The sequence below is a fragment of the Rhodopseudomonas infernalis genome, assembly GCF_022271405.1.
Classification (GTDB): domain Bacteria; phylum Pseudomonadota; class Alphaproteobacteria; order Rhizobiales; family Xanthobacteraceae; genus Rhodopseudomonas; species Rhodopseudomonas infernalis.
The window spans coordinates 1-42,668 of sequence record NZ_JAJNAL010000041.1; the positions used below are offsets into that span (position 1 = coordinate 1).

The 42,668-nt window shown below is 65.9% G+C and carries 42 protein-coding genes and 1 pseudogene; 28 read left to right on the top strand and 15 right to left on the bottom strand.

What is annotated here, in order from left to right; genetic code table 11:
• Positions 1 to 131: 131 nt before the first annotated feature.
• The 5 genes from LPW26_RS21235 to LPW26_RS21255 form a co-directional block, all read right to left on the bottom strand.
• Positions 132 to 1,244 (bottom strand): branched-chain amino acid ABC transporter substrate-binding protein, encoded by a 1,113-nt coding sequence (locus tag LPW26_RS21235; protein WP_238737626.1) that lies wholly within the window; start codon positions 1,242 to 1,244, stop codon positions 132 to 134.
• Positions 1,245 to 1,409: 165 nt separating this feature from the next.
• Positions 1,410 to 2,150 (bottom strand): ABC transporter ATP-binding protein, encoded by a 741-nt coding sequence (locus LPW26_RS21240; protein ID WP_238737627.1) that lies wholly within the window; start codon positions 2,148 to 2,150, stop codon positions 1,410 to 1,412.
• Positions 2,151 to 2,286: 136 nt separating this feature from the next.
• Positions 2,287 to 3,123: an ABC transporter ATP-binding protein gene (locus LPW26_RS21245; RefSeq protein ID WP_238737628.1), complete on the bottom strand. Its 837-nt coding sequence runs from the start codon at positions 3,121 to 3,123 to the stop codon at positions 2,287 to 2,289.
• Positions 3,120 to 4,448, bottom strand: coding sequence for a high-affinity branched-chain amino acid ABC transporter permease LivM (gene livM, locus LPW26_RS21250; RefSeq protein WP_238737629.1), 1,329 nt, complete (start codon positions 4,446 to 4,448; stop codon positions 3,120 to 3,122). The genes LPW26_RS21245 and livM overlap by 4 nt, the downstream gene beginning before the upstream one ends.
• A gap of 10 nt (positions 4,449 to 4,458) precedes the next feature.
• Positions 4,459 to 5,376, bottom strand: coding sequence for an ABC transporter permease subunit (locus LPW26_RS21255; protein ID WP_238737630.1), 918 nt, complete (start codon positions 5,374 to 5,376; stop codon positions 4,459 to 4,461).
• 336 nt (positions 5,377 to 5,712) lie between these two features.
• Between LPW26_RS21255 and LPW26_RS21260 the strand changes: the two genes are divergently transcribed.
• From LPW26_RS21260 to LPW26_RS21310, 11 genes and pseudogenes are all read left to right on the top strand, one after another.
• On the top strand, positions 5,713 to 5,865 hold the full coding sequence (locus LPW26_RS21260) for a hypothetical protein (protein ID WP_238737631.1): 153 nt from the start codon (positions 5,713 to 5,715) through the stop codon (positions 5,863 to 5,865).
• Between the two features lie 275 nt (positions 5,866 to 6,140).
• Positions 6,141 to 6,647, top strand: a complete 507-nt coding sequence (locus LPW26_RS21265; RefSeq protein ID WP_238737632.1) for a hypothetical protein — start codon at positions 6,141 to 6,143, stop codon at positions 6,645 to 6,647.
• Between the two features lie 173 nt (positions 6,648 to 6,820).
• Positions 6,821 to 7,285, top strand: a complete 465-nt coding sequence (locus LPW26_RS21270; protein ID WP_238737633.1) for a CoxG family protein — start codon at positions 6,821 to 6,823, stop codon at positions 7,283 to 7,285.
• A gap of 199 nt (positions 7,286 to 7,484) precedes the next feature.
• Entirely contained in the window at positions 7,485 to 7,970 is a 486-nt protein-coding gene (locus tag LPW26_RS21275) for a (2Fe-2S)-binding protein (protein ID WP_238737634.1), read from the top strand.
• A gap of 55 nt (positions 7,971 to 8,025) precedes the next feature.
• Positions 8,026 to 8,877 (top strand): FAD binding domain-containing protein, encoded by an 852-nt coding sequence (locus LPW26_RS21280; RefSeq protein ID WP_238737635.1) that lies wholly within the window; start codon positions 8,026 to 8,028, stop codon positions 8,875 to 8,877.
• Between the two features lie 5 nt (positions 8,878 to 8,882).
• A complete protein-coding gene (locus LPW26_RS21285) occupies positions 8,883 to 9,791 on the top strand; it encodes an AAA family ATPase (protein ID WP_238737636.1) in 909 nt (302 codons plus the stop codon).
• 205 nt (positions 9,792 to 9,996) lie between these two features.
• Positions 9,997 to 11,214 carry a vWA domain-containing protein gene (locus LPW26_RS21290; protein WP_238737637.1) on the top strand — a complete coding sequence of 406 codons (1,218 nt, stop codon included), beginning with the start codon at positions 9,997 to 9,999 and terminating at the stop codon, positions 11,212 to 11,214.
• 17 nt (positions 11,215 to 11,231) lie between these two features.
• A complete protein-coding gene (locus tag LPW26_RS21295; RefSeq protein ID WP_238737638.1) occupies positions 11,232 to 11,555 on the top strand; it encodes an XdhC family protein in 324 nt (107 codons plus the stop codon).
• Positions 11,556 to 11,582: 27 nt separating this feature from the next.
• On the top strand, positions 11,583 to 12,284 hold the full coding sequence (locus LPW26_RS21300) for an XdhC family protein (protein WP_238737639.1): 702 nt from the start codon (positions 11,583 to 11,585) through the stop codon (positions 12,282 to 12,284).
• Positions 12,281 to 13,882: an NTP transferase domain-containing protein gene (locus LPW26_RS21305; RefSeq protein ID WP_238737640.1), complete on the top strand. Its 1,602-nt coding sequence runs from the start codon at positions 12,281 to 12,283 to the stop codon at positions 13,880 to 13,882. The genes LPW26_RS21300 and LPW26_RS21305 overlap by 4 nt, the downstream gene beginning before the upstream one ends.
• 89 nt (positions 13,883 to 13,971) lie before the next feature.
• Positions 13,972 to 14,349: pseudogene (locus tag LPW26_RS21310) on the top strand (DUF4189 domain-containing protein).
• Between the two features lie 125 nt (positions 14,350 to 14,474).
• Here LPW26_RS21310 and LPW26_RS21315 read toward each other — a convergent pair.
• Positions 14,475 to 14,684: a hypothetical protein gene (locus LPW26_RS21315; protein ID WP_238737641.1), complete on the bottom strand. Its 210-nt coding sequence runs from the start codon at positions 14,682 to 14,684 to the stop codon at positions 14,475 to 14,477.
• A 191-nt stretch (positions 14,685 to 14,875) separates the two neighbouring features.
• On the opposite strand from LPW26_RS21315, the gene LPW26_RS21320 reads away from it, so the two are divergent.
• From LPW26_RS21320 to LPW26_RS21345, 6 genes are all read left to right on the top strand, one after another.
• A complete protein-coding gene (locus LPW26_RS21320) occupies positions 14,876 to 16,030 on the top strand; it encodes a GGDEF domain-containing protein (RefSeq protein ID WP_238737642.1) in 1,155 nt (384 codons plus the stop codon).
• Between the two features lie 87 nt (positions 16,031 to 16,117).
• Complete coding sequence (locus tag LPW26_RS21325) at positions 16,118 to 16,837, top strand: TetR/AcrR family transcriptional regulator (RefSeq protein WP_238737643.1); 720 nt, start codon at positions 16,118 to 16,120, stop codon at positions 16,835 to 16,837.
• Positions 16,834 to 17,634 carry an HlyD family secretion protein gene (locus LPW26_RS21330; protein ID WP_238737644.1) on the top strand — a complete coding sequence of 267 codons (801 nt, stop codon included), beginning with the start codon at positions 16,834 to 16,836 and terminating at the stop codon, positions 17,632 to 17,634. Before LPW26_RS21325 ends, LPW26_RS21330 begins: the two co-directional genes overlap by 4 nt.
• A complete protein-coding gene (locus LPW26_RS21335) occupies positions 17,631 to 18,569 on the top strand; it encodes an ABC transporter ATP-binding protein (RefSeq protein ID WP_238737645.1) in 939 nt (312 codons plus the stop codon). Before LPW26_RS21330 ends, LPW26_RS21335 begins: the two co-directional genes overlap by 4 nt.
• Entirely contained in the window at positions 18,566 to 19,738 is a 1,173-nt protein-coding gene (locus tag LPW26_RS21340; RefSeq protein WP_238737646.1) for an ABC transporter permease, read from the top strand. The genes LPW26_RS21335 and LPW26_RS21340 overlap by 4 nt, the downstream gene beginning before the upstream one ends.
• A gap of 12 nt (positions 19,739 to 19,750) precedes the next feature.
• Positions 19,751 to 21,070 (top strand): adenylate/guanylate cyclase domain-containing protein, encoded by a 1,320-nt coding sequence (locus LPW26_RS21345; protein ID WP_238737647.1) that lies wholly within the window; start codon positions 19,751 to 19,753, stop codon positions 21,068 to 21,070.
• A gap of 5 nt (positions 21,071 to 21,075) precedes the next feature.
• On the opposite strand, the gene bcsS is transcribed toward LPW26_RS21345, so the two are convergent.
• The 4 genes from bcsS to LPW26_RS21365 all read right to left on the bottom strand — a co-directional run bounded on the left by bcsS (position 21,076) and on the right by LPW26_RS21365 (position 23,882).
• Positions 21,076 to 22,026, bottom strand: coding sequence for a cellulose biosynthesis protein BcsS (bcsS, locus tag LPW26_RS21350; RefSeq protein WP_238737667.1), 951 nt, complete (start codon positions 22,024 to 22,026; stop codon positions 21,076 to 21,078).
• Between the two features lie 202 nt (positions 22,027 to 22,228).
• Positions 22,229 to 22,468, bottom strand: a complete 240-nt coding sequence (locus tag LPW26_RS21355) for a hypothetical protein (protein ID WP_238737648.1) — start codon at positions 22,466 to 22,468, stop codon at positions 22,229 to 22,231.
• A gap of 123 nt (positions 22,469 to 22,591) precedes the next feature.
• Positions 22,592 to 23,053 (bottom strand): DUF488 domain-containing protein, encoded by a 462-nt coding sequence (locus LPW26_RS21360; protein ID WP_238737649.1) that lies wholly within the window; start codon positions 23,051 to 23,053, stop codon positions 22,592 to 22,594.
• Positions 23,054 to 23,078: 25 nt separating this feature from the next.
• On the bottom strand, positions 23,079 to 23,882 hold the full coding sequence (locus LPW26_RS21365; protein ID WP_238737650.1) for a DUF72 domain-containing protein: 804 nt from the start codon (positions 23,880 to 23,882) through the stop codon (positions 23,079 to 23,081).
• Positions 23,883 to 24,181: 299 nt separating this feature from the next.
• On the opposite strand from LPW26_RS21365, the gene LPW26_RS21370 reads away from it, so the two are divergent.
• The 3 genes from LPW26_RS21370 to LPW26_RS21380 all read left to right on the top strand — a co-directional run bounded on the left by LPW26_RS21370 (position 24,182) and on the right by LPW26_RS21380 (position 28,181).
• The gene (locus tag LPW26_RS21370) at positions 24,182 to 25,315 is read left to right on the top strand and encodes a glycosyltransferase (RefSeq protein ID WP_238737651.1); all 1,134 of its coding nucleotides are present in this window, start codon (positions 24,182 to 24,184) and stop codon (positions 25,313 to 25,315) included.
• 1 nt (position 25,316) lies between these two features.
• Positions 25,317 to 26,819: a glycosyltransferase family 39 protein gene (locus LPW26_RS21375; RefSeq protein WP_238737652.1), complete on the top strand. Its 1,503-nt coding sequence runs from the start codon at positions 25,317 to 25,319 to the stop codon at positions 26,817 to 26,819.
• 144 nt (positions 26,820 to 26,963) lie between these two features.
• On the top strand, positions 26,964 to 28,181 hold the full coding sequence (locus tag LPW26_RS21380; protein ID WP_238737653.1) for an NAD(P)/FAD-dependent oxidoreductase: 1,218 nt from the start codon (positions 26,964 to 26,966) through the stop codon (positions 28,179 to 28,181).
• Between the two features lie 249 nt (positions 28,182 to 28,430).
• Here LPW26_RS21380 and LPW26_RS21385 read toward each other — a convergent pair whose 3' ends face one another.
• Complete coding sequence (locus LPW26_RS21385; protein ID WP_238737654.1) at positions 28,431 to 29,324, bottom strand: sugar kinase; 894 nt, start codon at positions 29,322 to 29,324, stop codon at positions 28,431 to 28,433.
• Between the two features lie 354 nt (positions 29,325 to 29,678).
• Here LPW26_RS21385 and LPW26_RS21390 point away from each other — a divergent pair, with 354 nt between their 5' ends.
• Positions 29,679 to 30,563 carry a VOC family protein gene (locus LPW26_RS21390; protein WP_238737655.1) on the top strand — a complete coding sequence of 295 codons (885 nt, stop codon included), beginning with the start codon at positions 29,679 to 29,681 and terminating at the stop codon, positions 30,561 to 30,563.
• Positions 30,564 to 30,572: 9 nt separating this feature from the next.
• Here LPW26_RS21390 and LPW26_RS21395 read toward each other — a convergent pair whose 3' ends face one another.
• Positions 30,573 to 31,796 carry a cytochrome P450 gene (locus LPW26_RS21395; RefSeq protein ID WP_238737656.1) on the bottom strand — a complete coding sequence of 408 codons (1,224 nt, stop codon included), beginning with the start codon at positions 31,794 to 31,796 and terminating at the stop codon, positions 30,573 to 30,575.
• Positions 31,797 to 31,985: 189 nt separating this feature from the next.
• Here LPW26_RS21395 and LPW26_RS21400 point away from each other — a divergent pair, with 189 nt between their 5' ends.
• The 7 genes from LPW26_RS21400 (at position 31,986) to LPW26_RS21430 (ending at position 40,080) form a co-directional block, all read left to right on the top strand.
• The gene (locus tag LPW26_RS21400; RefSeq protein ID WP_238737657.1) at positions 31,986 to 32,693 is read left to right on the top strand and encodes a TetR/AcrR family transcriptional regulator; all 708 of its coding nucleotides are present in this window, start codon (positions 31,986 to 31,988) and stop codon (positions 32,691 to 32,693) included.
• Positions 32,690 to 33,883, top strand: a complete 1,194-nt coding sequence (locus tag LPW26_RS21405; RefSeq protein ID WP_238737658.1) for an efflux RND transporter periplasmic adaptor subunit — start codon at positions 32,690 to 32,692, stop codon at positions 33,881 to 33,883. Before LPW26_RS21400 ends, LPW26_RS21405 begins: the two co-directional genes overlap by 4 nt.
• A gap of 139 nt (positions 33,884 to 34,022) precedes the next feature.
• Positions 34,023 to 37,127 carry a multidrug efflux RND transporter permease subunit gene (locus tag LPW26_RS21410; RefSeq protein ID WP_238737659.1) on the top strand — a complete coding sequence of 1,035 codons (3,105 nt, stop codon included), beginning with the start codon at positions 34,023 to 34,025 and terminating at the stop codon, positions 37,125 to 37,127.
• A 246-nt stretch (positions 37,128 to 37,373) separates the two neighbouring features.
• Complete coding sequence (locus LPW26_RS21415) at positions 37,374 to 38,624, top strand: FAD-dependent oxidoreductase (RefSeq protein WP_238737660.1); 1,251 nt, start codon at positions 37,374 to 37,376, stop codon at positions 38,622 to 38,624.
• Between the two features lie 172 nt (positions 38,625 to 38,796).
• The gene (locus tag LPW26_RS21420) at positions 38,797 to 39,051 is read left to right on the top strand and encodes a DUF6489 family protein (RefSeq protein WP_238737661.1); all 255 of its coding nucleotides are present in this window, start codon (positions 38,797 to 38,799) and stop codon (positions 39,049 to 39,051) included.
• Positions 39,052 to 39,378, top strand: coding sequence for a poly(R)-hydroxyalkanoic acid synthase subunit PhaE (locus LPW26_RS21425; protein WP_238737662.1), 327 nt, complete (start codon positions 39,052 to 39,054; stop codon positions 39,376 to 39,378).
• Positions 39,379 to 39,591: 213 nt separating this feature from the next.
• The gene (locus tag LPW26_RS21430; protein WP_238737663.1) at positions 39,592 to 40,080 is read left to right on the top strand and encodes a phasin family protein; all 489 of its coding nucleotides are present in this window, start codon (positions 39,592 to 39,594) and stop codon (positions 40,078 to 40,080) included.
• 188 nt (positions 40,081 to 40,268) lie between these two features.
• Here LPW26_RS21430 and paaE read toward each other — a convergent pair whose 3' ends face one another.
• The 3 genes from paaE to paaC are packed head-to-tail and all read right to left on the bottom strand — an operon-like array spanning position 40,269 to position 42,639.
• Positions 40,269 to 41,357: a 1,2-phenylacetyl-CoA epoxidase subunit PaaE gene (gene paaE, locus LPW26_RS21435; RefSeq protein WP_238737664.1), complete on the bottom strand. Its 1,089-nt coding sequence runs from the start codon at positions 41,355 to 41,357 to the stop codon at positions 40,269 to 40,271.
• 8 nt (positions 41,358 to 41,365) lie between these two features.
• Entirely contained in the window at positions 41,366 to 41,869 is a 504-nt protein-coding gene (paaD, locus tag LPW26_RS21440) for a 1,2-phenylacetyl-CoA epoxidase subunit PaaD (RefSeq protein ID WP_238737665.1), read from the bottom strand.
• Positions 41,863 to 42,639 (bottom strand): 1,2-phenylacetyl-CoA epoxidase subunit PaaC, encoded by a 777-nt coding sequence (gene paaC / locus LPW26_RS21445; protein ID WP_238737666.1) that lies wholly within the window; start codon positions 42,637 to 42,639, stop codon positions 41,863 to 41,865. The genes paaD and paaC overlap by 7 nt, the downstream gene beginning before the upstream one ends.
• Positions 42,640 to 42,668: the final 29 nt, after the last annotated feature.

Genomic DNA, 42,668 nt, shown 5'->3' on the forward strand with positions numbered 1-42,668 from the left:
AGGATCCAGTATCCTAGAGCGTTGCCATTGATCACGAGCGCTCTGGAAGACTGGGCCGCCCGGTCAAGCCGGGCGGTGACGGTGTGTGGGCGTGGAGGCGTTTCGTTAAACCGCTGTGTGAAGCTTTCGCCTCACATCGCCTTGGCGATTTCCGCGTAGTTGCCCTTGTTGTCCCATTTGTAGACGACGTAGTCGATCGCCTTGATGTCGCCCTTGGCGTCGAACGCCATCTTGCCGAGCACGGTGTCCCATTCGCCGGCCTTGATGGCCTCGATCACCTTCTTCGGGTCGGTCGACTTGACCTTTGCGACGGCCTGCGACCAGACCTGGAACGCCGCGTAAGTGTACAGCGTGTAGCCTTCCGGATCGATGCCCTTGGCCTTGAACTTCTCGACGATCGCCTGGGCGGTCGGCTTGTTGCGCGGGTCGGGGCCGAAGGTGAACAGTGTGCCTTCCGCGAGCGGGCCGGTGATCGAGGCGAATTCCTTGTCGTTCATCGCGTCGCCGGCCATCATCACCGTCTTCAGGCCCTGATCGCGCATCTGGCGCAGGATCAGGCCGGCTTCCTGGTGATAGCCGCCGATGTAGACGAGATCGATGTTGTCGCGCTTCAGCCGAGAGACGATCGAGTTGAAGTCCTTGTCGCCCTTGTTGTAGGACTCGAACATCTTCTCGGTGAAGCCGGCCTTGTTCAGCGCCTTCTTGGTCTCGTCGGCGAGACCTTTGCCGTAGGTGGTCTTGTCGTTGAGGATCGCGACGTTCTTGCCCTTGTAGTTCTTGACGATGTAGTCGGCGGCGACCAGGCCCTGCTGATCGTCGCGGCCGCAGACGCGCAGCACGTTCCACAGCTTGCGCTCGGTGAACAGCGGGTTGGTGGAGGCCGGGGTGATCTGCAGCGTGTTGCCGTCCGCATAGGCTTCGGACGCCGGGATCGACGACGACGAGCAGAAGTGCCCGGCGACGAACGGAATGCCGTCGCCGGCGATCTTCTCGGCGATCGAGCGAGCCTGTTTGGGATCGCAGCCGTCGTCGCCGGTCTGCAGCTTGAGCTGCTTGCCGAGCACGCCGCCGGCCGCATTGAGATCGGCGACAGCCTGGTCGGCGCCGTTCTTCAACTGGCGGCCGAACGCCGACTCGCCGCCGGTCATCGGACCGGCGACCGCGACCGTGATGTCCTGCGCCAGCGCCGTCGTCGACAGCGCCAGCGAGGCGCCGAATGCCAAACCGAGAAGCTTGAGTTTCATGGAGTGATCCCTGCGGTGAGACTGCAATTGGTTGGCCGCGCCCGACGCGGATCGCAGGCGCGACGTTCGCGGCATTGTGGCTGATTTTGATGGCAAGTCATCGACAAAATGCCGCATCGGCTGCGGCGCGCTGGCACATTCTGCCGCAGGCGGTCACGCGCGGTGTCAGACCTTGCGGCCGCCCTCGAGATAGGCGGCGCGAACTTCCGGACGCGCCAGCAATTCCGCGCCGCTACCGCTCATGGTGATCAGGCCGTTGACCAGCACGTAGCCGCGATGAGCGAGCCGCAATGCGTGGTTGGCGTTCTGCTCGACGATCAGCACGGTGAGGCCGTCTTGTTTGTTGAGCGTGCGGATCGCCTCGAAGATCTGCCGCGTGATCAGCGGTGCGAGGCCGAGCGAGGGCTCGTCGAGCAGCAGCAGGCGCGGCCTGCTCATCAGCGCGCGGCCGATCGCCAGCATCTGCTGCTCGCCGCCCGACAGCGTACCGCCGCGCTGGCTGGTGCGTTCGCGCAGCCGCGGAAACAACGTCAGCACCCGCTCCAGCATCTCGGCGCGCTGCTCGTCGGTGCTGTCGCCGGCGTCGGCGCCCATCTGCAGATTTTCGCCGACGCTCATCCGCGGGAAGATGCGGCGGCCTTCGGGCGATTGCGCGATGCTCATCCGGGCGATCTGGTGCGTCGGCATCTGCGTGATATCGACGCCGTCGAACACGATGCGGCCGGCCTTCGCGCGCGGCTTGCCGAAGATCGACATCATCAGCGTCGACTTGCCGGCGCCGTTGGCGCCGATCAGCGCGACGATCTCGCCCGGTTTGATATCGAGATCGACACCCTTCAGCGCCTCGATCTTGCCGTAGGCGGCGCGAAGGTTCTCGATTTTGAGGAGGGCGGTTGAAGAGGTCATGACGCGGCCTCTCCGCGGTCACTTCCGTCATGGCCGGGCTCGTCCCGGCCATCCACGCCTTTTCCGGCAATGCGCAGCAAAGGCGTGGATGCCCGGCACAAGGCCGGGAATGACGACGGAATGTGTAGCAAAGCCCTCACAGCCCGAGCTCCTGCTCGACGGCTTCGACCTCTTCGTCTTCGACGCCGAGGTAGGCTGCGATGACGCGCTGGTCGTCGCGGATTTCGGCGGGCGTGCCGCCCGCGATCTTGACGCCGTAGTCGAGCACGACGACAGCGTCGGAAATTTCCATCACCACGCTCATGTCGTGTTCGATCAGCAGGATCGACGTGCCGCCCGCGCGGATCTTGCGCAGTAGGTCGCTCAGTTCGGCGCTCTCGCGGGCATTGAGGCCCGCGGCCGGCTCGTCCAGGCACAGCAGCACCGGCTCGGTGCACATCGCCCGCGCGATTTCAAGCCGGCGCTGGTCGCCATAGGGCAGGTTGCCGGCGGCCTCGTCGGCGCGGCCGCGCAGCCCGATCTCGTCGAGCCAGAACGTGGCGCGGTCGATCGCCTTCTGCTCCGCCGCGCGCCATGAGGGCGTGCCGAACAGGCCGAGCAGCGTGAAGCCGGAGGCGCGTAGCAGCGCGTTGTGCTGCGCCACCATCAGGTTTTCCAGCGCCGTCATGCCGGGAAACAGCCGAATGTTCTGGAAGGTGCGCGCCACCTTGGCGATCTTGGTGATACGGAAGTCGTTGAGCTTGTCGAGCCGGTGCGTTGCGCCGTCCTGGTGGATCAAGCTGATCTTGCCGCCGCTCGGCTTGTAGAAGCCGGTGATACAGTTGAACACCGTCGTCTTGCCGGCGCCGTTCGGGCCGATCAGCGCGGTGATCTTGCCGCGCTGCGCGGCGAACGACAACTCGTTGACGGCGACGATGCCGCCGAACCGCATCGTCAGGCCGTCGACGCGGAGGATGTCGCGATCCGCACTCATCCGTGGCCTTCCTTGACGAGGTCGGACGAGATCGCCTGCTTGTGCTGCAGATACACGGTCGGCGCGCGGTGGCCGATCAGGCCGCGTGGCCGCCACACCATCAGGAACACCATCGACAGGCCGAACACCAGCATGCGGAACTGATCGAGGCCGCGAAACAGCTCGAAGCCGCCGATCAGCGTCAGCGCCGCCAGCGCGACTCCGAGCTGCGAGCCCATGCCGCCGAGTACGACGATCGCCAGCACCAGCGCCGACTCCTGGAAGGTGAACGACTCCGGTGAGATGAAACCCTGCCGCGTAGCGAAGAACGCGCCGGCGAAGCCGCCGAACATCGCCCCGGTGGCGAAGGCGGTGAGCTTCGTTGTGGTGGTGTTGATGCCGAGAGCGCGGCACGCGACTTCGTCCTCGCGCAGCGCTTCCCAGGCGCGGCCGATCGGCAGCCGGCGCAGCCGGATCGTCGCCCAGTTGGTGATCAGCGCCAGCGCCAGGATCAGATAGAACAGGAACACCAATCGGTGCGACGGCGAGAACGGAATGCCCAGCATCGCCGCAAGGCCGTTCTCGCCCGGCGTCAGGGGGATGCCGAACATGGTCGGGCGCGGAATGCCGCTGATGCCGTTCGGGCCGCCGGTCAGGCTCTGCCAATTGATGATGACCAGGCGGATGATCTCGCCGAATGCCAGCGTGACGATGGCAAGATAGTCGCCGCGCAGCCGCAGCACCGGGAATCCGAGCAGCACACCCCAGAACGCCGCGAGAATGCCGGCGAGCGGCAGGCAGACCCAGAACGACAGGTCGAAATTGGTGGCGAGCAGCGCGTAGGAATAGGCGCCGACCGCGTAGAACGCGACGTAGCCGAGATCGAGCAGGCCGGCGAGGCCGACCACGATGTTGAGGCCCCAGCCGAGCATCACGTAAGTGAGAACGAGGATGCCGAGATCGAGAATGTAGCGCTGGTCGTAGAAGATCACCGGCACCAGCACCGTGAAGATCAGCAGCGCCGGCGCGACGACGCGGCCGGCGAGGCTGAGCGTCTTGCGCGCGCCCTCCGGCATCAGCTTCGGCGTATCGACCGGTCCCCACCAGCGTCGCAGCAATTCGACCACGATCGAGCCGAAGAACACCGCCGCGACCATTCCGGCGAGGTCGCCGAACCGCGTCCAGTAGATCAGCCCGCCTTCGGGGCCGGCCTCGGTCCGCACGCCGATCATCAGCGAAAACAAAACCAGCGCCACAAGGGCGCTGATCAAGGCTTTCTTCAAAATGAATCCCAGGCCGACTTTGGCGGCGATGGGCGCGGTTCCGGCGGGTGCGAGTTCAGCCACGTCGACCCGCTCAGACTTTTTCGACTTCGGGACGGCCGAGCAGGCCGGTCGGCATGAAGATCAGCACGACGATCAGGATCGAGAACGCCGCGACGTCCTTGTACTCGACCGAAAAATACGCCGACCACATCGTCTCGATCAGCCCGATCAACAGCCCGCCGAGCATCGCGCCCGGCAGCGAGCCGATGCCACCGAGCACGGCGGCGGTGAACGCCTTGATGCCGGCGACGAAGCCCATGAAGAAGTCGACCAGGCCGTAATACAGCAGGTACATCATGCCCGCGACGGCGGCGAGCGCGGCGCCGATCACGAAGGTCATCGAGATGGTGCGGTCGACATCGACGCCGAGCAGCGACGCCATGGTCTGGTCCTGCTCGCAGGCGCGCATGTCGCGGCCGAGCCGCGTCTTCGCCACCAGCCAGGTGAAGATCGCCAGCAGCACGATGGTGGTGATCACCACCACGATCTGGACATTGGACAGCCGCACGACGAAGCCGTCGGCGCTCTCGTGCAGCGTGTAGCCGCCGGTGATGATCGGCGGCACCGGCTTGACGCGGGCGCCCTGCGACACCTGGGCGAAATTCATCAGCACGAACGACATGCCGATCGCCGACAGCATCGGGGCGAGGCGGAACGAGTGCCGCAGCGGCCGGTAGGCGATCCGCTCCACGGTCCAGCCGTAGAGCGCCGTGATCGCCATCGACACCAGCAGCACGACCAGCAGGATCAGCGGCACGAAGGTGAGGCCGAACGACACCAGGATCAGGAAACTGATCAGGGCGATGAAGCCGCCGATCATGAAGATGTCGCCATGGGCGAAATTGATCATGCCGACGATGCCGTAGACCATCGTGTAGCCAATCGCGATCAGGCCGTAGATGGAGCCGAGCACGAGGCCGTTGATGAGCTGCTGGGCGAAATAGTCCATGCGCTGCCGTGGCCTAACTTCAAAAAATCGAAATCCCACAATTCGAGCCGGCGGCCGTGATCGTCCGCCGCGCCAGACGCGATGCGGCGAGGCTCCGGCAGCCAGAACGTCGCGTCGCTTGCAGATTTTGTAACAGTGCGAAGCGTTTACGGCAACAGCCGAGCCCGTTCGACCTTTGCCCCTGTGGACGATCGTCGGCAGCGTAGGTTCCGCCGCCACGTCGCTGCCGCGCAAACGCCCCGCAATCATCACGCCGCGAAAAGGTCAATTCCGCAACCGTTTTAACCGCGAGGGCGTTGATATGCCGGCTGATGCAAACAGCCGAAGGAGGACTCGATGTCGAATCAGAATCAAGCCAATCCGACGCCCAGCCAGAAGCCCGGCCAGCAACAGCAGGGCAGTGGGGCGAAGCCGGGTCAGCAGCAGCAGGATCCGAGTCGGCAAGGCACTACCCAGAGGGGCAATCCGCAGCAGGGCCAGCACGGCTAGCGCGACCTTCAGCGTCGCAAGACTCTCTCCAGGAGTCGGGAAACCCGCCGAAAGGCGGGTTTTTCTTTGCCTGGCCGCAAGCAAACGCAAATTTGGTGCCGTGGGGCCTGATTGAATGCGACCTGTCGCCCGCTTCCACAGGGTTAATGGAAATTAAGGTTAACAAAGCGTTTCCGTTGTCCCTCGTCGTTAACCGGGTTTAGCTCGACGCGTCCGTTCCCTGACCCAGGGAGACGCGGCCTGCAGCGGGAATCACGGCGATGGCGAACTGGCGGATGAGCTCTGCGAACGGCGTGTTGATCGCCGCCTACTTCATCCCGACCTGGCTGATCATCTCGTTCCGGATCATGGTATCGCCGATCCACGCGTTCTATGAGCGGCCGAACATCTCGGTGGCGATCTTCCTCAGCGACCACTTCCATCTCGCGGCCGTGTCGACGGTGCGGGCGGCCTGGCTGTTGGCGCTGGCCAAGGTGACGGTCGCGGCATTCTTCGCGTTGTTTCTGGCGCTGCTGACGCGCCCCGCGATTCGCAAGTCCGGCGGCTGCGACGAGGCGCTGGCGATCGCGCTGTCGCTCGGCAGCATCATCAGCTTCGCCAGCATGCTGATGGCCTCGCATGCCGGCGAGATGGAGGCGATGCGCCTGCATGCGACCGAACTGCTGCTGCTGCTCGGCACCGCGATCGTGATGCTGGTCGAGCGGCCGGCCGCCATTGTCGTGCCGGCCGAGGAGCGGGTGGAGCTGACCTCGAACTACCCGCAAGCCGCGCAGAATTCCTGATCGCGCCCTGACGAAGCGACCGCACGTCTCCTATATCGCAATGCGCAAAGCTCGTATGCCTGCGGGCTCATAACTCCCGGGGCCACGGCGCCTTTTGCTTTCGCGTCGCGCGTGCTTTATTTGTCCGGGAACGCCGCCGATGAAGGTGGCCGACGATAGCGGGAGGACGATCCATGGCCATGACGATGAACGGCGAAGTCCAGCTGGACGCGCCGAAAGATCTGGTGTGGACCAAACTCAACGATCCTGAAGTTCTCAAGCAGTGCATCCCCGGATGCGAAGAGCTGGAAAAGACCGAAGACCAGGAGGGCTTTCGCGCGGTCGCCAAGTTGAAGGTCGGTCCGGTGTCGGCGCGCTTCAAAGGCCGCGTCACGCTGAGCGATCTCGATCCGCCGAACGGTTACAAGATCACCGGCGAAGGCGAGGGCGGCGTTGCCGGTTTTGCCAAGGGCGGCGCGACTGTCGCCTTGAGCGAGAAGGACGGCGGCACGCTGCTGTCCTACGACGTCGAGGCGCATATCGGCGGCAAGCTGGCGCAGCTCGGCCAGCGGCTGATCAACGGCTCGGCCAAGAAGCTCGCCGACGAGTTCTTCACCAACTTCTCCAAGGCGGTTCAGAACGGCAACGGCGCGGCCTGACGCGCCGATCGCTTCGCTGCACGACCCGATCGATCACGCGGTCGTTATCACGCATCTGTCATCCAGGCTCACGCCGGATGACGTTCCGATCCGAGGTTGCCGATCCGGAGCGGTCCCCCTAAGATATCCTCAAGAAACACAACTAAAGCGCGAATGGGCTGCCGTGCAACGCGGCGGTGCGCAAGCAACGAGAGGGCCGATGGCCAAGATTTCCCTGATCGTGAACGGCAATCCGGTAACCGCCAACGTCGATTCGCGGACGCTGCTGGTGCAGCTTCTGCGCGAGAATCTGCGGCTCACCGGCACCCATGTCGGTTGCGATACCTCGCAGTGCGGCGCCTGCGTGGTGCATCTCGACGGCAAGGCGGTGAAATCCTGCACCACGTTGGCGGTGATGGCCGATGGTCACGAAGTGACGACGATCGAGGGGCTGGCCGCCGACGGCGCGCCGCTGCATCCGATGCAGGAAGCGTTTCGCGAACATCACGGCCTGCAGTGCGGCTTCTGCACCCCGGGCATGATCATGACCGCGGTCGATCTCGTGCACCGCAAGGGCCACGATCTGTCCGACGAGACGATCCGCGAGGAGCTCGAGGGCAATCTGTGCCGCTGCACCGGCTATCAGAACATCGTGGTGTCGATCGCGGCCGGCGCCAAGGCGATGGCCAATTCCGATCGCGCCTGATCGCGCGCACAACAATACGGCTGCTGGCCAGGGTCGAGGAAGCTAGGGAAGCTCGATGTACGAATTCAAATATCACCGCCCCGGGACCGTCCGTCAGGCTGCGAACCTGCTGATCAAGAACGAGGACGCCAAGCTGATCGCCGGTGGCCACACGCTGCTGCCGGTGATGAAGCAGCGCCTCGCGGCGCCGCCGCATCTGGTCGACCTGTCGCACATCGAGGGCCTGAACGGCATCGAGATCAAGGGCCGTTCGCTGGTGATCGGCGCCACCGCCAAGCACGCCGAAGTCGCCAATTCGGCGGTCGTCGGCGAGGCGATCCCGGCGCTGGCCGAACTGGCGTCGCTGATCGGCGATCCCGCGGTGCGCCACAAAGGCACGATCGGCGGCTCGCTGGCCAACAACGATCCGACCGCGGACTATCCGGCGGCCGTGATGGCGCTCGGCGCCACCATCGTCACCAACAAGCGCAAGCTGAAGCCGGAAGAGTTCTTCCAGGGCCTGTTCACCACCGCGCTGGAGCCGGACGAGATCATCGTCAAGGTGCAGTTTCCGCTGCCGAAGAAGGCCGCCTACGTCAAATTCCGCAACCAGGCCTCGCGCTACGCGCTGGTCGGCGTGTTCGTCGCGCGGCGGCCGTCGGATGTTGCCGTCGCGGTCACCGGCGCAGGCTCCGAAGGTGTGTTCCGGGTGCCGGCCTTCGAGGAGGCACTGAAGGCGCGCTTCAATTCGAAGTCGCTCGAGGGCATCCATGTGCCGCACGACAACCTCAACAGCGATCTGCACGGCAGCGCCGAATATCGCGCGCATCTGATCAGCGTGCTGGCCAGGCGCGCGGTCGATGCCGCCAACGTCAAGCCGGAAAAGACGCTGCCCAGCGAGCCGACGACCGCTCCGTCGGCCGGTTAGCAGCCATGACGACGGCATCTGCGCCTGCCTCGGTCGATGCCACGCTCGACCTGCTGACGTCGCGCGGCTACCTGGCCGAGCGCTCGCTCGCCACGGTCGTGTTCCTGGCGCTGCGCATGGGGCGGCCGCTGTTTCTCGAAGGCGAGGCCGGCGTCGGCAAGACCGAGATCGCCAAGGTGCTGTCGGCCGCGCTGGGCCGCAAGCTGATCCGGCTGCAATGCTACGAGGGCCTCGACGTCGCCTCCGCGGTCTACGAGTGGAATTCGTCGGCGCAGATGATCGCGATCCGGTTGGCGGAAGCCGTCGGCGACACCGATCGCGGCCAGCTCTCCAGCGACATCTTCTCCGAGCACTATCTGATCAAGCGGCCGCTGCTGCAGGCGCTTGAGCCTGACGTTGCCGGCCCGCCGGTGCTGCTGATCGACGAGCTCGACCGCGCCGACGAGGCGTTCGAAGCTTACCTGCTCGAAGTGCTCAGCGACTTCCAGGTGACTATCCCGGAGTTCGGCACCATCAAGGCGCCGGCGCCGCCGATCGTGATCGTCACGTCGAACCGCACGCGCGAGATCCACGACGCCTTGAAGCGCCGCTGTCTGTATCACTGGGTCGACTATCCGGATGCGCAGCGCGAGCTCGCGATCGTCAAGTCGCGCGTGCCGGGGATTTCGGAAAAGCTGTCGCAGCAGGTGGTGACCTTCGTCCAGGCGCTGCGCGAGCAGGATTTCTACAAATCCCCCGGCGTCGCCGAGACGATCGACTGGGCCACGGCGCTCACCGAACTCGACGCCCGCGCGCTGACCGCCGAAGTCGTCGGCGACACGCTGGGCGCACTGCTGAAGTATCAGGACGACATCACCCGCATGCAGGGCGACGCACTGGCAAAGTTGGTGAAGGACGCGACCGAGGATAAGTAATAGCCTTATTGGTTTGTTGCTTGCTTCGGCTTTCGCCACAACGGCAGCGCGCTCCCTCTCCCGCTTGCGGGGGAGGGTTGGGGTGGGGGAGCCCTAGGCACCGTGCTCGCGTCGCCCTCACCTCAGCCCTCTCCCGCAAGCGGGAGAGGGAGCAGGCCGTGCTCGGAGTGAGGTCGTGGCACTGACAAGTTGAGAGGGTGTGCGAATGCAGCGTAACCCGATGGCCGCGATGGATCACCTCAATCCGGCGACCGGCAAGATGGCCGACAATGTCGTCGGCTTCGCCCGTGCGCTCCGCGCGGCCGGGTTGCCGGTCGGCCCCGGCGCGGTGATCGATGCGCTGGATGCGTTGCAGCTCATCGACATCGGCCAGCGCGGCGATCTTTACGCCACGCTGCAGGCGATCTTCGTCAAGCGCCGCGAGCATTTGCTGATCTTCGAGCAGGCCTTCGCGCTGTTCTTCCGCGCCGCGGAGGACTGGCAGAATCTGCTCGATTCGATTCCGCTGCCGGACGCCGCCAAGAAGAAGCCGCCGCCGGCGTCGCGCCGCGTGCAGGAGGCGATGTCGCCGTCGGCGACGCGCGATCTGCCGTCCGCCGAGGAGCAGGAGCTGCGGCTTGCAGTCTCCGATAAGGAAATCTTGCAGAAGAAGGACTTCGCGCAGATGAGCGCGGCGGAGATCGCCGAAGTCACCCGTGCGATCGCCCGGATGCAGCTGCCGCAGGCCGAACTGCGTACGCGCCGTGTGCGCCCTGACAAGCGCGGGCTGAAGCTCGACCTGCGCCGCACGCTGCGCGCCTCGCTGCGCACCGGCGGCGACATCGTCGACATCCGCCGGCTCGGGCTGATCGACAAGCCGGCGCCGATCGTCGCGCTGCTCGATATCTCCGGCTCGATGAGCGAGTACACAAGGCTGTTCCTGCACTTCCTCCACGCCATCACCGACGACCGCAAGCGGGTTTCGACCTTCCTGTTCGGCACGCGGCTGACCAACGTCACCCGCGCGCTGCGCCAGCGCGACCCCGACGAGGCGCTGGCGAGCTGCACGTCCTCGGTCGAGGATTGGGCCGGCGGCACGCGGATCGCCACTTCGCTGCACGTCTTCAACAAGCTGTGGGCGCGGCGCGTGCTCGGCCAGGGCGCGATCGTGCTGTTGATCTCGGACGGGCTGGAGCGCGAGGCCGACACCAAGCTGGCGTTCGAGATGGACAGGCTGCATCGCTCCTGCCGGCGGCTGATCTGGCTCAATCCGCTGCTGCGCTATCAGGGCTTCGAGCCGCGCGCCCAGGGCATCAAAATGATGCTGCCCTACGTTGACGAATTCCGCCCGGTGCATAACTTGACCTCGATGCAGACCTTGATCGAGGCGTTGTCGTCGGCGCCGCCGCCGCACCATTTCAGCGCGATCCGCTCCGCCGCCTGACGCCGAGGAGACATCCCATGCTCGACAGCAACGACGATATTCTGAAAGCGGCGGAGGACTGGAAGAGCGCCGGCCGCGGTGTCGCGCTCGCTACGGTGGTCGAGACCTGGGGCTCGGCGCCGCGCCCTGCGGGCTCCAACCTCGTGATCAACGACGACGGCACCTTCCTCGGCTCTGTGTCGGGCGGCTGCGTCGAAGGCGCGGTGGTGACCGAGGCGCTCGATGTGATCGAAAGCGGCGAGCCGAAGCTGCTGGAATTCGGCGTCGCCGACGAGACCGCCTGGAAGGTCGGGCTGTCCTGCGGCGGCACCATCCGGGTGTTCGTCGAAAAGGTCGGTTAGTTCGGCGAGGGAAGTGGGGCGCTCACCGTGAAGTTCGAAACACTGCAACAGCTCAACGCCGAGCGCGCGGCGCGTCGTCCGGCGATTGTCGTCACCGACACCGCGACCGGCGAGCAGCGGCTGGTGAAGGCCGCCGGGATCGCCGCCGATCCGCTCGCCGCCGAATTGTCCAAGCAGCTCCGCATGGGCAAGAGCGCGACTATCGAGGTCGATGGCAGGAAGCTGTTTCTGAATGTCTACGCGCCGACCGCCAAGCTGGTGATCGTCGGCGCCGTGCATATCAGCCAAGCCTTGGCGCCGCTGGCGCGCTCGCTCGGCTATGACGTCACGGTGGTCGACCCGCGCACCGCGTTCGCCAGCCCCGAACGCTTCCCCGACGTGCCGCTGATTGCCGAGTGGCCGGACGTCGCGCTGCCGCCGCTGAACGTCGATCGCTACACCGCCTTCGTGGCGCTGACGCACGATCCGAAGATCGATGATCCGGCGCTGCTGCACGCCTTCGCGTGCGACTGCTTCTACATCGGCGCGCTCGGCTCGAAGAAGACTCACGCACGCCGCGTCGAGCGGCTGAAGGAGCAGGGCGCCAGCGAGGCGGATGTCGCGCGCATCTACGCGCCGATCGGCCTCGCCATCGGCGCGGTGTCGCCGGCCGAGATCGCTGTGTCGATCATGGCCGAGATCACCGCGACGCTGCGGCTGCCGGCGGCGCCCAAAGCGGCCGCGGCATGAAGTTCGGCCCGCGCCGCCCCGCCGACGCGATCGGCGGCGTCGCCGTCCACTCGCTGCGCCAGAACGGTCTCCTGCTGAAGAAGGGTACACTGATCGGCCCCGCCGAAGTCGCCGCGCTGGAGAAGGCCGGCGTCGAAGAGATCGTGGTTGTGCAGCTCGAGCCCGGCGACGTCTCCGAAGATGTTGCGGCCGGCGACGTCGCCAAGGCCATCGCGGGCGACGGCGTGCATGTCGAGCGGGCTTTCACCGGTCGTGCCAATCTGTTCGCCAATCGCGCGGGCGTGCTGGTGATCGATCGTGCCGCCGTCGACCGTGTCAACGCCGTCGACGAGGCGATCACCTTCGCGACGCTGCCGGCGTTCAAGGCGGTGGTGGAAGGCGAGATGATCGGCACCGTCAAGCTGATCCCGTTCGGCGTCGAGGCGGGCCTGCGCGACGCTGCGGTCGCGGCCGGCAAGGGCGGCGCGCTGCGGGTCTCGCCTTATGTCATCAAGCGCGTCGGAATCGTCTCGACGCAGTTGCCGGGGCTCGCCGCCAAGGTGATCGACAAGACGCTGCGCGTCACCGCCGAGCGGCTGGCGCCGGCTGGGGCGTCGATCATCGCCGAGCGCCGCATCGCCCATGATCAGGCCGCGTTGTCGGCGGCGCTGACGGAGCTGCTCGGGCTCGGCGCGGAGCTGATCATCGTGTTCGGCGCGTCCGCTATCGCCGATCGCCGCGACGTGATCCCGGCGGCGATCACTGCGATCGACGGCGCGATCGAACATTTCGGCATGCCGGTCGATCCCGGCAATCTGCTGCTGATCGGCAGCGCCGCCGGCGTGCCGGTGCTCGGCGCGCCGGGCTGTGCGCGCTCGCCGGTCGAGAACGGGTTCGACTGGGTGCTGATGCGGCTGCTCGCCGGGCTGAAGGTGACGCGGGCCGATATCACCGGTCTTGGCGTCGGCGGGCTGCTGATGGAAATCGTGACGCGGCCGCAGCCGCGCGTGCCGATCACCGAAGGCGGCCGCAATGTCGCGGCGGTCATCCTGGCTGCCGGCCGTTCGACCCGGATGGGCGGGCCGAACAAACTGCTGGCGGAGCTGAACGGCAAACCGCTGGTGCGCATCGTCGCCGAGCAGGTGATCGGTTCGAAAGCGGCGCGGCCGATCGTCGTCACCGGCCATCAGGCCGAGCAGGTGAAAGCCGCTTTGTCGGGGCTCGACGTCGGCTTCGTGCACAATCCGAACTACGCCGAAGGCCTCGCTTCGTCGGTGAAGACCGGCATCGCCGCGGTCGGCGACGATGCCGATGGCGCCGTTGTGTGCCTCGGCGACATGCCGCTTGTCGGCACGCAGCTGGTCGATCGGCTGATCGACACGTTCGATCCCGACCGCGGCGCGCTGATCGCCGTCCCGGTCGCGGACGGCCGCCGCGGCAATCCCGTGCTGTGGTCGCGGCGATTTTTCGCCGAGCTGATGACGCTGGACGGCGACGTCGGCGCGCGGCACCTGATCGCCAAGCACGCCGAGGCTGTCATGGAAGTCCCGGTCGAGGGCGCCGGCGCCTTTCTCGATATCGACACTCCGGATGCACTGGCGAAGGCGCGCGGCGGATAGCGGCGCGCCGCTGTGGCGACGGAACATTTACCAAGTCGAAAGTCACTCGCCCGTAAAGTTCCGCCGGGATCACCTCGGGGGAGGATAATTTGGCATTCTTGATTGCCGCGCGCCGTCGCGCGCTGTGTGCTGCCGTCTTGATGTTAGCAACCGCCATCGTTCCGGCTCACGCCGCCGGTGCCATGGCGGTCGGCAAATGCGGTGCTTAAGGCCAAGCGTTCGACTACGCGGCCGAGGCGGCCGCGATCGCCGCCGCCCGCAAGAAATGCAACGGCGAGTGCACTACCATCACCATGCGCCGCGCCTGCGCTGCCCTGGCGATCGATCTGCTCAACCCGTGCGGCGCCCATGGCTATGCGGTGGAGGCCAAGATCTCGTCGACGCTCAACGCGGCGACGCGCCGATGCTACGAGTATGGCGGCAAGGAATGCGTGATCCGCGCATGGGCCTGCGACGCCAAAGGCTGATGGCAGGCTGACAGACTGGCGCTTTTCGGCTACGAAGCCGGCGGTCCGAGCCGACCGCAAGGTGGTCGACAAGATCCTCGACGGCTCGAATTCCACACCTGAAGACGCGCCGCACTCGGACGTAGTTAGTCCGGCATGGTCTGCGCCCGCTCGCCTGCGCAGGGAACCGGACGGCCGCTGTCCTTGCGCTCCTCTGCCCGATAGTTCGCCTTGGTGGCGGCTTCCGTCAGCTGCTTTTCGGCTGTGGTCCGCTGGCGGTTGCGCATCAGCGCGTAGGCGATCGCCAATCCGAGGATGACGATGCCGATCCCCCAGATCCATTCTGTCGCTATCATGGCGTTCTCCCTGTTGATGCCTCGCGACGACAATCCCAGCCGGACGAGGTCGTTCCCGCTCGGCGGTTCCGGTGGCTGCGGCGGTTCAACTCGTGTTAGGCATGTACCAAGACCGCATCGGAACATCGCTCGCCCGTAAGGGGTCTTTAAGCGACGTGTTTTCATCTGTGTTGGGTTCTCAGAGGCGCGGGATGATCGAGACCGTCACGGATCGACCTTCGAGCGGTCGCGACCGACGCGGCCTGCCGGCGGCTGCCGCGACCGATGAGGCGAGGAATCGCGCGGCGCAGCGGCGCTCGCTGATCGTCAATCTGGTACTGAACCTGATGGCGATCAGCATCGACCTGATCGCTCTCGACCGATCCTATCTCGCATCTGCGTTAGCGCTGCGGCTCGGCGTCGTGATGCCGCTCGGTCTGCTCGGGCTCGGCCTGAATGAGTGGTCGAACGCCAGGACGTTGGCGTCGGCGGTCCATGCGCTCATGATCGTGGCGTTCGTCGCCACCGTGGTGACGATCGGCCAATGGGCGAACGAGCCCTACGCCAGTCGCTACCTGATGGTGGCGCTGTTCCTGATCTTCTTCGCGACCCTTTTGTCCGCGGTGCCGTGGCGCACGACCCTGATCATGACGATCGGGTCCACCGTCGTGTATGTGGCCATCACGGCGACAGGGCTGACCTGGCCGCCCACGTTCAGGAATTTCGACCTGGTGGTGTGCGGTGTGGTCTGCTGTCTGCTGGCGCTCCGCGGCCGACGTCGCAAGGATCTCCAGATCGCCGAGCTCAACGAGATCCGCCGCAACGACGCGCAGTTGAAGCAGTCGCTGCGCCAGGCCAACGCGGCGCTCGGCAAGCTGTCGAGCACCGATCCGCTGACCGGCGCCTTCAATCGGCGTTATCTCGACGAACTGATCGAACAGGACGCGGCCTCGAGCGTGCCGTCGCTGGGGCATGGGGTGCTGATGATCGACGTCGATCACTTCAAGCTGTTCAACGACCATGGCGGGCACGCCGCGGGCGACATCTGTCTGCAGCGGATCGTCGCAGCCATCCGGCTCAACGTCCGCCCGTCCTGCGACATCGTGGTGCGCTACGGCGGCGAAGAGTTCGCCGTGGTCCTGCCCGGGATGGACGAACCTCATCTGCTGAAGGCGGCCGAGCGGCTGTGCCGGGCCGTCAGCGATCTGCAGATTCCGCATCCCGCCCTCGGCCCCGATCGAGTCGTCACCGTCAGCATCGGCGCCGCGATCGCGCATCCCGACGAAGGCCTGTCCGACGCCATTCTGCGCGCCGACCAGTCGCTCTACCGCGCCAAGCGCGGCGGCCGGAACCGCGTCCTCGCCTGAACTTCATCCTGCCCACCAGGCCGCTGCCGAAGCACCCACGACGAACGTCGCATTTATTATGACTGACTGGTCAGTCATAATTTGCATATGAGAGAGTCGAGACATCCATCACGTCGAGCGGCGGTTCCGAAACCGACCAATGCCGGTCCTCCCGCGAGCGCAGTGAAGGCCCGGCGTTCCGTCCGGACGCAGGACGAGGCGTCCTCGGTGCGGGCGCTGCGGGCGGCCGAGCGCAGGGCGGCGATCGTCGAGGCGGCGCTGGAAGAGTTCACGGCCCGCGGGTTTGCGGCGACGCGGCTGGAAGACGTCGCCCGCCGGGCCGGCGTCGGCAAGGGCACGATCTATCTGTACTTCGCCGACAAGGAGACGCTGTTCCAGGAGCTGCTGCGGTTCTCGATGCTGCCGCTGATCGGCGAACTCGGTGCTTTGCCGCCACCCGGCGTCTCGGCGCGGGCGATGTTGGAGGCCTTCGCCGACGTGTTCGTTCGGGAGGTGACGGAGACCAAGCGTGCCGATCTGCTCCGGCTGCTGATTTCCGAGGGGCAGCGGTTTCCGTCGCTGGCCGAGTTTCACTACCGCGAGGTCGTCGTGCATGGCGTCGCCGCGATGCGGCAGTTGATCGCCTATGGCATCGAGCGCGGCGAGATCCGCAACAAGGCGCTGCTCGACTATCCGCAACTCATCATGGCGCCAGCGATGCTGACCGTGGTGTGGCAGGGGCTGTTCAACCGCTTTGCGCCGCTCGACGCGCGGGCGCTGCTGCTCACGCATATCGACATTCTGTTCGACAAAGGAAACGCGCCATGACCGCGCGCCCGTTTACTGTCGCCATCGCCGCCGCCGCGCTGCTCGCGCTCGCCGGATGCGGCAACACTGCCGATCGCGGCTATCAGGGCTGGGTCGAAGCCGACCTGATCTTCGTCAGCCCCGACGAGTCCGGACGCATCACCAAGCTGACGGTGCGCGAAGGCGACGAAGCCCGTAAGGGCGAGCTGATCTACACGCTCGATGACGACCTGCAGCAGGCCGATCTCAACCAGAACAACGCCACGCTGGCCAACGCCAAGCAGAGCTTCGACCGCGCGCAGTCGCTGTCCAAGACCGGTTCCGGCACGCAAGCCAATCTCGACTCCGCGGTGTCGGCGCTCCGCGTCGCAGAGGCGCGGGTCGAGACCTCCAGGACGCGGCTGATGCGCCGGCAAGTCTTTGCGCCGGTCACCGGCCCGGTGCAGCAGATCTATTTCCGCGAGGGCGAGATGGTGGCGGCGCAGAAGCCGGTGCTGTCGATCCTGCCGCCCGGCAACATGAAGCTGCGCTTTTATGTGCCCGAACCGGTGCTGCCGCAACTCGCGGTCGGCGACACCGTGCGCGTGACGTGCGACGGCTGCGCGCCGGATCTCACCGCCAAGATCTACTTCATCGCCACCCAGGCCGAATACACCCCGCCGGTGATCTACAGTCTCGATGAGCGCAACAAGCTCGTCTATCTGATCCAGGCGCGGCCGGATCGGCCGACTGCGCTGCGCGTCGGCCAGCCTGTCAGCATCTTCCCGGCGCCGAAGGCGGCGGTGCAGCCAGCGGTCGCGGCGGGCGCGAAGTCATGACCGACGCGGCTGCACCCGAGATCGCGATCGACGTCAAGGGACTCACCAAGTCCTTCAACGGTCGCGAGGTCGTGCACGATTTGTCGATGCAGGTGCGGCGCGGCTCGATTTACGGCTTTCTCGGTCCGAACGGCTCCGGCAAGACCACGACGATCCGGATGCTGTGCGGCCTGCTGACGCCCGACAGCGGCGAGGGCACCTGCCTCGGCTACGACATCAAGCGCGACGCCGACAAGATCAAGCGTCAGGTCGGCTACATGACGCAGCGCTTCAGCCTGTATCAGGACTTGTCGGTGCGCGAGAATCTGGAGTTCGTCGCACGGCTCTACGGTGTGCCCGACGCGCGCAATGCGGCGCGCGAGATGATCCGTCGGCTCGGCCTGTCCGGACGCGAGGAGCAGCTCGCCGGCGAACTATCCGGCGGCTGGAAGCAGCGGATCGCGCTCGGCGCCTGCACGCTGCCCAATCCGCAATTGCTGCTGCTCGACGAGCCGACCGCCGGCGTCGACCCGAAAGCGCGACGCGACTTCTGGAACGAGATACACGCACTCGCCGCCGATGGCCTCACCGTGCTGGTCTCGACCCACTACATGGACGAGGCCGAACGCTGCCACGAGATCGCGTATATCGCCTATGGTTATCTGCTGGCCCACGGCACGGTCGAGCAGGTGATCGCAGCGTCTCAGCTCGCCACCTGGGTGGTGACGGGCGAGGGGCTCGGGGCGCTGGCGCATGAGCTCGCCGGCAAGCCGGGCGTCGACATGGTGGCGCCGTTCGGCAGCAGCCTGCACGTTTCCGGCCGTGATCACGCCGCGCTGGAAACCACGCTCGCAGCGTATCGCAGCAACGCCGATCAGCACTGGCAGCACGGCGCGCCGTCGCTGGAAGACGTGTTCATCGAGCTGATGAGCCGCAGCAAGGACAATTTCCAATGAGCGCAGCGGGAGACAAGACGCCGCCGCGCATCCGTGCGATCCCGCAGCAACGCTTTGGCTTCCTGCGTCGGACCTACGCGATGCTGGTGAAGGAGCTGATCCAGCTCCGCCGCGACCGGCTGACGTTCGCGATGATCATCGTGATCCCGGTGATGCAGCTGCTGCTGTTCGGCTACGCCATCAACACCACGCCGCGGCATCTGCCGGCCGCGGTGTTGCTGCAGGAGGACAGCGATCTCGGCCGCTCGATCCTGAAGGCGCTGGAGAACACCGCTTACTTCAAGTTCGTGCACGAGGTGCAGAGCGTCGCCGAGTTCGATGCGCTGCTGCTGTCCGGCAAGGTGCTGTTCGGCGTCGAGATCCCGCGCGGCTTCGAGCGCGCGGTGCGGCGCGGCGAGAAGCCTGCGCTGCTGGTCGCGGCCGATGCCACCGATCCGGTCGCGGCGGGCTCGGCGCTGTCGGCGCTCGGGGCGATCGTGCAGCGGGCGCTGGAGCACGACCGCGTCGCCGGCGATCCCGGCAATCCGCCGTTCGAAATCCGCGCCCATGCCCGCTACAACCCGGCGGCGTCGTCGCGGCTGAACATCGTGCCGGGGCTGGTCGGCACCATCCTGACCATGACGATGCTGATCTTCACCGCGCTGTCGGTGACGCGCGAGATCGAGCGCGGCACGATGGAGAACCTGCTGGCGATGCCGATCACGCCGGTCGAGGTGATGCTCGGCAAGATCCTGCCCTATGTCGGCGTCGGCTTCATCCAGGCGTCGCTGATCATCGGCATCGGTGTGTTTCTGTTCGGCGTGCCGCTGCGCGGCAGTCTGCTGATGCTGGCATTGTTGTCGACGCTGTTCATCACCACCAATCTGGCGATCGGCTACACATTCTCCACCCTGGTGCAAAACCAGTTGCAGGCGATGCAGGCTTCGATGATGTTCTTCCTGCCGTCGATCCTGCTGTCGGGCTTCATGTTCCCGTTCGCGGGCATGCCGCGCTGGGCGCAGATGATCGGCGAGTGCCTGCCGCTGACGCACTACCTGCGCATTGTGCGAGCCATCATGCTGAAAGGATCGACGCTTGAAAACCTGCGTTACGACACGCTGGCGCTGGCGGCGCTGATGCTGGTGGCGATGACCATCGCGGTGACGCGTTTCCGCCGCACGCTGGACTGAGAGAGGCGCCTGATGCAGATGCGCTGGCGCAGACCGTCCGCCAGGATGCGGCAGCGCTCGCTGTCGGAAGAGGTCCGCAGCGCGCTGACCCGAGAGGTCCTCAAGACCGAGTTGCTGCGGGCGAAGGTGCTGCTGGCCACCGTCACGGCGCTGATAGCCACGCTGATGATCGGCTACTGGCTCGCTCCGCAAGCGATCGAGAAAATCTGGCGCGGGCAGTTCTCGCTGGCACCGCTGGCATTGTCTTACGCCCCGCTGGTCGTGCTCGAACTCAGCGTCATCGCGTTGCTTCGGCGCCGGCTGACGCGGGAGCACAACGCGCTGCATTGGGGGCGCTACATCGGCGTGCTGATCGAGACCAGTCTGCCGACGGTCGGGCTCTATCTGCAGATGAACGCGATGGGGCCGGGACAGGCACTCGCCTTCGCAGTGCCGTTCGCTTATTTCGTCTTCATCATCCTGTCGACCCTGTGGCTCGATTTCTGGCTGTCGGTGCTCACCGGCTTCGTCGCAGCCGCCGAATTGCTCGCGATCGCGATGTTGTACCAACCGCCTGGATTCGAAAGCGAGCCTGCGCCGGATTTCGCCTTTCATCTCTTACGCAGCCTCGTGATCCTGACCTGCGGCGTTCTCGCCGGCGGCGTCGGCGCGCAGCTTCGCCGCCAGTTCGAAGCGTCGATTGGCGCGGCCGAGGCGCGCGATCGCATCACCGGCCTGTTCGGCCAGCACGTCTCGCCACAGGTCGTCGAGCAGTTGCTCGCCGCGGGCGCGGAAGGGGCCGGCGAGACGCGCCGGGTGGTGGTGATGTTCGTCGATTTCCGCGACTTCACCGCCGCGGCGCGGGCGCGCTCGCCCAACGAGGTCGTGACGCGGCTCGACGACGCCTTCGCGGTGCTCGTCGACATTCTCGAGCAGCACGGCGGCATCGTTAACAAATTTCTCGGTGATGGCTTTCTGGCGCTGTTCGGCGCGCCGATCGAAGATCCCGACGCTGCGGCGCGCGCGGTGGCCGCGGGCCGCGAGATGCTGGCCGGCATGGAAGAAAGCAACGTCGGTCATCCGTGGCCGTTGCGGATCGGCATCAGCATCCACATCGGCGACGTGGTCGTCGGCACCGTCGGCTCGCCACGGCGCAAGGAGTACACCGTGATCGGCGACACCGTGAATTTTGCCGCGCGACTCGAATCGCTCAACAAGCAGTTCGGCACGCAACTGCTGATCTCCTCGGCGATCCGCAAAGAACTCGGGGCCAGCGCGGACGACGCGGCGTTGCTCGGCAGCGTGCCGATGCGGGGCTATGCCGAGCCAATGGAAGTGTGGCGTCTGGGCTGAGTGGCCTATGGTCGTATTTGTGCCGCGAGACGTGCGTAGTTGCCGTCGCGGCCTAAGCTATCGCGGAGGACGCCCATGGCGGCCGACCACTGCACCGGGCCGGATTGCAGTCCGGTCATGTGGAGTCCGAACCGCGTCTGCCGACTGAGCTCGTCGCGTGACCCGTAAAATTCGGGGCCCAGCCAGAAAGCGTCCAGCAGTCGCCAGCCGGCTGCGGCACGGAATCCGAAGCCCTCGGCAATCGTCGTCGCGTCGAACGACGCCGCGAGCATCAGCTCCGGAATCGGCTGCGCCCAGGCTTCGCCGCCGATCCGCAGTCCGAGATGCGGGCCACGCCAATCCGTCTGGAGAGCGGCGGGCGTGAGATTGTGGTGCTCGAAATCGGGACCGCCGAACAGCTTCAGCTCGAACGCGCCGACCTTGAAGCGCCAGCCCGGCATCACGGCAGCGCGGAAGATGTCGGTGACGTAAGTCCGGCGCGGCGTGAAGTAACGCTCTGCGCTGTTGGAGATCGAGAGCCGGATGACGAAGCCGTCGTGATCGAGACCATTCGCGGCCCAATGCAAACCGCTGTAGATGGTATGGCCGTTGCGCCAGACATCGTAACCGCCGAACAGCAGCACGGGGTCGGTCGCCGATCCACCCCGCAGCGTGGGCGCGGAGCTCGGGACGGGAGCGAACAACGCGTAGGACGCGATGCCGGCCATCGATGAATCCAGCCCTCCCGGGCCGAATTCCGCCAGATCGAGCCTGGCTCCGCCGCCCGCCCCGAGGCCGCCTGCAAGTTCGGCCGCGACAGCGGCTTCGAGTCCGCCTGCGGTCAGGTCGCCAGCCGAGACGTCGTCGGGCGAGAGATCCTCGGCCTCCAGCGAGGCCGCATCGGGAATGGCGTCGGGCTCGTCGGGCGCCATCTGCGCCGACGCGCCGCACTGCGTCGCGACCAGAATCGCGACCACGCTCAACCCGCGCACCCACCCGACGCACCGCACCGCAACTCTTCCCGAACGCAATTACTTGAGTGAAAAATTGCGTGGATTAGACCAGCGAGAGTTTTGCTTGTCTAGATCGCGCGATGCAACTGATCGGCGGCTTTCGTCGCTGCCGAGATCAGTTGCGACAGCAGAGGTAGGCTGCTGTGGTGATCTGATCCGATCGACCTCAGCTCTGTTCGAGCGAAACGGCTCGTTCGAGCGCCACCGCGATCTTCTTGTCGATGTCGTGCATGCCATCGACGTAGGCCTCCGAGAGCGACAGGCCTTCCGGCGAGTTCGGGTCGGCGCGCGCGATGGTCTCGAAATGATGACGCAGCTTTTCGGGCGCGGGATGCGCCTTGATCACGGCGTTGGCGAAGTTCAGCAACGCCTTGATCTGGCCGTTCATGAAGTCGATTTTGTCCATTGCCGCTCACCTCTGCGCTCAGTCGATCTGATAGTGGTCGAAGCCTAACACCCGAGTAGAAACCTGCGATTGATCCCGCGCAAGCGAGAGGCGCAAGCGACAGCACGTCGCAGCCTCTGGGCGTCAGATTTGAGGCGCCTGCAGATTGTCGACGTCCACTTCATCGCGTTCGGCGATCACCTCGGCGATCCATTGCCGATGGCAATGGCGGTGATCGCGCTCGTAGCACAGGATGCAGACCGGTCCGGCCTTCATCACCAGCGACGACAATTCGTCCATCTGCTCGCGCGCCTGCGGCGTTTTCAGATGCGCGTCATAAATGCGTTGCAGGACGTCCATCCGCCCACCGCGGGCAGCCTCGCGGCCGTCCTTCGGCGTTCCAAGGCCGCGCAGATGCAGATAGCCGATGCCACGCGAGTCCAGGCCGGCGGCGAGCTGTGACTTCGAAAACCCGGGACGGCGCGACGCCGCAACGGCGCGAACGTCGACCAGCAGCTTCACGCCGGCACGCTGCAGCTCGTCGAGCACAGCCGATGCCGGCGTCTGCTCGTAGCCGATCGTGAACAGCGTCCTGGCCTTGGTCATCGGCGTCCTCGTGCCGTGGGCCAGTCTAGCTCACCAGCCGGATCAGCTCCATCGCGGCGGCGGGCGCGCGCACCTTGCCTTCGTGAATGACGTAAGCGAACACGTCGCGCTTTCGTTTCTTCGCATGTCCGGCGCCGACCTTGGGCAGATCGTCCGGCTCGTCGCCGCCGGCCCAGGTTTCGAGCCGCTTCGCCCAGGCGGCGAGCGCTTTCGCCGGATAACCGGTTGCGATGTCGTCCTTCCCTTTTTGCAGCCGCGCATAGACGAAATCGCCCACCACATCGGCGATCTCCGGATAGGTGGCGTGTTCGGAGTACACGGGCGGAATGTGATGCTCACGTAACAGCGCGATGAAATCCGGCGTGCAGAAGCTGTCGTGGCGCACTTCGACGACATGGCGCAATGCGCGGCCGTCGAGCGTGCGCGGCAGCAACTCCAGAAATGCGCCGAAATCCGGCGCATCGAATTTCTTGGTCGGCGCGAATTGCCACAGCACCGGGCCTAGCTTGTCGCCGAGTTCGAGCACGCCGGAATCGTAGAACCGCTTGATGCTGTCGCCGGCCTCGGCCAGCACCTTTCGGTTGGTGGCATAGCGCGGCCCCTTGAGCGAGAATACGAACCCCTCCGGCACTTCGCTGGCCCATTTACGGAAGCTCTCCGGCTTCTGCGAGCCGTAGAAGGTGCCGTTGATCTCGATCGACGTCAGCTTCGAGGCGGCGTATTCGAGTTCCCGCCGCTGCGGCAGCTTGTCCGGATAGAACACGCCGCGCCACGGCTCGAAGGTCCAGCCGCCGATGCCGATGCGGATGTGGCCCGCCTTGGTGTTCATATCGCTCTCCCTCTTGCGCCCTGCCACAGGCGTACCTATCTTGGTTTCAACGGCGATGGTGCTGCTGGCGAAAGTCGCGCACCGCCCGCCGAACGACCACAGAATAGTAGGGAGCGCCGGATGTACGCGCACCTGTTGTTCGTGGTCGTTAACGTTTGAGTGGACCCCATCGGCCGGGTCCTTCGGTGGGTCCATTGAGCCACTGATCGCCCCGTATCCACCCGCTTCCCGTTTCCACGACGTCTTTGTAACGGAACGCGCCTTGGCAGCGTTCGTGGGCCTCGATATACGCTGGCGCCATGAACCAAGCCAGCCCAGCGGTCGCGGAACGCGCAGCGCAGCCATCTGCCGCGCTCCAGTTGAGCGTCGTCGTTCCGACCTTCAACGAACGTGACAATATCGAGCCGCTATTCCGGAAGCTGGAAGCGGCGCTCGCCGGCGTGGCGTGGGAAGTCATCTATGTCGATGACAACTCGCCGGACGGAACCTGGAAGGTGGTGCGCGAGCTGGCATCGCGCGAGCCGCGGGTGCGCTGCATCCGGCGGATCGGGCGGCGTGGTCTCGCCGGCGCCTGCATCGAGGGCATCCTCGCCGCCAGCGCGCCGTTCGCGGCGGTGATGGACGCGGATCTGCAGCACGACGAGACCCGGCTGGGCCAGATGCTGGCATTGCTGGAAGGCGGCGCGGCGGACCTGGTGGTCGGAAGCCGCTATATCGAGGGCGGCAGCGCCGACAGCTTCGACAAGCAGCGCGCCGGATTCAGCGCGCTCGCCACCACGCTGGCGCGCCGCGTGCTGAAGGTCGAAATTGCCGATCCGATGAGCGGCTTCTTCATGATCCGCCGCGATCGTTTCGAAGAACTGGCGCCGCAACTCTCCACTCAGGGCTTCAAGATCCTGCTCGACGTCGTCGCCTCCGGGCGCGGCAGCCTGCGCACCATCGAGGTGCCGTACAGCTTCGGCTCGCGGCTGCACGGCGAAAGCAAGCTCGACTCGATGGTGGCGCTGGATTTCCTCGGCCTGGTGCTGGCGAAGTACAGCAACGACATCCTGTCGCTGCGCTTCATGCTGTTCGCGCTGGTCGGCTCGACCGGCGTGATCGTGCATTTCCTCACGCTGTACATCGTGCTCAAGGTGCTCGAACAGCCGTTCGCGGAAGCGCAGGGCATCGCCGCGCTGGTGGCGATGACCAGCAACTTCATCCTCAACAACTTCCTGACCTATCGCGACCAGCGGCTGAAGGGCTTCGCCATTCTGCGAGGCCTGTTGCTGTTCTATCTGGTGTGCGGCGTCGGGCTGCTGGCCAATGTCGGCGTCGCGTTCGCGGTGTACAACGAACACATCACCTGGTGGCTCGCCGGTGCAGCTGGTGCGCTGATGGGCGTGGTGTGGAACTACGCGATGTCGGGCCTGTTCGTCTGGCGCAAGCGCTGAGATGTCGTTGGTGCCGATTTCGAGCCGAGGCCTGGCCGGCACCACCGCGCTCGTCGTCGCCGCGCTGGTGGCGCTGCGCCTGATCGCCGCCGCGATCACGCCGCTGACGTTCGACGAGGCCTATTATTGGACCTGGTCGCAGCATCTGGCCTTGTCGTACTTCGATCATCCGCCGATGGTCGCGCTGGTGATCCGCGCCGGCACTCTGATCGCCGGCGACACCGAGCTCGGCGTCCGGCTGATCTCCGTGTTGCTGGCGCTGCCGATGAGCTGGGCGACGTGGCGCTCGGCCGAGCTTTTGTTCGGCGGCCAGCGGCTGGCGGCAAATGCGACGCTGCTGCTCAACGCCACCATGATGGTCTCGGTCGGCACCGTGATCGTGACGCCGGACGCGCCGCTGCTGGTTGCGGCGAGCTTCGTGCTCTACACGCTGGCGCAGGTGCTGTCGTCGGGCAGGGGCGTGTGGTGGCTCGGCGTCGGCGCTGCGGTCGGTGTGGCGCTGCTGTCGAAATACACTGCGCTGTTCTTCGGCCCGGCGATCCTGATCTGGCTGTTGTGGGTGCCGAAGCTACGGCGCTGGCTGCTGACGCCGTGGCCCTATCTCGGCGGGCTGGTGGCATTCGCGCTGTTTGCGCCCGTGGTGATCTGGAACGCCGATCACCAGTGGATCTCCTTCGTCAAGCAGTTCCGCCGCGCCCAGGTCGACGGGTTCAACTTCAACTATCTGCTCGAGCTGGTGCCGACGCAGTTCGTGCTGACCACGCCGCTGGCCTACATCCTCGGTGTGATGGGGCTGTATGCGCTGGCGCGCGGCGCGGGGGCGTCCGGCGCGCGCATGCTGGTCAGTTCGATCGTCTGGACCATCGCGCTGTACTTCGCCTGGCAGGCGACCCACGACCGCGTCGAGGGCAATTGGCTCGGCGCGCTGTATCCGGCTTTCGCAGTCGCCGGCGGCGTGGCCGCCGCGCTGGCGACCTGGGGTCCGCGCGCCCAACGGGTGGTCCGCTTTTGCATGCGCTGGGCGGTGCCGGTCGGCGTGCTGATGTTCGTGCTGGTGGTGGTGCAGGCCAACACCGGCGTGCTCACCGGGCACCGCCGCGACGCCAGCGTGCGCGCGGTCGGCGTCGGCTTCCCGCAGATCGCCGCCGAGATCGCCGCGGTGCGCGAGAAGACGGGCGCGACCTGCGTGATCGCCAACGACTATGGCAATACGGCCTGGCTGGCCTTCTATCTGCCGAAGGGCACCTGCGTGGCGCAGCGCAACGAACGCTATCGCTGGCTGCAACAGCCGCCGCCGACGCCGGCGCAGCTCGCCGGCAAGCTGCTGCTGGTGGGCGAGACCAACGCCGCCGCCCATCCGGTGCTCAAGGCGACGTTCGCCCGGATCGAGAAGGTCGGCGCGGTCGAGCGCCGGCGCGGGCCGCTCTTGATCGACACGCTGGAACTGGACATCCTCGAGAGCCCCAAACGCGAGGTGCTCGACCAGACGCCGCCGGTCTATTGAGGCGGCGCCCTGCCGTTTCTTTAGTCTAAGCCTGCCACCCGCAAAGCTGACCACCCGCCGGGCTTTGTGCTAGAGGCTGCGGCGTCCATGAGTTCCAGGTCCATCGGCGCATGCCGCGCCGTTTCCAACACGACGAGTGACACGATGAACGACACGGTCTTGATTGTGGGAGCCGGCCACGCCGGATTTCAGGTCGCGGTTTCGCTGCGCCAGGCCAAGTACACCGGTCGCATCGCGCTGATCAACGACGAGAAGCATCTGCCGTATCAGCGGCCGCCGTTGTCGAAGGCTTATCTGAAGAGCGGCGGCGATCCCGCCTCGCTGATGTTCCGGCCGGAGAAATTCTTCCACGATCAGACCATCGAGCTGATCTCCGACCGTGCGGTGGCGATCGATCGTGAAGCAAAGACGCTGTTGCTCGGCTCGGGCGAGAAGATCGGTTACGGCCATCTGGTGCTGGCCACCGGCGCGCGCAACCGTCAGCTCGACGTGCCCAACGCCACGCTCGACGACGTGCTGTATCTGCGCACGCTCGACGAGAGCGAGCAGGTGCGGCAGCGGATGCCGGAGAAGAAGCAGGTGGTGGTGATCGGCGCCGGCTTCATTGGCCTCGAATTCGCCGCCACCGCGCGCGGCAAGGGCATGGACGTCGACGTCGTCGAACTGGCGCCGCGGGTGATGGCGCGCGCCGTGACGCCGGAGATCTCCAGCTACTTCCACGACCGCCACACCGCGGCGGGCATCCGCATCCACTACGGCGTGCGCGCCACCGAGATCGCAAGCGAGGACGGCCGCCTCGCCGGCGTCGCGCTCAGCGACGGCCGCACGCTGCCGGCCGATCTGGTCGTGGTCGGCGTCGGCGTCATTCCGAACGTCGAACTCGCCTCGGCGGCGGGGCTTCCCACCGCGTCGGGCGTGATCGTCGATGAGAATCTTCTCACCGAAGATCCGAACATCTCGGCGATCGGCGATTGTTCGCTGTTCAATAGCGTGCGGTTCGGCGAAGTGATGCGTCTGGAGTCGGTGCAGAACGCCACCGATCAGGCGCGCTGCGTCGCCGCGCGGCTGACCGGCGACACCAAGGCCTATGACGGCTATCCGTGGTTCTGGTCGGATCAGGGCGACGACAAGCTGCAGATCGCCGGCCTCACTGCCGGCTTCGATCAGGTCGTGGTCCGCGGCAGCGTCGCCGAGCGCTCGTTCTCGGCGTTCTGCTACAAGGACGGCCAGCTGATCGGCATCGAATCCGTCAACCGCGCCGCCGACCACGTCTTCGGCCGCAAGATCCTGCCGCTCGGCAAGTCGATCACGCCGGAGCAGGCGGTCGATACGAGTTTCGACCTGAAGAAGGCGATCGGCTAAGGGCGTGCTACGCCTCCTCCGTCATTGCGAGGAGCGAAGCGACGCCGCGATCCAGCTCCGTGCACGGCGCTTCTGGATTGCTTCGCTTCGCTCGCAATGACGGCTGAGAGTTAGTTCGTCATGGCCGGGCTTGTCCCGGCCATCCACGCCTTCCGGCGATGCAAAGACTGCAAGACGTTGATGCCCGGGACGAGCCCGGGCATGACGGTGTGGCTGATACGTTGCGCTGACAAATAGGCGTAGCTAGCCCTACGCCAGCGCGCTGAATTCCCGCTGCACGGCTTCGATATCCGCCACCGTCGGCAATCCCGCCTCGTTGCCCAGCCGCTGGATCTTGAAGGTGGAGGCGGCGCGGGCGAATTCGAAGTGGTGCTGCCAGCCCTTGTCGGGGCTGTTCAGATACGAGAACACATAGGCGCCGTGAAACACGTCGCCGGCGCCGTTGGTGTCGATGACGCGTTCGCGCGGGATCGGGAAGGCCGGCTGGGTGCGGACGGTGCCGTCTTCGTCGTACCAGACGAGGCCACGCTCGCCCTGGGTCACGCCGCCGATGCGGCAGCCGCGCGACTTCAGGTAATCGAGCATCTTGTCCGGCGTCATGTCCATCTGTTCGCACAGCCGCTCGGCGACGATCGCTACGTCGATGAATTCCAGGAGCTCGTGGGTGTTGGTGCGCAGGCCGCCGCCGTCGAGCGAGGTCAGGATGCCGGCCTCGCGGCACAGCTTGGCGTAGTGGATCGCCGCGTCGGGCTGGTGGCCGTCGACATGCAGTGCGCGGCAATTGCCGAGGTTGAGCACCGGGAACGGATGGATGTGCTCGTCGTCGCGGCAGCGGACGATGGCGCGCTTGCCGTCCTTCGGCATGATGAAGGACAGCGACGAGGTCGCGACCTTGCGCGGATGCACCGAGATTCCGTACTTCGCCGTCATGTCCTGAAACATCCGGCCGAGCCAGTCATTGGCGACGGTCGAGATCAGGTCCGGCACGATGCCGAGCTTGGCGCAGCAGAACGCCGCCGTCACGGCGTTGCCGCCGAACGAGACCGCGTAGTCGGACGCCACATGTTTTTCGTCGCCGGTGGGCAGATGGTCGGTGATGAAGGTGACGTCGATGTAAGTCTGTCCGATGAAGAGTGCGTCCATGAGCGTCCCATGCTGCGAGGCCTGACCCGGCCGGAAAACCATAGCATCTGCATGTTGCAGCGCATCGGCTAAAATTGTCGGTTGCGACTAAACGGAACGGAGAGGCGTTCTGCCGAAAATTCATCCACAACGAAGCGGCGTTCGCCGTGGTTCCCCGCGGGGCGCCGCACACGGCCGAGCGTCAACGCCGCTTCGAATTGGCGGCCGCCACCGCAGACCGGGTATCGGACGAGGTGGGCGACTCGCCGCGAATAATCGATGCTGGGCGCGGGGTGGCCGACGCGCCGGGGGACGATCATCGCAGCGGATGCGGCGGCGCGACGCATCGGACGACGAACAGGCAAGGGGGCGGTGATGACCAGCAATCAACCAGAGGCAGAGCAGGGGCGAGAGCGCAGCGGCGCGATCACTGCCATCGACCATCTGGTGGTGCTGGTCAGCGACCTGCCCGCAGCGGTCGCGGCCTATCAGACGCTGCTCGGCTGCAAACCGGCATGGCGCAGCACCGACGACGGCTCCGAGAACGTGCTGTTCACGCTGGGCAACATGTCGCTCGAACTGATGGCGCCGGCCGGAGGCGGCAGCACCGCCGAACGCATCCGCAACGTGATCAAGCTGCAGGGCGAGGGGTTGGCCAGCCTGTGTTTCCGCGTGTGCGATGCCGACCGCATGCATCGCCGGCTCGAACGCCTCGCGTTGCAGCCGGATCCGGTCGCCGACGTCGAGCGGCACGATATGCAGTCGGGCGCAGCGCTGAGTTGGAAGCGGACGCGCGCCGCCACCGCGCTGACCCGCGGGGTGCGGCTGTTCTTTCTCGAGCTTGGTGCCGAAAGGTCTCGGTCGGAGGCGGTCGCCGTGGCGCCCGTCACCGGGATGGATCATCTGGTGATCTCGACCGCCGCACCTGAAAGGGCCGCGGCGCTGTACGGCGCGCGGCTGGGGCTCAACATGGTGCTCGACCGCTCGCACCACGACTGGGGACGGCTGATGTTCTTCCGCTGCGGCGATGTCATGCTCGAAGTCGTGCATCGCCCGGTGGCCGGCTCCGATGCCGAACACGACAAGCTGTGGGGCATCGGCTGGCGGGTCGACGATCTCGACGCCGCCCGCGCCCGGCTGGTCGAGGCAGGGGTGACGGTCACCGAGCCGCGCGCCGGCCGCAAGCCTCGCACCCGGGTCGCGACCGTGCGCAGCGGCACCTGCCACATTCCGACGCTGCTTGTGCAGACGGTGCGCTGATCTGTCGGATCAGGCAGCCAGCCGGCACGGCACCCGCAGATAGCCACGAAACCGCACCCGTCCGCCGCGCGCCGGCGTGCCGCTGATGGCGTAGCCGGGAAAGCGCGCCAGGAAGCGGCGCAGCGCGATCGCGCCTTCGAGCCGGGCCAGCGCCATGCCGGCGCACTGATGCGGGCCTGTGGCGAAGGCGAGGTGCCGGTTCGGCGTCCGCCCGGCGTCGAACCGGTCAGGATCGGGAAAATGCGCCGGGTCGCGGTTGGCGGCGCCGATGCACAGCGTCAGCGAGGTGTTGGCCGGCATCGTCACGCCCCCGATCGTTGTCTCCGCGGTGGTGATGCGGTTCCCGAGCTGGTTGGAGCTCTCGTAACGCAGTACTTCCTCGACCGCGGTTCGGGTCAGCCCCGGATCGGCGATCAGCCGCTGCTTCTCGCCGGGATTGGCGTCGAGCGTCACCAGCCCGTTGCCGATCAGGTTGGTGGTGGTTTCGTGCCCGGCGTTGAGCAGGAAGATGCAGTTGTGCAGCAGCTCCTTGGACGACAGCTGCTCGCCGCTGCCATCGCCCTGGATCAGCCGCGTCAGCACGTCGCGCTCCGGATCGCCCGGGGCGGCGCGGCGGCGGGCGATCAGCGTCTCGAGATAGGCCAGGAAGCCCCGTACCGCGTCGTTGCCGCGCGCGAAGGTGTCCGGGCTGACCACGGGCTCGAGCGCCCCGAGGATGGCCAGCGACCAGTCGCGCAGCGGCCCGCGCTCGTCGTACGGCACGCCGAGCAGATTGCCGATCACCTCGATCGGAATCGCCGCCGCGAAGTCCTCGATCAGGTCGACCTCGGTCTTGGCCGCCATCGCCTCCAGCAGCCGGTCGACCAGCGCGATCACGTCCGGCTCCATGCCGGCAATCGCCCGCGGCGTCAGCGCCCCCATGATCAGTCGGCGCACTCTGGTATGCGAGGGCGGGTCGTTGAATACCAGGCTGGTGGTGTGGTGCTCGAACAGCAGCGATTGACCGTATTTCGGGGCAAATTCGCGCTGCTTGTCGGACGAGAACAGCGCAGTGTTCTTGTAGACCGCGACCAGATCGTCGTAGCGCGTCAGGAAATAGCCGCCATTGCCCAGCCGCTTGACCGGCTGATGCGTCCGCAGCGCGTGATAGGTGGGGTAGGGGTCGGCGTAGAACTCCGGCGTCAGCCGTTCGAGCTCGAACGCCGCCGCCAGCTCGCTTGAGGTCGTTTCCATGCGGTACTCTTTTTTGCCCTTGTAGAGCTTTTCGCGCTCGAAGTGGATACCGCACTCGCGATTCTCAGCCGGAGCGTTTCGCAACCGGAGGTAGGAAATGCATGATCTAAGGCCGCGGAATTGCTCACGTTCCGGTGCAGCGCGGCATATCCGGTTGACAACCAGGCAGGTGAGTGCCTACTCACAAAAATGAGCTCATTGCGAATGACGCGAGATTTGCGCCGGGAATTGATCCTTGGCGCGGCCAAGAGATGCTTTGCCCGAAACGGCTTCGCCGGGACGACGACCAAGAGTGTCGCCACTGCGGCGTCGATCTCGGAAGGGTTGCTGTTCAAGCATTTTCCGAGCAAATCTGCGCTGTACGCCGAGATTCTCGCCGATGAATGCGAGGCCGACCCGGCGCTGGCGCATTTGCTGGACCTGCCGGCTTCGACCGAGTCTCTCGTCGTCCTCGTTCGAAATCTCGTTGCACATTTCCTGCATGTTTCGGATCAACCGGATCAGGAAGAGGAGCAGCGGCTGCGGCTGCTGATCACCAGCCAGCTCGACGACGGCGAGTTCGCCCGGCTGGTGTTCGACAAGATCGCGGGCCTGATCGGACCGCAATTCGCTGCTTCGCTGGATCGCGCGGTGGCGGTTGGAGATGCCACGAGGGTCGGTCGGGACCCGATGAACCTGTTTTGGCTCGCGCATCAGACTGTCCTGATGATGGCGCTTGCCAACTTGCCTGCGGTGGCGTGCCTGAGCTACGGGGAGGCGCCCGATCTGGAGCGCCAGACCTGCGAGTTTATTTTACGTGGAATTGGACTGAACGAAGCCGTAATTGCTGAGCATCTGGACCGCGAATTTTCGCCCGGTCCGGCGCGCGCGGAAAACGACAGAGAGTATACAAGATGACGGTTGCCACAGAAACGCCGCCCGCGGCGCGGTCGGCCCCTGAGAAGCCGCGCCCCCGTCCGGCGCGCATGATCCGCTGGTTCATCATCGTCGGGCTGCTGCTGGCGCTGCTGGTCGGCGGCCTGGTCGGCTTCAACGCCTTCCGCAATCACATGATTGCGCAGTTCTTCGCCAACAACAAACCGCCGCCGATCACCGTCACGGTCTCGGAGGCGAAGTCCGAGGTGGTCCCCAATCTGCTGAGGGCGGTTGGTGATCTGGCCGCCGTTCACCAGGTCAACGTGACCTCCGACGTTTCCGGCCGCATCACCGAGATCCTGTTCACGGCAGGCGCCGAGGTCGAAGCCGGCGCCAAGCTGCTGCAGCTTTACGACGCGCCCGAGCAGGCCGACCTCGCCAACTTCCGCGCCCAGGCCAAGGTCGCGGAGCTGTCGCTCGATCGCGCCAAGCAACTGGCCGCGCGCCAGTTCGGTCCGCAGGCCACCGTCGATCAGGCGCAGGCCTCGTTCGATCAGGCCAATGCGGGCATCGCCCGGACTCAGGCGGTGATCTCGCAGAAGCTGGTGCGCGCACCGTTCGACGGTGTGCTCGGCGTCCGCCGCGTCGAAGTCGGTCAGTATCTCACGGCCGGCACCCAGATTGTGTCTCTGACCAACCTGTCGCAGGTCTACGCCAACTTCACCGTGACGGAAAAAGACTCCGGCACGCTGAAGGTTGGGCAGGCGGTGCGCATCCGCGTCGATGCCTACCCGGGACGCGACTTCGACGGCAAGATCACCACCATCGAGCCGCAGATTTTGTCCGACACCCGCAATATCCGGGTGCAGGCGACGCTCGACAACCCGGGTCATGTGCTCAAGCCGGGCATGTTCGCCACCACCACCGTGGTGCTGCCGGACAAGCCCGCGGTGATCACCGTGCCGGAGACCGCGGTCGACTACACGCTGTATGGCGACTCCGTCTACCTGATCCAGGAGGAGAAGGCGGAGGACGGCAAGTCCAACCTCAAGGCTGTTCGAACCTTCGTGCGCACCGGCGACCGGATCAACGGCCGCACCGTGATCCTCAGCGGGATCAAGCCGGGCGACCGCGTCGTCGCGGTCGGCCAGCTCAAGCTGCAGTCCGGCGCCGCGGTCACGATCTCGACCGATCCGCCGCCGCCGCAGCCGGCGACGCCGCCGCGCTACTGATCAAACTCCCGGGTCGGCGCGCCGCGCCGCCCGGTTCTTTCGCAGGCCCGCAGGCGACGAGCGCCTTCCGAGCCCACTGATCTGATCGCACCGCAGCTCCCGCGCCACCCGCGCGGAGCCTGCGCCACGGAGCGTCCGTATGGTCATCACCGATATCTTCATCAAGCGTCCGGTGCTGTCGCTCGTCGTCAGCATGCTGATCCTGCTGATCGGCTTCCGCGCCGCGATGACGTTGCCGATCCGGCAGTATCCGAAGCTGTCGAACACGGTGGTGACCATCACCACGGCGTATCCAGGCGCGTCTCCGGACCTGATGCAGGGCTTCATCACCACGCCGCTCGAGCAGGCGGTCGCCTCCGCCGAGGGCGTCGATTACATCACGTCGTCCTCGACGCTGGGCCAGAGCCTGATCACCGTCTACGTCAAGCTCAACTTCGATCCCAACCAGGCGCTCACCGAGGTTTTGGCCAAGGTCAATTCGGTCAAATACCTGATCCCGCGCGAAGCCAACGACCCGGTGATCGTCAAATCCACCGGCCAGACCACGGCGGTGATGTATCTCGGCTTCTCCAGTAACGAGTTGTCCGGATCGGCGATTTCCGACTACCTGACGCGCGTGGTGCAGCCGGTGCTGTCAACCGTCGACGGCGTGGCGTCGGCCGACATTCTCGGCGGCCAGACCTTCGCGATGCGGATCTGGCTCGATCCCTTACGCATGGCGGGGCGCAACGTCTCTCCATCCGACATTTCGGCGGCGATCGCCGCCAACAACTTCCAGGCGGCGGCGGGTCAGACCAAGGGCTATCTGACAGTCTCCAACATCACCACCAACACCGACCTGCAGAACGTCGATCAGTTCAAACGCATGATCGTCAAGGCGCAGGACGGCGGCTTCGTCCGGCTGGAGGATGTCGCCACCGTCGAACTTGCCGCGCAGAGTACCGACTCGAGCGTCGCGTTCTCCGGCGAGCGCGCGATCTTCATCGGCGTGCAGGCGACGCCGCAGGGCAACCCGCTCAACATCGTCACCGGGGTCCGTGCGCTGTTCCCCGAAATCGAGCGCAACCTGCCGCCGTCGATGCACATGAAGGTCGCGTACGACTCGACCAAGTTCATCCGCTCGTCGATCGACGAGGTCGAAAAGACGCTGATCGAAGCGGTCGGCATCGTCATCGTGGTGATCTTCCTGTTCCTCGCCTCGTTCCGGTCGGTGATCATCCCGGTGGTGACGATCCCGCTGTCGCTGATCGGCGTGTGTACGGCGATGTTGGCACTCGGCTTCTCGATCAACCTGCTGACGCTGCTGGCGATGGTTCTGGCGATCGGTCTGGTGGTCGACGACGCCATCGTGGTGGTGGAGAACATCCATCGACATCTGGAGGAGGGGAAGAGTCCCGTCCAGGCCTCCTTGGTCGGCGCGCGCGAGATCGTCGGGCCGGTGATCTCGATGACCATCACGCTCGCCGCGGTGTACGCGCCGATCGGCTTCCTCGGCGGCCTGACCGGCGCGCTGTTCCGGGAGTTCGCTTTCACCTTGGCGGGCGCGGTGATCGTCTCGGGTGTCATTGCGCTGACGCTGTCGCCGATGATGTGCTCGGTGCTGCTGAAACATCAGGAGAGCCAGGGCTGGTTCGCCCGCAAGGTCGATTCCGTGTTCGGTTCGGTGACGCGCTGGTACGGCCGGCAGCTCGACCGCTCGCTCGACTATCGCCCGATCACCGGGCTGTTCGCCGTCGTGATCCTCGGCCTGGTCGGCTTCATGTACTTGAACACCGCGAAGGAGCTGGCGCCCGAAGAGGACCAGGGCATCGTGTTCGCAGTGACCAAGGGGCCGAAATACGCCAACATCGACTACTCGAATTATTATGGCGAGAAGCTCGACAAGGCCTATGCGAGCTTCCCCGAAACCGATCTGCGCTTCATCCTGAACGGCACCTCGGGGCCGAACAACGGCATTGCCGGCATGTTGCTGAAGCCGTGGGACGAACGCACCCGCAGCGCCATGAAGCTGAAGCCGCTGGTGCAGGCCGAACTCAGCAAGATCGAGGGCGTCAACGCCTTCGCCTTCAACCTGCCGCCGCTGCCGGGCGGGCCGGGCGGTCTGCCGATCCAGATGGTGATCAACTCCACCTCCGGCTTCCGCGCGGTCTACGAGGAGATGGTCAAGCTGAAGGACGCAGCGCGCAAGAGCGGCCTGTTCATCGTCACCGACAGCGACCTCGACTTCAACCAGCCGGTGGTCCGCGTGACGATCGACCGGACCAAGGCGAGCGACCTCGGTGTCAACATGCAGCGGCTCGGCTCCACGCTGGCGACGCTGCTCGGCGGCAACTACGTCAACCGCTTCAATCTCGAAGGCCGGTCATATCAGGTCATCCCGCAGGTGCCGCGTGCCGACCGGCTGACGCCACAATCGCTTGAAGGGTACTACGTGGCGAGCGCGACCGGTCAGCAGATTCCGCTGTCGACACTGGTGTCGATCGAGACCGCCACCGACCCGAACGCGCTGTCGCATTACAACCAGCTCAACTCCGCCACCTTCCAGGCGGTGCCGATGCCGGGCGTCACGGTGGGGCAGGCCGTCGACTTCCTCGAGAAGCAGTCCAAGAACCTGCCGACCGGGTTCGGCCACGACTATCTGGCCGACGCGCGGCAATATGTGCAGGAGGGCAATCAGCTCGCCATCACGTTCGGCTTCGCGCTGATCATCATTTTCCTGGTGCTGGCGGCGCAGTTCGAGTCGCTGCGCGATCCGCTGGTGATCATGATCACGGTGCCGATGGCGATCTGCGGCGCATTGATCCCGCTGTTCTTCGGCATGGCGACGATCAACATCTACACCCAGGTCGGCCTGCTGACGCTGGTCGGCCTGATCAGCAAGCACGGCATCCTGATGGTCGAGTTCGCGCGCGAACTGCAGATCAAGGAGGCGCTCGACAAGCGCACCGCGATCGAACAGTCGGCGCGTGTGCGGCTGCGGCCGATCCTGATGACCACGGCCGCGATGGTCACCGGCCTGCTGCCGCTGCTCACCGCCTCGGGAGCCGGCGCCGCCAGCCGGTTCTCGATCGGCCTGGTGGTGGTGTCCGGCATGATGATCGGCACGCTGTTCACGCTGTTCGTGCTGCCGGCCGTCTATGTGGCGATCGGTACCGACCATCGCGCCGCCGCCGAGACCGATCGCGCCAAGCAGATCGAAGACTACGAAATGGAGCGCGCCTCGCCGTCGCTGAAGCCGACCTGAGGCGTTCGGCTTGCCGCGTCACGCGATCGATCGTCACGCCTTATCGGCTTGCGTTCGTCCGGCTTATGCTGGCCGAGCAAGCCGTCGTCCGACGTAACGCGTTCGCGGCACGCCTGCAGGATTTGCAACCGTTCGGCGACATGCTCCGCGCCCGCCCGGGGTCGATCGTCGCACATATGCGAATCTGCGGGCCGCGGTGACCTCCGCTGTTTGCGAAATCGCGTCGGTCTGCTTAGCTGACGCACCATGAAACACGAGACTGATGTTCTGGTGCTCGGCGCCGGCATTGTCGGCGTCAGTGCGGCGCTGCATCTGCAGCAGCGCGGTCGCGATGTGGTGCTGGTCGATCGCAACGCCGCCGCCGGCGACGAGACCAGCTACGGCAATGCCGGGCTGATCGAGGTCGCCTCGGTGCAGCCCTATCTGTTTCCGCGCGATCTCGGCCATCTGTTGCGTTACGCGCTCAATCGCTCGGCCGACGTGCATTATCATCTCTCCGGCCTGCCGGAATTCCTGCCGTGGCTGCTGCGGTACTTCATGGCGTCATCGCCGGAGTCCGCCGCGCGGATCGCCAAGGCGGCGCTGCCGCTGATCCGGCAGAGCCTCGCGGAGCACGAGGCGCTGATCGCCGAAGCCGGCGTGCCGGAGCTGCTGCGCAAGACCGGCTGGATCAAGCTGTTCCGCACCGAGGCGTCGTTCGGCAAGACCGTCGCCGAGCTCGACAGCGTCAGACGCTTCGGCGTCACCGCCGACGTGCTCGACGATGCGGCGATTGCGGCGCGCGAGCCGAACCTGATGGGCCGTTTCGCCGGCGCAGTTCACTGGCTCGAGCCTGGCTTCATTCCCGATCCTGGCGCGCTGGTGAAAGCCTACGCGGCGCTGTTCGGCCGCAAGGGCGGCCGCTTCCTGCGCGGCGATGCGCTCACGCTGCAGCAGCAGAGCGGCGGCTGGCGGATCACCACCGACGATGGCGTCGTCTCGGCGCGCGAAGTGGTGGTGACGCTGGGACCGTGGTCGGATCTGGTGTTTGGGCCGCTCGGCTATCGCATCCCGCTCGGAGTCAAGCGCGGCTATCACCAGCACTTCACCACGCGCGGCAACGCGGTGCTGCAGCATCCGGTGCTCGACGCCGATCGCGGTTACTTGCTGGCACCGATGAACCGCGGCATCCGCCTCACCACCGGCGCCGAATTCGCGCGCCGCGATGCGCCGCCGACTCCGGTGCAGGTGACGCGCGCGCGTGCGCTGGCGCGCGATCTGTTTCCGCTCGGCGAGGCGATCGAGCCGCAGCCGTGGATGGGGGCGCGTCCGTGTCTGCCCGATATGCTGCCGGTCATCGGCAAGGCGCCCCGCCACGACGGCCTGTGGTTCGATTTCGGCCATCAGCATCACGGCCTGACGCTCGGTCCCGTGACGGGGCGGCTGCTTGCCGAGATGATGACCGGCGCAGAACCGCTCGCGGATCCGAAGCCGTTCGCGCTCGAACGTTTTGGTTGAAGCGCGCGGGCCGCGCTCCGGATTGCTTGCATCACACCCGCGGTCGCGGCGATACTGGCCGGATGTTCAGGATGCTCCGCGGGGCGTCGCTGGGACGTCCTTCGGGCGTATCGTCGCAGCGGACGACAATTCGCAACGCCGACACGCCCTCCTGCCAAAGTCTGGAGCGGCCATGAAAGTCAACGTCGAGATCGAATGCACCCCCGATGAAGCACGGGCCTTCTTCGGCCTCCCGAATGTGCAGCCGATGCAGACCGCGGTGATGGACAAGCTCCAGCAGCAGATGATGTCGAACATCGATAAGGTATCACCGGAAGCGTTGATGCAGAGCTGGTTCACCTTCGATCCGAAGATTGCGGAACGCTTCCAGGACATGTTCGTCACCATGGCCGGCCTCGGCAGCACGTTGCCGAAGGAGAAGAAGTAGATGGTCGACAAGGACAAAGACCCGGCAGCCGCCTGGCAGGCGATGCTCGGCGAAATGAGCAAGGGCTTCACCACGCTCGCCAACCAGGCCATGGCCACGCCAGAGATCGCCAAGGCGGTCGGGCAGGTGAGCGGCGCCACCGCCGAGGCGCAGAAGCAGTTCGGCACGATGGTCGAGCAGTATCTGGCCGGCCTCAACCTGCCGACCCGCGCCCAGATGGACGATTTCGAAGCCCGGCTGGCGGCGATCGAAGCCAAGCTCGACCGGCTCGTCGCAACCATCGGAGAAGGCGCCGCGACGAGCGGCACCAAGTCCCGGGCAAAGTGAAAGCCGGGGGCTTTCAGCTTCTCAGGCATCGACTCCTGGGGAACGGGTCTCGACGAAAGTCTTAGATCGAGAAATCAATGGCTTAGGATTGGTTTGGGTGTTGCGTTGCACCATTTATATTGCAATGCAGCATGAATAGTGCCATATTGAGGGTGTCCCGGGCCGCTCCCGGACGGGGCAAGACCATAGCTCACACGAGGATGGAGACACCCAATGACTGATACCCATACCGAGACCCACGAAGCCGCGTTCGATCAGGTCAAGCAGGCGTTCGCGCCGGTGACCGATGCGTTCAAGAATTTCCAGAACCTGGAAGTTCCGGAAGCGACCCGCGACTTCGTCAAGCGCGCTGCCGGCACCGCCAAGGAGAAGGCCGCCGACCTGCACGCCGGTTCCGAGAAGCTCACCGCGACTGTCGAAGAGGCTGTTGCCAATTCGGTCACCGAAGCGGCGCGGATCACCCGCACGATCCAGCAGGCGATCCACCACGACACCCAGGCGTTCTTCGCTGGCATCGACAAGCTCGCTTCGGCGAAGTCGATCAACGAAGCGGTGCAGATCCAGTCGGATCTGGTTCGCTCGCACGGCGAAGTGCTGGTGTCGCGCGCCAAGTCCGCCACCGAATATCTCAGCCGCCTCGCCGCCGACTCCGCCAAGTCCGCGCAGGACAATCTGAGCAAGACCTTCAGCAAGTCGGCCTGAGCCGACTTCGACTGAACCTCCGGACGCCCTCAGGCCCGCTCACGCGGGCCTATTTTTTTGTCCCCGTCATTCCGGGGCGTGCGCAGCGCGAGCGCTGAATCCATATCCGCTGTGCCCGCAGATCTGGCACGGTGCGCATGGATCTCACTTGCGTATCTCAACGTGAGTGCAGGGACTATTTGCGGGTCTTACAGATGGTCGTAGTCCACCACGACCCGCGCCGTCGTCGGCTTGGCCTGGCACGTCAGGACGAACCCGGCCTGCAGCTCCCAAGGCTCCAGCGAGTAGTTCAGCTCCATCGGCGCCTCGCCCTCGACCAGCTTGGCGCGGCAGGTGGAGCACATCCCGCCCTTGCAGGCGAACGGCAGATCGACGCCGGCGCGCAGTGCCGCGTCGAGGATAGCTTCGCCCTCAGCTACCGGGACTTCGCGGCGCTTGCCGTCGATGATCAGCGAGGCGATTGACTTGGGCGGCGCGCCGGGCGCGACGATGGTCTTCGGCCGCGGCTTGCCGCCCAATCCGGAGACGAAGCGCTCCACATGGATGCGATCCTCGGCGATGCCGAGTTCGCGGCACGCGGCCTCGACGTCGTCGGCCATGCCGGTCGGGCCGCAGATGAAGACGTGATCGACGCTCGCCGCCGGCAGCATCGCGGTCAGCAGCAGCCGCACCTTGTCGCGGTCGAGCCGGCCCTGCATCACCGGCACGTCCTGCTCCTCCTGCGACAGCACATGAAACACCGCGAAGCGCTGCAGGTAGCGGTCCTTCAGCGCCTCGAGCGTGTCGCGGAACAGAATCTGTTCGGTCGAGCGATTGCCGTAGAACAGGAAGAACCGGCTGTCGGGATCGCGCGCCAGCACCGCCTTGATCAGCGACAGGATCGGCGTGATGCCGCTGCCGGCGGCGAAGCCGACGTAAGTGCGCGCCTCGCTCGCGGCGTGGGCGGCGCCGAACCGGCCGGTCGGCGTCATCACCTCGAGCGTATCGCCGGCTTTCAGCTCTTCGGTCGCCCACACCGAGAACGCGCCGCCGTCGACCTTCTTCACCGCGATGCGCAGCTCACCGTCGCCCGGGCCGGAGCAGATCGAATAGGAGCGCCGCACCTCCTCGCCGTCCATCGTGGTGCGCAGCGTCAGATATTGGCCGGGCGCGAACTGATAGGCGTCGGCGAGCTCCGGCGGGATCGTGAACGCCAGCGAGATCGCATCGCGGCCTTCGCGGCGCAGGTCGCGGATCGTCAGCGGATGGAAGCGCGGAATGGTGGCGGAGATGTTCATGGCGGCGCTCAATGGCACTTGAAGTAATCGAACGGCTCGCGGCAGCTCTTGCAGCGCCACAGCGCCTTGCAGGAGGTCGAGCCGAATTCGGACAGCTGCTCGGTGTCGACCGAGCCGCATTGCGGGCAAGCGATTTCCAACGCGCCGAACAGCGCGCGGCGGCCGGATGCGGCGAGCGGCGGCGCGATGCCGTAATCCTTCAGCTTGGCGCGGCCCTCCGGGCTCATCCAGTCGGTTGTCCAGGCCGGCGCCAGCACCGTTTCGACACGGGCATCGCTGATGCCGGCATGCGCCAGCGCGGTCTCGATCTCCAGCGTGATCATGTTCATGGCCGGGCAGCCGGAGTAGGTCGGCGTGATCGTGACTTCAACGCAGCCGCCCTGCACACGCACGTCGCGCAGTACGCCGAGATCGGCGATGGTCAGCACCGGGATTTCCGGATCGACCACTGTCGCGGCGGCGTCCCAGGCGCGGGCGCGCAGCTCGGCGTCGCTGTCCGTTCGCGTCACCATGTCTGGCCCGGAAAGGTCCGCTGCATGTATTGCAGGTCGGTGAGCAGGTGGCCGAGATGCTCGCTGTGCCGGCCGCTGCGACCGCCGCGCTGCACCCACGCGCCGCTCGGCATCGTCAGCGTCGCTTCGCGGAGCACCGCGCTGAGCGTGCCGTGCCAGGTGTCGCGCAGGCTGGCGGGATCGATCGCGACGCCGGCGTCGATCAGCCGCTGCTCGCCGGCGTCGGTATCGAACAGCTCGCCGGCGAACGCCCACAGTGCGTCGACGGCGTCCTGCGCGCGGCGATGGCTCTCGTCGGTGCCGTCGCCGAGCCGGATCATCCATTCGGAGGCATGGCGGAGGTGATAGGCGCTTTCCTTCTCCGACTTGGCGGCGATCGCCGCCAGCGTCGGATCGGTCGAGCGCATCATCGCCCGCCAATACGGATCGGCGAAGGCCGAGTAGTAGAACTGCCGCGCGAGCGTGCGGGCGAAGTCGCCGTTCGGCTGCTCGACCAGCAGCAGGTTCTGGTAGTCGCGCTCTTCGCGCAAATACGCGAGCTGGTCTTCGTCGCGCTCCTTGCCCTCGACGGCTCCCGCATAGCCATACAGCTCGCGCGCCTGGCCGATCAGGTCGAGCGCGATATTCGACAGCGCCATGTCCTCTTCCAGCATCGGCGCATGCCCGCACCATTCGGACAGCCGATGCCCGAGGATCAGGGCGTCGTCCGCGCGGCGAAGGGCGTAAGTGAAGAGCGGGGTGTCCGTGGTTTCGATGGAGGCGGCGGGCATGTCTGATCAACGTCCTCTTGGCACAACGA

Bases quoted from the DNA above. Each gene is read 5' to 3' on its own strand.
- LPW26_RS21260 (WP_238737631.1), top strand. From the start codon at position 5,713: ATGTCGAATCAGAATCAAGCCAATCCGACGCCCAGCCAGAAGCCCGGC.
- LPW26_RS21280 (WP_238737635.1), top strand. From the start codon at position 8,026: ATGTACGAATTCAAATATCACCGCCCCGGGACCGTCCGTCAGGCTGCG.
- LPW26_RS21375 (WP_238737652.1), top strand. From the start codon at position 25,317: ATGTCGTTGGTGCCGATTTCGAGCCGAGGCCTGGCCGGCACCACCGCG.
- paaC (WP_238737666.1), bottom strand. From the start codon at position 42,639: ATGCCCGCCGCCTCCATCGAAACCACGGACACCCCGCTCTTCACTTAC.
- paaE (WP_238737664.1), bottom strand. From the start codon at position 41,357: ATGAACATCTCCGCCACCATTCCGCGCTTCCATCCGCTGACGATCCGC.
- LPW26_RS21290 (WP_238737637.1), top strand. From the start codon at position 9,997: ATGCAGCGTAACCCGATGGCCGCGATGGATCACCTCAATCCGGCGACC.
- LPW26_RS21255 (WP_238737630.1), bottom strand. From the start codon at position 5,376: ATGGACTATTTCGCCCAGCAGCTCATCAACGGCCTCGTGCTCGGCTCC.
- LPW26_RS21395 (WP_238737656.1), bottom strand. From the start codon at position 31,796: ATGGAAACGACCTCAAGCGAGCTGGCGGCGGCGTTCGAGCTCGAACGG.
- LPW26_RS21415 (WP_238737660.1), top strand. From the start codon at position 37,374: ATGAAACACGAGACTGATGTTCTGGTGCTCGGCGCCGGCATTGTCGGC.
- LPW26_RS21405 (WP_238737658.1), top strand. From the start codon at position 32,690: ATGACGGTTGCCACAGAAACGCCGCCCGCGGCGCGGTCGGCCCCTGAG.
- LPW26_RS21355 (WP_238737648.1), bottom strand. From the start codon at position 22,468: ATGGACAAAATCGACTTCATGAACGGCCAGATCAAGGCGTTGCTGAAC.
- LPW26_RS21270 (WP_238737633.1), top strand. From the start codon at position 6,821: ATGGCCATGACGATGAACGGCGAAGTCCAGCTGGACGCGCCGAAAGAT.
- LPW26_RS21385 (WP_238737654.1), bottom strand. From the start codon at position 29,324: ATGGACGCACTCTTCATCGGACAGACTTACATCGACGTCACCTTCATC.
- LPW26_RS21420 (WP_238737661.1), top strand. From the start codon at position 38,797: ATGAAAGTCAACGTCGAGATCGAATGCACCCCCGATGAAGCACGGGCC.
- LPW26_RS21305 (WP_238737640.1), top strand. From the start codon at position 12,281: ATGAAGTTCGGCCCGCGCCGCCCCGCCGACGCGATCGGCGGCGTCGCC.
- LPW26_RS21295 (WP_238737638.1), top strand. From the start codon at position 11,232: ATGCTCGACAGCAACGACGATATTCTGAAAGCGGCGGAGGACTGGAAG.
- LPW26_RS21335 (WP_238737645.1), top strand. From the start codon at position 17,631: ATGACCGACGCGGCTGCACCCGAGATCGCGATCGACGTCAAGGGACTC.
- LPW26_RS21245 (WP_238737628.1), bottom strand. From the start codon at position 3,123: ATGAGTGCGGATCGCGACATCCTCCGCGTCGACGGCCTGACGATGCGG.
- LPW26_RS21285 (WP_238737636.1), top strand. From the start codon at position 8,883: ATGACGACGGCATCTGCGCCTGCCTCGGTCGATGCCACGCTCGACCTG.
- LPW26_RS21235 (WP_238737626.1), bottom strand. From the start codon at position 1,244: ATGAAACTCAAGCTTCTCGGTTTGGCATTCGGCGCCTCGCTGGCGCTG.
- LPW26_RS21345 (WP_238737647.1), top strand. From the start codon at position 19,751: ATGCAGATGCGCTGGCGCAGACCGTCCGCCAGGATGCGGCAGCGCTCG.
- LPW26_RS21425 (WP_238737662.1), top strand. From the start codon at position 39,052: ATGGTCGACAAGGACAAAGACCCGGCAGCCGCCTGGCAGGCGATGCTC.
- LPW26_RS21410 (WP_238737659.1), top strand. From the start codon at position 34,023: ATGGTCATCACCGATATCTTCATCAAGCGTCCGGTGCTGTCGCTCGTC.
- LPW26_RS21380 (WP_238737653.1), top strand. From the start codon at position 26,964: ATGAACGACACGGTCTTGATTGTGGGAGCCGGCCACGCCGGATTTCAG.
- LPW26_RS21320 (WP_238737642.1), top strand. From the start codon at position 14,876: ATGATCGAGACCGTCACGGATCGACCTTCGAGCGGTCGCGACCGACGC.
- LPW26_RS21265 (WP_238737632.1), top strand. From the start codon at position 6,141: ATGAGCTCTGCGAACGGCGTGTTGATCGCCGCCTACTTCATCCCGACC.
- LPW26_RS21370 (WP_238737651.1), top strand. From the start codon at position 24,182: ATGAACCAAGCCAGCCCAGCGGTCGCGGAACGCGCAGCGCAGCCATCT.
- LPW26_RS21325 (WP_238737643.1), top strand. From the start codon at position 16,118: ATGAGAGAGTCGAGACATCCATCACGTCGAGCGGCGGTTCCGAAACCG.
- LPW26_RS21315 (WP_238737641.1), bottom strand. From the start codon at position 14,684: ATGATAGCGACAGAATGGATCTGGGGGATCGGCATCGTCATCCTCGGA.
- paaD (WP_238737665.1), bottom strand. From the start codon at position 41,869: ATGGTGACGCGAACGGACAGCGACGCCGAGCTGCGCGCCCGCGCCTGG.
- LPW26_RS21275 (WP_238737634.1), top strand. From the start codon at position 7,485: ATGGCCAAGATTTCCCTGATCGTGAACGGCAATCCGGTAACCGCCAAC.
- LPW26_RS21240 (WP_238737627.1), bottom strand. From the start codon at position 2,150: ATGACCTCTTCAACCGCCCTCCTCAAAATCGAGAACCTTCGCGCCGCC.
- LPW26_RS21360 (WP_238737649.1), bottom strand. From the start codon at position 23,053: ATGACCAAGGCCAGGACGCTGTTCACGATCGGCTACGAGCAGACGCCG.
- LPW26_RS21430 (WP_238737663.1), top strand. From the start codon at position 39,592: ATGACTGATACCCATACCGAGACCCACGAAGCCGCGTTCGATCAGGTC.
- LPW26_RS21400 (WP_238737657.1), top strand. From the start codon at position 31,986: ATGAGCTCATTGCGAATGACGCGAGATTTGCGCCGGGAATTGATCCTT.
- LPW26_RS21340 (WP_238737646.1), top strand. From the start codon at position 18,566: ATGAGCGCAGCGGGAGACAAGACGCCGCCGCGCATCCGTGCGATCCCG.
- LPW26_RS21330 (WP_238737644.1), top strand. From the start codon at position 16,834: ATGACCGCGCGCCCGTTTACTGTCGCCATCGCCGCCGCCGCGCTGCTC.
- LPW26_RS21390 (WP_238737655.1), top strand. From the start codon at position 29,679: ATGACCAGCAATCAACCAGAGGCAGAGCAGGGGCGAGAGCGCAGCGGC.
- LPW26_RS21365 (WP_238737650.1), bottom strand. From the start codon at position 23,882: ATGAACACCAAGGCGGGCCACATCCGCATCGGCATCGGCGGCTGGACC.